This window comes from Cellulosimicrobium sp. G4 BAM 1002, from assembly GCF_057126935.1.
Genome location: NZ_CP182109.1, coordinates 4,336,767 through 4,390,809 on the forward strand (window position 1 = coordinate 4,336,767; position 54,043 = coordinate 4,390,809).

The following is a 54,043-nucleotide window of genomic DNA, read 5'->3' on the forward strand; positions in this document are numbered from 1 at the left end:
GGCTGGTCGACGAGGAACATGCTTGTCGTTCTACCAGCGACCACCCACGTCGACCTCGTCCGCCGTCTCGTGCGCACGTGGCTGCTCGGGCAGCGCGCCCGCGCCGTAGACCACGACCGCGACGCCGTCCCGCAACGGGCAGGAGGAGAACGTGAAGCAGGTCTCCTCGAGGTAGCCGGAGCGCTCCATGAACAGCGGCTGGTCGATGGTCCAGGTCGGCTCGGCCGACCGTCGCACGGACGCGAGCAGGACGCCGATGTCGTCCCAGGTCTCCGCCCACACCGTACGGGCCGGTGCCCCCATCGCACCGGGATGCTTGTCGGTGCCGAACGTCGCGCGGTAGCCGTCGTTGTAGATCATGGTGAGCTCGGGTCCCACGCGATCGTGGCCGGGAAGCGGGTGCTGAAGCACAGGTCGACGGCCGAGCGCAGGGCCGAGGGCCACGTCGACGGCGGACCGAGCGGGGTCGCCGCCCCGTCGACCTCGGCGGCGAGCTGACCGGCGGTTGTCGCCGCAGTCGCCCGGACGGACCATCCGGGTCTCACCGCAGCAGGCTAGGAGCCCCGACCGTGCTCGCGCGGGCGACGATTCGTGCCTCGGGCCCCGCCTGCACCATAGTGTTCCCGTCGATCGCGCCCTCGTGGTGCCGAAGGAGGTCCCATGGCCGTGCGGTTCGTGCCGCCTCCCGGGTGGCCCGTGCCCCCGGGGTTCTCCCCCACGACGGACTGGCACCCCGACCCGTCCTGGCCGCCGCCCCCACCGGGCTGGGTGTTCTGGGTGGACGACGACGGAGCCACGGCCACGGAGGCTCCCGCGCCCACGCGCCGCTCGATGCGCGAGCGCGGGCCCGTCGTCGACCACCCTCAGGTCGGGTCGACGATGGTCCTGCCCGCCCTGGCGCTCGGGGATCTCGAGCCACGGCCTGCGGCTCCTGCGCCGCCCGTCCCGGCGGCCGCGGCACGCGAGCACCGCCCGCCGGCCGCGGTCCTCGGCCCCCTGGCCCTCCCCGCGGCCGACGACGACGGCGAGCAACCTCCGGAGCGCGGTCGCCGCTGGCTCGTCCCGACGGCGGTCGGACTCGCGGGGGTCGCCGTGGGTCTGCTCGTGGGCATCGGCCTCACGCTCTCCGCCCAGGGCGAGGCGGAACAGGCGAAGGCGGAGGCGCAGCGCGTGCAGCAGGAGGTCGCCGCCGAGCGTGCCCAGCTCGAGAGCGAGCGGGCGGACCTCGACGCGCAGCGCGCCGAGATCGACGCCGCGACGACCGCTCTCACCGAGCGCGAGGCCGCCGTCGCGAAGGCGGAGAAGGACGCCGCGGACCGGCAGAAGGAGCTGGACGAGAAGAAGTCGGAGCAGGACCAGCAGCAGAACCCCGGGAACGGGAACCAGAACGGGGGCCAGGACGGCAACGGCGACGACGGGTCGGGCGAGGACGACGGCGGCTGGGGCTGGGGAGACTGGGGCTGGACCGGCTGATCCCGGCCGACGACGCCGCGGCGCCCGGACGCGCGGCCTACTTCTCCGGCTCCGGGTGCTCGGCGAGGAACGCGTAGCGGCTGAGGATCCGGGGCCAGTGCGCGAAGCGTGACCGAGCCCGCTCGCTCCCCGGCGTCCACCCGCCGTGCTCGAAGCGGAGCGCGGTGCCGGTGCCGGTCGGCCGGAGGTCCAGGCGGACGAGCGAGGCGCTCCCCGGCGGCTGGGCGAGCGTGAGGGTGTGGGCGAGGTGCGCCGTCGGCTCCCAGAGCGTGACGCGCCCCCACTCGTCGTCGGCGTCCCCGTGCGTCGCGACGACCCGGCCGCCGACCTCGGGCTCGACGACGAGGCCCGAGAAGGACGCGGCGTCGGACGAGTACCCGGGCGGCCACCACTCGCCGATCCGGTCGACGTACGTGTCGAACGCGACGTCGACAGGGCATGCCAGCCGCAGCTCGTGGACGATCGGGGCGAGGCTCATGGGGTCCTCCCGGCACATCCCGGACGCTGCTTCGACCCGGGCGACGACTCGGCTCAGGACTGCATCGAACCGCGCCAGGGCGAGGTGCGCCACCGGTCGCCCGCGGCACGTTCTCGCGACGGCTGCGCGACGAGCGCGCGGTCTCCACGAACGTCTCACCGACACGTCACCGCTTCCGGTCGCGGGACGCACGCCGGTCACCGAAGGTGGGTACCGTGCTGACGCGATCCACCACCTCCCCGACGCCCGACAGCGAGACCCCGATCTACGACGCCCTCGTGGTCGAGCACGAGAACATGCTCCCCCTCGTCCACCTCGGCCGGGCGCTGAGCGGCGAGATGGTGACGGTGGCCCGTCCCGCGGGCCTGGAGCCGCGTCTTCTCGCGCAGCACGACGCGCCGGCCCTCCCCCGCCGCCGCCGCGCGAGCTGAGCCGACCGGACCTCTCGCGCCGCGCGAACCCCGGTTTGTGGGTCGCGGGAGCGCCGAACCCGCCCGCAACCCCGGGTTCGGCGGCGGACTGAGCCCCTACAGCACGTGCGCGAGGAACGAGCGCGTGCGCTCGTGCTGTGGGTCGCCGAGCACCTGGTCGGGCGTGCCCCGCTCGACGATGACACCCTCGTCCATGAACACGACCGTGTCCGCGACCTCGCGCGCGAAGCCGATCTCGTGCGTCACGACCATCATCGTCATGCCCGAGCGCGCGAGGTCGCGCATGACGGCGAGCACCTCGCCGACGAGCTCGGGGTCGAGGGCCGACGTCGGCTCGTCGAACAGCATGAGCTCGGGGTCCATCGCGAGCGCCCGGGCGATCGCGACGCGCTGCTGCTGGCCGCCGGAGAGCTGCGCCGGGTAGTGGTCGGCGCGGTCGGCCAGGCCGACGCGCTCGAGCAGCTCGGTCGCCCGTGCGCGGGCCTGCGCCCTGCTCAGCCCGCGCACCTGGACCGGTGCCTCCATGACGTTCTCGACCGCCGTCATGTGCGGGAAGAGGTTGAAGCGCTGGAACACCATGCCGATGCGCGAGCGCTGCCGCGCGACCACCTTGGGGTGCAGGCGGTACAGGCGCGACCGGCCGTCCTTCGTGACCTCGCGGTAGCCCATGAGCTCGCCGTCGACGCGGATGCGGCCGCCCGTGATCTCCTCGAGCTCGTTGACGCACCGCAGGAGCGTCGACTTGCCCGACCCCGACGGTCCCAGCACGACGCACACCGAGCCGCGCGGCACCTCGAGGTCCACGCCCCGCAGGACGTGCACGTCGCCGAACATCTTGTGCAGGCCGTCGACCCGGACCATGGGTGCGTCTGCGGTCGTCGTGCCCGACTCGTCGAGGCCGGTGGCGTCGTGCGTCCCGCTCACGGGGTCACCTCCAGGAAGGGGTCGCGCTTGATGGTGCCGGACGCCGCGATGAGCTCCTGCTTGCTGGGCTTGCGCCGACCGCCGCCCGGGCCGCCGCGCCCGCGCCGTCGGGCGCCCGTCTGCGTGCCGAAGCCGCGACCGTAGTACCGCTCGACGTAGTGCTGGCCGATCATGAGGATGCTCGTGATGAGCAGGTACCAGATCGCCGCGACCATGAGGAGCGGGATCGGCAGGAACGTGCGGTTGCCGATCGCGTTCGTCGCGAACGTGAGGTCGAGCGTGAACGGGACCGCGAGGACGAGCGACGTCGTCTTGAGCATGGAGATCGTCTCGTTGCCCGTCGGCGGGACGATGACGCGCATGGCCTGCGGCAGGACGATGCGCGTGAGGATCTTGCCGTCCTTCATGCCGAGCGCCTTGGCGGCCTCCGCCTGGCCCGGGTCGACCGACCCGAGGCCGGCGCGGACGATCTCGGCGAGGTACGCGGCCTCGTTGAGCGCGAGCCCGAGCATCGCGGCCCAGAACGCGGTGATGACGTCCTGCGTGCGGAACTCGAAGAACTCCGGCCCGAACGGGATGCCGAGGCTCAGGCGCGGGTAGAGCACCGCGAGCAGACCCCAGAACACGAGCTGCGTGTAGATCGGGGTGCCGCGGAAGAACCAGATGTAGGCCCAGCTCACCGACGTCATGACCGGGTTGTCGGACCGCCGCATCACCGCGAGCAGCACGGCGAGGACGATCGCGATCGCCATGGACCCGAACGTCAGCACGAGCGTCCAGCCGACGCCGCGCACCACGTTCACGTCGCGCAGGTACAGCCAGACGACGTCCCACCGGAACTTCTCGTTCGTCACCAGCCCGTGGATCGCCATCGCCCCGAGGACGAGCAGCGCGACCGCGGAGATCCAGCGCCCGGGGCGCGGGACGGGACGGGCGTGGATGCGGTCGGGCACCGGGTCGGACGTCGTCCTGTGCTGGGTGTCGTGCGCAGTGTCGCGGACGGGATCGTCGACCGGGTCAGGTCGGGTCATGATCCACCTCGGGGTCTCGGGCTCCGGGCAGGAGCGGCCGTCGCGGGAGCGCCGTCGCGCCCGCTGACGACCAGTGTGCCGGTCGCGGGCGCCCGTACCGTGCCGGGCGCCCGCGACGGGCGGGTCAGGTCAGGATCGGACCGGCGTTCAGCCGACCGACGGGTTGATCTCGGCGGTGTCGAGGGCCGCGTCGCCGCTGCCCCAGCCGTCGAGCACCTCGACGAGCTGGCCGCTGTCCATGAGGGACTGCAGCGCCGCCTGGATCGCGGCGGCGAGGTCGGTGGCGTCCTTCGCCACGACGATGCCCTGCGGCGCGGAGTCGAACACCTCGCCGAGCTGCTCGATCTGGCCGCCGGTCTGCTCGATCGCGTAGCCGACGACCGGGGAGTCCGCGTACATGACCTGCGCCTTGCCGCCGACGAGGTTCGTCGTGGCGTCGGCCTGGTTGTCGTACTGGAGGATGTCGATGGCCTCCTCGCCGGCCGCCTCGCACTCCTGGCTCTGCACGGCGATGTCGTCGTCCTGGATCGTCCCCGTCTGCACGGCGACGGTGACGCCGCACAGGCTCTCGGGGTCGATGTCGTCCGGGTTGCCCGACGCCACGGCGTAGGCCGAGCCCGCGTTGAGGAAGGAGATCATGTTCGACTCCTGCATGCGCTCCTCGGTGATGGTGAACGAGGAGATGCCCGCGTCGTACTTGGTGCCGAGGGCGGGGATGATCGCCGGGAAGTCGGCGGACTGGATCTCGACCTCGAGGCCCAGCGTCGCGCCGACCGCCTTGATGACGTCGATGTCGAAGCCGACCGGCGTCGTGCCGTCGTCGCCGATGAACTCGGCGGGCGCGTACTCCGTGTTCGAGCCGACCGTGAGCGTGCCCGCGGACGCGACGTCCTCGGGGAGCAGCGCGGCCGCTGCCTCGTCGACCTCGATCGTCGAGGGGTCGAACGACGGGGCCGCCGACGTCTCGCCGTCGGTGCCGCCGGTCGGGTCGTCGGACCCGCTCTGCGACGCGTCGGTGCACGCCGTGAGCAGGAGGGCGCTCGTCGCGGCGAGCGCGACCAGGCCGGTGAGGGGAAGCTTGCGCGGGGTCGTACGCATGAGATCTCCGATCGGGGGTGGGCCGGGCAGGGGCAGCGTAGACACCGATCGTCTCTGTCGTGTTACGTCGGCACCCGGCACGAGGCTGGGGAACGTACGGGGAACAGAGGACCCGGCGGTGCGCAGCACCTGCGCACGAGTGTGCGGGAACGGTGGCCGTGTCACCAAACCCGGACGCGCATCGGTGCCGAACCGTGACGATCCGCCGTCGCCGCCTACGTGTCGCGCTCGAGGGGCGCGGCGTCCTCACGGCGGTCGTCCACGCCGCCCGGTGGGTACTCCGTGCGCTCCGGGTGCGCCCGCAGCCGCAGGATCGCGGCGACCAGCCCACCCCACACGACGACGATCGCGAGCACGAGCAGGACCACGGCCGACGCGCTCATCGCGCCACCTCCTCGTCGCCGGTGGCGCTGCCCGACGGCGTCCGACGGCGTCCGGCGTCGGGGTCAGCCGGCGGGTACGGCGGCCACGCCACGAAGTCGTCCGGGCTGTGGCGCCAGCGCATCGCCGTGAGCACGAGCGCGCCGAGCACGATGAACGCGATGGCGCCCCAGCCGACCAGGGCGAGGTACCACGCGGGGTAGCCCTCGTAGCCGTCCACGAGGAGCGTGACGATCCGCGACACGAGCATGTACCCGAGCACGAGCGGTGCGAGCACGGCGACGAGCACCTGCCACCACGCGCCGAGGCGGAACGTCGAGACGGCGTTGAGGTGGTAGCGCAGCTCGGGTCCACGCCGCAGCACCCACAGGAGGAGGATCGTCATGAGGACCGCGGAGCCCACGATGCCGACGTTGTTCGCCCACTGGTCGGCGGTGTCGAGCGCGATGAGCCCGGTCGTCGTGGAGAAGAGCAGCACCGAGATGACGGCGCTCACCACGCCGAGGCGCACGGACGCCTGACGCGGCGACCAGCCGAACTTCTCCTGGAAGCCCGCCGACACGACCTGGAGGATCGACAGCAGGGACGTGAACCCCGCCATCGCGAGGGAGCCGAAGAACAGCGCGCCGAAGATCGGCCCGCCCGGCATCTGCGACACGATCGCGGGGAACGTGACGAACGACAGGATCGGACCGCTGATGCCCTCGAGCTCGCCCACCGCGATGCCCTGCTCGTGCGCGAGGAACCCGAGCGTCGCGAACACCCCGATGCCCGCGAGGATCTCGAACGACGAGTTGGAGAACGCGACGACGAGGCCCGGGGTCGTGAGGTTCGCACGACGCTTGCGGTAGGACGCGTACGTGATCATGATCCCGAACGCGATGGACAGCGAGAAGAAGATCTGGCTGTAGGCCGCGATCCACACGTTCGCGTCGCCGAGCGCCGACCAGTCCGGCGTGAACAGCGCGTTCAGCCCGTCGGCCGCGCCCTCGAGGAACAGCGACCGCACGACGAGCACCGCGAACGCGAGGACCAGCAGCGGCAGGAACACCGTGTTGGCGCGCTGGACGCCCTTCGCGACGCCCGCCGCGAGCACGACGATCGTCACGACCCACACCGCGACGAGCGGGATCAGCACCCCCGGAACGAAGTCGAGGCTCACGCCCGGGTCGGCGAGCTGCAGGTAGTCGCCGGTGAAGAACGCCGCCGGGTCGTCGCCCCAACGCAGGTCGAACGAGAAGACGAAGAAGCTCACGGCCCACGCGATGACCGCGGTGTAGTAGAGCGCGATGACGAAGCAGATCATCACCTGGAACCAGCCGAGCCCCTCGAGCCAGCGCGCGATCCGCCGGAACGCCGTCGGGGCGGAGCCCCGGAACCGGTGCCCGACCGCGTAGTCGAGGAACAGGATCGGGATGCCCGCCGTCAGCAGGGCGACGAGGTACGGGACGAGGAACGCGCCGCCCCCGTTCTCGTACGCCACGCCGGGGAAGCGCCAGATGTTGCCCAGCCCGACGGCCGAGCCGATGGCCGCGATGATGAAGCCGACCTGGCCGGTCCACTCCTCCCGGGGCTGCTCCGTCCTCGGTGTCGGCGACGCTCCGCCGGTCGTTCCCGTCGCTGCCACGGTCCTCCTCGGTGCCGTGCCCGTTCGCACGTCGCGCGAGGGCGGCGCGTCGGCGGGCCTGTCAGGTGCTCGTTCGACCGTAACGACGCCCGGGGTCCCGTGCGAGCCGAACGCCGGCGTGACGTGCCGAACCCCGGGTTGCGCGTCGATCCGGCCCACCGATGACGTGGAACCCCGGGTTCGGCGTCGGAGGTCAGCCGGCGAGCAGGCGTTCGACGTACCCGCCGAGGAACCGTCCCTGCGGGTCGTAGCGCTGCGCGAGCACGCCGAAGTCGTCGAACCGGGGGTAGAGCGCGGCGACGGAGCCCGGGTCGTGGACGAGCGCGTGCGAGAGCTTGCCCCAGTGCGGGCGCGCGCCGAGCGGCAGGAGCGCGGCCTCGAGGTCGGGCAGGACGCGCGCGACGTCGTCGGGCAGGGGCTTCCACGTGAGGTGGACGGCGACCGTCGGGCCGTCGAACGGGCTGAGCCACAGCGGCTCCGCGTCGGCCGCGACGGTGCGGATCTCCCCCACCTGCAGCAGCGGCGTGACGCGCGGACCGAGGTCGCGCATCGCCGAGAACGCGTCCTGCGCCCGGTCGCGCGGCACGAGGTACTCGGACTGCAGCTCCGCGCCGTTGCTCGGCGTGAAGTCGAGCCGGAAGTGCGGCAGGCGTTCGTTCCACGGCCCGGGCTCGCCGAGCTGAGGCGTGCAGTGCACGGGGTCGATGCCCGGCAGCGGGTGCAGCATCGTCGTGGCGGGCGTCGACCCGAAGAGCTCGGCGCGCGCCGCACCGGACTCGCCCGGTGCGAGGCGCGACTTGCGCCAGACCTGCTGCACGCCGTCCGGCCCCCAGTCGGTGAAGAGGCTCACGGAGTACGCCGACGCGGTGAGCTCGTCGTAGTGCGCCGTCACCACGTCCCACGACAGCCCGACGTGCACGTCCTGGCGCACGTCGAACGTCGGGACCGTCGCGAGCTCGAGCCGCGTCACGACCCCGAGCGCGCCGAGCGCCACCACCGCGCCGGGGAAGTCCTCGTCCCCACGGCGCAGGGTGCGGAGCTCGCCGTCGCCCGTGACGAGCTCCAGCCCGACGACGGCGCTCGCCAGCGAGCCGACCGCGTCACCCGAGCCGTGGGTCGCCGTCGCGACGGACCCCGCGACCGAGATGTGCGGGAGGGACGCGAGGTTCTCGAGGGCGCGGCCCGCGGCCTGGACGTGGCGCGTGACGTCGCCGTAGCGCAGGCCCGCCGCGACCGACACGACGCCTGACGCGGCGTCGACCTCGACGGGCAGGCGGCCGTCGTCGTACCGGTCGAGGACGACGTGCGTGCCCGTCGTGTCCGCGACGTCCCCGAACGAGTGCCGCGACCCGAGCGCCTTGACCCGCGGCGAGCGCCGCACGACGGCGGCGAGCTCGTCGGGCGTCGCGGGGTGCACGACCTCGGCGGAGGAGTACGTGAGGTTGCCGGCCCAGTTCGTGGGGCGCGCGGCGTCGGTCGTCGTCACAGGTCAACCCTGCCATCTGCGACCGGCGGTCGGGCGACGAGGCGGGGGCTGTCCCCACCCCGCGTCGGGGGCGTCCCTGGCTCCGCCGGAGGGACGGCCTCGGTTGGATCGAGTCATGACGACGAGCGCACGCCCCCGACCCCACCCCGTGACGCGGCGACCTCCCGCGCACCCGGCACCCGCCGGTGCAGCCCGGCCGCGCGGGCCGCGCAGCCCGCTCCGCGGCGGTCTCGGGGTGTTCTGGGCGCTCGCGTTCGCCCTGGCCTGGGTCCCTTGGGGCGCTGCCTGGCTGCTCGGCGGCGACATCGCGGACCCGGCCGTGTTCACGCTCTACGCGATCGGCGGGTTCGGGCCGAGCCTCGCGGCGGTCGTGCTGTGGTGCACGGGGCGCCGCAGCCCGCGCGTGCTGCAGTGGGGGGCCGTCGGCCGCTGGCTGCCGGCCGCCGTCGGGATCGGCGCGGCCCCGGCGGTCGTGGCGACGCTCGTGACGCCGGTCCTCGGCGGGCCGACGGCGGACCTGTCCGCCGGGGTCGCCGCCGTCGCCGCCGCGGGCGGGCCCCTGCTGTTCGCGCTCGTCTCCCTCTTCGCCGGCCCGCTCTCGGAGGAGCTCGGGTGGCGCGGCTACGCGCAGCCTCGCCTGCGCCGTCGGCTCTCGCCGCTCCTGACGTCGGTGGTGCTCGGTGCCGTCTGGGCGGCGTGGCACCTGCCGCTGTTCTTCCTCATGGGCACGTTCCAGTCGGAGCTGGGGCTCGCGAGCGTCGCAGGGGTCGTGTTCCTGCTCGCGATGATCCCGATGTCGCTGACGTACTGGCTGGTCAGCGAGCGCCTGCGCGGCGGTGTCCCCGCAGCGGTGGCGCTGCACCTCGTGGGCAACGTCGCGCTGACGCTCCTGGCGCTGACGTCACCCGTCGCGATGACGGTGTACGTCGGCGTGGTCGTCCTGGCGGCGGTCGTCGTCCACCTGGTCACGCGTCCGTCGGACGCCGGAGACACGCCGCGACGGTGAGCGCGGCGGCCGCACGTCACGGGGCGACGAGGTCCACGGCCTGCTCGGCGAGGACCTCGCCGGTCTCGGCGTCGAGCACGACGACCGTCGGCGATGCGAACCAGTAGAGGTCCGGCGGGACGTAGTCCGGGACCCCGGTGCACGTGCGGCGGTCGAAGGTCTCGATCACGGTACGGGTCGTCGTCTCGACGGTCGCCGTCACCGGGTGGTCGAGGACCTGCTGCGGCCACCTCTCGACGGGCAGCCAGCCGCCCGTGCTGCTCACCGGGGTGCCGTTCCACCAGCCCTCGATGCCGCCGAGCTGCGTCGGCTCGCCGTCCTGCCCGAGGACGGTGAGCGGCGTCCCGCCGGAGGCTACGGCGCCCGAGCAGTGCTGGACCCCGTTCGTGTCGGCGGCGGGGGCGGGCGTCTCTTCGTCGATGGCAGCGGGGGTCTCCTCGGCGGTCGAGGACGAGCCGGGCGTCGTCCCCACGCCGGCGGCGGCCGCGGCGCCGCCCGCGGACGTGTCGCTCGGGTCCGTGCCGCCTGGGCCGTCGAGCAGCAGCGCCACCCCGACCACCCCCGCGACGGCGACCGCGAGCGCGCCGACCACGAGCGCCGTCGGCCGCGGTCGGCGCGTCGCCCTGAGCGAGACCTCGACTGATCCCTGATCCGGCATGGCTCCCCCTGTCCCGGCCGCCCTCGGCCGTCCCGTGACTGCCCGAACCCTACCGACCGGCGGGGCGCACGGGCAGGTCCCAGTGCTCGGAGACGGCGGCGACCTGGTCGTCGAACGCCGCTGCCTCCGCAGCCGTCGGCTCCCGGCGCCACTGCGGCTCGACGGCGACGTCCCGCGCCCCGACGACCCAGCGCCACCGGCCGACCACGACCCCGTCGACCGCGATCCCGTGGATGAAGGAGCCCAGCCGGTCGCCCAGGTCCACACCGGGCGCGACGGCCACGCCGCGACTGTCGAAGTAGGACATGAGCAGCTCGTCGTAGCTCTGCAGCAGGTCGACGACGGGCCGGTCCGGGTCCCCGTCCGGTGCGACCGCGCCCACGAACGGTTCGGGCTCGAGCACGCGTCCGCCGGGGTCCGCGAGGCGCCACAGCGTCATCCCGTCGAGCACACCGGAGCCGGGCACCGCCACGACCTCCTCGCCGAGCAGGCCGAGCGCATGCCGCACGTCGGTGAGCGTGAACCCCGACCACTGCGCCACGTCCTTGACGGTCGCGTAGGCGCGGCTCGCGAGGTAGCGCCGCACGAGCTCGACGAGCGCGGCATCCCGGTCGAACCGCTCGCCGAGCGGCCCGTAGCCCGCCGGCACGCGGTCGTCGAAGGCCGCGTAGGTCTGCTGCTTGCCTGCGAGCGGGCCGCTGATCACGAGCCGGTCGAGCTCGGCGCGCATGAGCACGTACCCGAGCGCGATGCCCTCGAGCGGGCGCCCGTGCGCGGCGAGCACGTCGGCGAGCTCGCGCCGCGTGCGCGGGCCCTCGGCGAGAGCGGCGAGCACCAGGTCGGTCTCGGCCGTGTGGTCCGCCGTCCCGACCTGCCGGTACATCGTCCCGTTGGTCCGGTGCACCCGGGGCGCGCTGAGCTCGAGGAGCCAGCGGGCGTCGTCGGGCTGCACGAGGTGCCACGTGGGGCGCAGGACGTGCGTGCGCAGCACCTCGCCGCGGTCGCACGCCGCGACCGCCCCGGCGGCACCCGGCCGCACCGCGGGACGCAGCCGCCGCGTGAGCCCCCACAGCGACGGGTGGAACTCCTGCCCCTGCACCGCCACGAGGTGCCCGACGGCGGTCGGCACGTCCGGCAGGTCGGGCGACCGCAGGCGGTGCGCGGCGAGGCGCGCGGCGAGCACGTGGCGCCCGTCGACCGGCGGCGCGCCCGCGGGCGGGCCGGGAACCGCGGTCACGAGGCCACCAGGTCCTCGGCGACGATGTCGGTCCCGCTGACCGCGACCCGCACCCCGCCCTCGGCGACGGCCACGGACTCGAGCACGACGCCGTCGGGCAGGTCGAGCGGGACGCGCAGGTCGGAGAGCGCACGGGTGATGCCCGACGGGAGGTCGTCGACGGACACGACCCCCAGAGCGGTGCGGACCGCGACGACGTCCACCGCGAGCTCCGCCGGTCCGGCGACGCGCGGCGTGACGTCGACGGTGATCTCGGCGCCGAGCAGGTCGAACGCGAGCGCGAGCACGTCGCCGGTCGCGGTGACGCCGACGTCGAGGCCCGACTGCTCCGCGACGATCTCCTGGAGCGAGTCGTCCGCGATGACGCCCGAGGCGGTCCCCGAGGCGATCCGGTACGGCTCCGACGTGCTCACGCCGTCCGCCTCGACCTGCAGGTCGGAGATCGCGTACCCGCCGAACGACGCCGTGTCGGCCGAGCCGGTGACGTGCGTCAGCTCGCCGCGCGCGAGCTGCGTGAGGAACGGGAAGCCCGTGATGTCGAGCTGTGCCCCGGCGACGTCGTCCGCCTGCTGCTCGAACGCCGTCACCGCTCCGCTCTCCGCCGACCGGACGGCGACGCGGTCGGCGACCACCGCGACCACGACGAGGACCACGAGCGTCACGAGCAGGCCGACCAGTCGTTTCATGCGCCCACCCTAGGTCCGCCGATCACGACCTTCCTGCCGTCGCCGGCCCGATCGCGGCACGAACCTCGTTCTCGCGGGCGGCTGTCGTCATGCTCGACCGGGACGTAGATTGCCGGTCATGACCTCTCCCCGGCACCCCTTCCGCATCGGTGTCCAGCTCCAGCCGCAGCACGCCGACTACGCCCAGCTCCGCGACGCCGTCCTGCGCGCCGAGGACCTCGGCGTGGACGTGATCTTCAACTGGGACCACTTCTTCCCGCTCTCGGGCGACCCCGACGGCAAGCACTTCGAGTGCTGGACCATGCTCGGCGCCTGGGCCGAGCAGACCGAGCGCGTCCAGATCGGCGCGCTCGTGACCTGCAACAGCTACCGCAACCCCGACCTGCTCGCGGACATGGCCCGCACGGTCGACCACATCAGCGGCGGCCGGCTGATCCTCGGGATCGGCGCCGGCTGGTTCGAGAAGGACTACGACCGGTTCGGCTACGAGTTCGGCACCGCCGGCTCGCGCATCGCCGACCTCGCCGAGGCACTGCCGCGGATCAAGGCGCGCTGGGCGGAGTCGAACCCCGCGCCGACGCGCGAGATCCCCGTGCTGATCGGCGGCGGCGGCGAGCGCAAGACCCTGCGCATCGTGGCCGAGCACGCGGACGTGTGGCACTCGTTCGGCGACGCGGAGACGCTCACGCGCAAGAGCGCGATCCTCGACGAGCACGGCGCGGCCGTCGGGCGCGACACCGCGGCGCTCGTCGAGCGCTCCGTCGCGGTGTCCCGGCCGCCGTCGGAGTCGGCCGAGGCGCTCGTCGCGGCCGGCGCCACGCTGCTCACCGTCGGCACGAGCGGCCCCGACCACGACCTCTCGCTCGTCAAGGAGTGGGTCGCCTGGCGCGACGCGCAGGGCTGACGCCGGCGTCTCACCATGTGATCGCGTACGGCGTCCCGGAACAGCGCCGCCGGTCGCGGGGTTGCGCTTCTCATGGCCTCGACTCCCCCCGCGACCCTCGCGCCGACCGCGCCCGTCGCGACCGCCTCACCCGAGCTGCCCGCCGCGACCGTGCCGGCAGCCTCGGCACCGGCGAGCACGTCCACGAGGCCCGCGCGCATCAGCGCGGGCCTCGTGCTGCTCCTGTCCGCCCTCACCGCGATCGGTCCGCTGACGATCGACCTCTACCTCTCGGCGTTCCCCCTCATCGTCGACGAGCTCGGCACGACGGAGTCGCGCGTCCAGCTCACGCTCACCGCGACGCTCGCCGGTCTCGCGCTCGGCCAGCTCCTCATCGGCTCGGTGTCCGACGCGATCGGTCGCCGCGCACCCCTGCTCGTGTCTCTCGCCGTCTACGTCGCCGCGTCGGTCGGCATCGTGTTCGCCGGCTCCGTGGCGATGCTCACGGGACTGCGGTTCGTGCAGGGCCTCGCCGCGGCCGCCGGGATGGTGCTGTCGATGGCCATCGTGCGCGACCTGTTCGACGGCATCCAGATCGGCAAGGTCATCGCGCGGCTCATGCTCGTCGTCGGCGTCGCGCCGATCCTCGCGCCGACCATCGGCGCCCAGTTCCTGCGCCTCGGGTCGTGGCGCGGCATGTTCGTCGCGCTCGCCGTCGTCGGGGTCGCGCTGTTCGTGATCGTGCTGCTGCGCCTGCGCGAGTCGCTGCCCGTCGAGCGGCGGCGCTCGGGCGGGACGATGTCGGCGCTGCGCTCCTACGGCTCGCTCGTGACCGACTGGTCGTTCATCGGCCTCGCGCTCATCTCGGGCTTCTACATGGCCGCGATGTTCACCTACATCTCGGCGTCGACGTTCGTGTTCCAGGACTTCTTCGGCATGTCGGCGCAGCAGTACGCGATCGTGTTCGGCGTCGGCGCGGTGTCGGTGACCGCGGGCAGCCAGATCAACGGCGCGCTCGTGGGCCGCGTCGCGCCCGAGCGCATCCTGCAGGCCGCGATCGCCGCCGGCTTCGTGCTCTCCGGCGCCCTCCTCGTCGCCGCGCTCGCGGGCGGCGGGCTCGCGTGGCTCGTCCCGCTCATCGTCCTCACGCTCGGGACCGCGGGCTTCGTCATGCCGTCCGTGCCCGCCGTCGCGCTCGAGCGCAACGCGCACCGCGCCGGGAGCGCGGCCGCGCTGCTCGGTGCGCTGCAGTTCGGCGTCGGCGCGGTCGTCGCGCCGGTCACGGGCCTGCTCGGCGGCTCGCCCCCCGTGACCATGGCCGCGGTGATGTTCGGCGTCGTCACGGTCGCCGGGGTGCTCCTGCTCGGGGTCCGGCGCACGTTCGGCGCCCCGATCGCCGCCGACGACGCGGTGGCACCCACGCCCACGGCGGCCGTCGCCGACGTCCGCGCCTGAACCACCCGCCCGACCACGACTCTGCGCACGGTCGAGCACGACGTTGCTGTCGTTATCCAACGGATAACGACAGCAACGTCGTGCTCGGCGCGAAGATGGGGACGTGATGCACGACCGGACCCCGGACGACCCCGGCTACCCGCTCGCCGTCCGCGACGCGCCGACGCTCGCGGCGCTCGACGCGCACCTCGTCGAGTGCCGGGCCTGCCCGCGCCTCGTCGCGTGGCGCGAGCACGTCGCCGAGGTGAAGCGCGCGTCGTTCCGCGAGGACGACTACTGGGCCCGCCCGGTGCCGGGCTTCGGGGACGAGCGGGCGGGGATCGTCGTCGTCGGGCTCGCGCCCGCCGCGCACGGCGCGAACCGCACCGGACGCATGTTCACGGGCGACCGCAGCGGAGACTTCCTCTTCGCCGCGATGCACCGCACGGGCCTCGCGAACCAGGCGACGTCGGTCTCGGCCGACGACGGCCTGAGGCTCTCCGGCATCCGCGTCACCGCGCCCGTCCGGTGCGCCCCGCCCGACAACAAGCCGCTCCCGGAGGAGCGGCGCCGCTGCGGTCCCTACCTGGAGCGCGAGATCGAGCTGCTCGACGAGACCGTGCGCGTGGCGGTCGTGCTCGGAGGCTTCGGGTGGCAGGCGCTGCTGACGACGCTCGCCGAGCAGGGCTGGGACGTGCCCCGGCCGCGGCCCCGGTTCGCGCACGGCGCGGAGGTGACGCTGCGGCGTCGTGCACCCGGGGTGCCCGACGGCGGGCGCGCGCCCGGGGTGCAGACCCTCACCCTGCTGGGGTGCTTCCACGTGAGCCAGCAGAACACGTTCACGGGCCGGCTCACGCCGCAGATGCTCGACGCCGTGCTGCTGCGGGCGCGCGACCTCGCCGGCCTGGGTACGCCTGCCTGACCGATCCCCGAGTGATGCACTTCCGGCCGAGTGATGCACGCGGGAGTGCATCGCTCGTCCGGAAGTGCATCACTCGCCGACCGCGCGGCTACCGGGCAGCGGTCGCGGGCGACTGCCGCCGCGGGGCGTCCGCCCACCGGCGACGCTCAGCGACGCGTGGCGCGACACGTCCCACCAGACGCAGCTGCTCGCGGCGCTCGATGACCTCCATCCGCCGCAGCTCACGCTCGAGCGGGGACGATGCTGCTGACATGCTGATCTCCTTCGACGGCACCGGGCGTTCCTCTCTGCCCGCGGCGGGCGTCCACCCGGTCATGACGCGCGACGACCCGCAACCGTCGGGTCGCCCGCCCGCCCCGTGAGGTAGGGACGGACGAGCCGCCGGTTCGTGACACGGGCGCCGGTGCGCCGCCCTCGCCCTACGTCGGGAGCGCCGAGGTGTCGTACTGGTCGGCGAACTCGTCGGACGGGGGTATGGGCGTGATGACGTCGACGAGGACGCCGTTCGGGTCCGCCGTGATGAAGTGGCGCTGGCCGAACGCCTCGTCGCGGAGGCTCCGCAGGACCGGGAGCCCGGCGGCGACGAACCGGTCGTGCACGGCGTCGACGTCGTCGACCTCGACGTTCAGCAGCAGCCCGCCGGCGCGGCCGCGGCCCACCTCGGGAATCGTCTCGTGGTCGCCGTCGAGCACGGCGACGTTCACCGTCTCGTCGTCCACCGACTGCAGGTGCACGTACCAGTCGCTCGTGAAGAGCGGCCGGAAGTCGAGGTGCTCGACGTAGAACGCCGCGGTCGTCGCGACGTCCCCCGTCATGATCACCGGGTACCAGCTCGTGATGTGCACAGTCTCGTCCTCTCCTCCGGAGCGACCTGCCCGCCGGTCGGTCCAAAAACATACAGCCTGTCTGTCGATCCAGGATGACGTACAGTCTGTCGGTATGCAAGAGGGCCGACGCACCAACGCCGAACGGACGCGCACGACGCGTGCCTCCCTCGTCACCGCCGCGCGCGAGCTCTTCGTCGCGAACGGGTACGCCGCGACGTCGACGCCGCAGATCGCCACGACCGCGCGCGTCACGCGGGGCGCGCTCTACCACCACTACGCGGACAAGCAGGACCTGTTCCGCGCGGTCGTCGAGTCGGAGGCCGAGGCCGTGGCGGCCGAGATCGCACGCCGGACCGCACCCGACCGCCACGACGCCTCGGGCGTCGTCCAGGACGCGGCGACGGCACGACGTCAGCTCGTCGACGGCGCGCGCGCCTACCTCGACGCGATGGGCGTCGAGGGCCGCACCCGGCTCCTGCTCGTCGACGCCCCGGCCGTGCTCGGTGCCGCGGAGGTCGACGTGCTCGACGCCCGCCACGCGCGCCGGACCCTGCGCGAAGCCCTCGGCGCGGCACTCGCGAGCAGGCCGGGCCCGACGCACGACGAGGCGACGGGCGAGCCGCCCGACGACACGCGTCTCGACGCGCTCACGCTCCTGCTCTCGGCGGCCTTCGACCGCGCCGCGCTGGCGATCGAGACCGGGAGCACGCCGGGCACGGTCCGGGCTGCCGTGACGGAGCTCGTGGAACGCGTGTGCGCGCCGCCTCCCGCGTGACGACGGGAAGCCCGGGACGAGGCCTGACGCCGGGCGCGCTCCCGCGTGCGGGTGAGCCGGGTCCCCTCCTCGGGTGATCCTCCTGCGCCCTGCGCGAGCCACGGTGGAGCCACCCACCGATGGAGGAACCATGGCCGCACCGCACGCCACACCCCGCACCCCGCCGTCCGACACCGCAGCACGCACCGCCGCTGCGACAGCCGTCAGGTCGACCGCGGTCGACCGCCGCCTGACGGCCGTCGCCCTCGCCACGTCCGCCGCGACGACGGCGCTGCTCGCCTTCTTCGTCGCCCGCCCCGCCGCGGACCCGCTCCAGCAGGACGGCGTCCTCGGGCAGCTGCTGCTCCCGGGCGGGGCGCTCACGCGGGTCCTGCTCGTCGTCGCGGCCCTCGGCGTCGTGACGGCCGCGGCCCTCCTGCTCCGCCCCGACGGCCCGCTCGCCCGCGGCGCCGCCCACGGCGTCACGACCGTCGCGGCGCTCCAGGTCGTCGGGTTCGGGTTCCTCGCCCAGGGGTCCGGGACGCTGAGCGTCGCGGGCTACCTCACCTCGATGCTCGTCCCGCTGCTCGCCGTGGGCTTCGCGGTCCAGGTGTTCCGCACGCGTCCGTCGTGGCGGGTACCGGTCGTGGCGGCCGGGGCGCTCGCCGTCGTCGGCGTCGTGGTCGCGCGGGACGCGTTCGGGACGTGGTTCGGCAACGTCACGGCGGCCCTGTGGCGCGACCACTGGCCGGTCCTCGCCGTCGTGCTGACGCTCGCGACGGCGACCGCCTGGGCCGGCCTGGTGGCGGTGCGTGCGTGGAGGGCCGGCTCCCTCCGGCGCGCCACGTCCTGGGTGACCCGCCACCGGCGCCTCCTCACGATCCTCGCCGCGCTCGGCCCGCTGCCCTACGCCCTGGCGCGGCTCACCTGGCTCACCCCGTGGCCGCAGGCGGGCGGCGAGGGCCTCGAGCTGGCCGTCCGGATCCAGGGCCTCGCGCTGTCCTCCGGGGCCTGGCTCGGGTTCGTCCTCACGCTCGGCCTGATCCTGCCCTGGGGCGAGCGGTTCCCGCGCTGGTTCCCGGGCCTCGCGGGCCGCCCCGTCCCGCCAGCCGCGGCGATCGTCCCGGGTGCCGCCGTCGCCGTGATGCTCTGCGGAGCCGCGATCCCGCTGCTCGTGCTGATCGGCCCCCTCGGTGCGCTGCTCTTCCCCGCGTGGTTCTGGGGACCGACGCTCGCCCTCGCCGTCTGGGGCTACGCCGGGCACCGCGCGGGCGCGCCGGAGCGCGTCGGCGTCTGACCGACCTCAGCGCGCGCCGACGACCTCGATGGGGCCGGTCGACACGCCGCTGCGCTCGACGGGAAGGCGCCCGCCCATCCCGATCATCTCGAGCAGCTCGACGATGCTCGGGGACGGGTCGCGCAGCACCACCTCGCGACCCTCCTCCTCGCCCATCATGTAGAGCTGGATGATGAACGCGATGCCCGACGAGTCGATGAAGGTCACGTCCGCGACGTCGACGACGACGCGTCCTCGCGTGTCGATGACGTAGGTCATCGCCTCGCTCGCGCGGTCGCGCAGGGCGGCGTCGACCTCACCCCACATCGAGACCACGACCCCACCGTCCGCCGGAGCGTAGGCGATGCCGCTCGTCCGGTCGATCGCGCTGCCAGTGTCCACCACGGTCCAGCTCACCGTCTCTCGAGTCGTCCTGCGTCCTGCCGCCGGTCCTCCTCGGGCAACGCCCGGTTCCGACGACGTGTTCCCCGCGCGCCCCCGCGGGACTCCTCCGGGCCGCCTGTCGACGGTCGACCGCGACCGGAGCATCCTGAGTCTGCACCCGTCGCGCCCTGCACACCACCCCCGGCGCGCGCGGTGGTCGACCTTCCCGAAACCCTCACATCCCGGGCCGGACGAGCATGCGCGGAGGTGCGCTCACAGCGGTTCGGTCACGTCCGCGACCTGCGCACCGAGAGCCCTGACGAGCTCGCTCCCGTCGACGGTCGCGGCCACCCCGTGCGCGCCACCGCCGATCGAGACCTGGTGCGCCTCGCCGTCCGGCGCGACCCGGGCGTCCGCGACGACCGGCCAGGCGCGGGTGGAGCCGAACGGGGTGATGGTCCCGCGCTCGTAGCCGGTGACGTCGCGCGCGACCTCCTTGTCCGGCATCGACAGCCGGGAGACACCCAGCAGGGCGCGGAGCTTCGGCCACGAGATCTGCCGGTCGCCCGGGACGAGGACGAACAGGAAGTCGTCGTCCCCACGGCGCACGACGATCGTCTTGAGGACCCGCGACGGCTCGACGCCGCGCGCCGCAGCCGCCTCCTCGAGCGACCCCACTGGCCCGTGCCGAGTGATGGTGAACCCGATGCCCGACGCCTCCAGCGCCGCGAGGGCGCGCTCGCTGCTCATGCCACCGACCCTAGCCGGACTCCCGGTGCGCGCCCGGAACCTACCGATCCGTCACCGCCGCCGACGCAGCGCCCGGACCAGGGAGACCGTGCGGCTCCGGAGGGCGGCCGCCAGCCAGATCGTCACCCCGAGCACGACCAAGGCGGCGACGGGCGGGCGGCCCTGCGCGAGGTCGGTGACGACGGCACCGACCATGAGCATCGTGAGCCCGGTGGCCGCCGCCCCGGCGAGCAGTGGGACGAGCAGGCCCACGCCGCCGGCGACCTGGAGGAGCCCGACCGCGACGCGCACGAGCACGCCGGCCCCCATCTCGTCGAACGGCTCCCCCGTCCCGAGGCCGCCCGCCGCGAGCACGGACCCGGCGACGACGAACACGAGCCCGAGCCCGATCCGGACGGCACGCACGAGACGCCCCTGGCGGACCGGGTCGACCACGGTGCTAGCCATCGGACCGGCCCTCCGAGTCGCCCGTCGGCTCGAGACGCCGGAGCGCCACCGCGGGGATCCGGCGCGCGGTCCCGTCGCGGTAGGCCGCGAAGGCGACGTCGGCCTCCGCGCGCCGGTCGAGCAGGCGGGCCGACTCCTCGGCACCGAGCTCGGCGGCGAGGGCGCGGAACCGCTCGACGCCTCCGTCGCCTCCGGGGACCTCGACCTCCACGACCGGGTGGGCCCGGACGTTGTGCAGCCACGCTGGATGCTGCTCGGCCCCTGCGTTGGTGGCGTGCACGACGATCCGGTCGGCCTCGTGGACGGCGGCCAGCGGCGTCGTCCGCGCCCTGCCCGTGCGCGCACCCCTGCTGGTCAGCAGGACGAGAGACGCCCCGGTGAACCACGCGCCCACCTGCCCTCCCCCGGAGCGGAACGCCTCGATCACCTCGGCGTCGTTCCTGGGACCGTCGTCTTGCGGCATGGTCGCCTCCCGTGCTCGAATAACTTTGAGGAGAAAGCATCTTTGTTTTCAAAGGTAGTTGCCAGAGGCGGTGCCGTCAACCGGTCCTGTGGTGATGCAGCAGGAGGACGCACATGACCAGCACGGCCGACGACCCGGGACTCGAGGACACCGTCCGCGGCCTCCAGGTGCTCGTGCCGCGGATCGTGGCGCGCGCCAAGCGCCGCACCGTGCCCGCCGAGCTCGCCGGGCACGACCTCGCCCCGCGACACCTGACGCTGTTCGCGACGCTGCTCGACGGACCGCTCACCGTCAACGAGCTCGCCGCGGCCCTCCGGCTCGCCCCGACTACGGTCAGCCTCATGGTCACCGATCTCGCCGACCAGGGGCTGCTCACCCGGGAGGAGGACCCCTCCGACCGTCGACGCCGGCTCGTCTCGATCCCCGCCCGTCACCGACCCGCCGTGCACGCGTGGCTCGGGGACAGCGCGGAGGCCTGGCGCGCTGCGCTGAGCAGCCTCACCCCGGCCGAGCGCGGCCTGGTCCTGCGGACCCTCCAGGACTACGAGCGCCACCTCGCCGACGGGTAGCCCCGACGCCGGTCCGCTCCTCCGCGCGAGGACTCAGACGTCGTCGAACTCCGTGACGACCGTGCGCCAGTACTCGGCGCCGTCGCGCGTGCGGTGCACGAGCCCGGCGTCGACCATCGCGCGCCGCAGCGACACCGGGTCCGCCGCACGGGCCGCGAGCCGCTTCGTCAGGGTGAGCTCGGTGACCGGCTCCTCGAGCGGGAGGACCTGCGCCGCGAGGTACCGCACGACGAGCTGGCGGTCGCGCAGGCGCTTCGGGCTGCGCAGGAGGCGACCGTCGGTGAGGAAACGCTCGGGGCCGCTGGGCTGCGGTGAGGGCGTCGTGGAGAGGAGGGCCGCGAACCGCTCGGGCGCGGCACGGAGGAACCCGGTGTCGTCGCGCACGACGACACCGGCCGCGAGCAGCGGGGCGAGCCGCCGCCGCTCGTCGGTCGACAGCGTCGCCTCCGCGGGCCCGTCGCTCACGACGCGCGCGAAGACCTGCAGCCGGTCGGCGTCCGCGAGCGACGCGACGACCTGCTTCCACGTGTTGTCCACAGCCGGGGTTCCCTCGCGCGTGCTGTCCACACCGCGACCCTAGGCACGCCCCGGCGCCCCCGGCCAGCGCGTTCTCACCGCCACGCCGGGCCCGCTCACGCGAGGTGCACGACGTCGCCGGTCCAGCGCCGGCGCAGCCACCGGTCGTGGGACGCCACGACGACGGCGCCCGGCCAGTCCTCGACGGCCTCCATGAGCTCGTCCGCGAGCGTGAGCGACACGTGGTTCGTCGGCTCGTCGAGCAGCAGCACGTCGGGCGTCTGCGTGACGAGCATGGCGAGCACCACGCGCCGGCGCTGGCCGACCGAGAGGTCGGCGAGGGGCCGGCCCAGGTCGCGCGGGGCCACCAGCCCGTGCGCGTCGACCCGCGCGTCGCGGGCCTCCGACGGGTCGATCCCCTGCGCGAGGGCGAGCAGCTCGCGGGGGGTGCGGGCGTCGTCGTGCAGGTACACGTCCTGCTCGAGCAGCCCCACCCGGACCCCGCGCGCCCGGCCGACGCTCCCGGCGTCGGGCACGAGATCGCCGGCGAGCACGTGCAGCAGCGTCGACTTCCCGGCGCCGTTGGCGCCCGTGACCAGCAGCCGCGTGCCACGCGACACCTCGACGGACGGGACGCCCGACGCCGCCATGTCGAGGCGGTCGGCCCGCTCCCCCGTCCCGGCCCTCACCTCGGCGGGCACGGCCCGGTGCACGACGACGTCCCGCGCCCACGCGACGAGGTCGCCCGAGGCGGGCTCGCCCGTGCCTTGCGGAGCGGCGAACCGCAGCGGCGCGGGAGGCTTGCGCACCTGCTCGCGCTCGAGCGTGTCGAGCCGCAGCCTCGCGTTGCGCACGCGCCGCGCCACCTGGCTCTGGACCCGCTCGCCCTTGAAGTCGTAGAGGATCTTCGCCTGGTTGCCCCGCTCGCGGTCCTTGCTCACGTCGCGCGCCGTGACCGCGACCGAGCGGCGCAGCTCGGCGAGCTCCGCCTGCTCGGCGGCGAAGCGCTGCTCCCAACGCTCGCGCTCGACGCGCTTGGCCTCGAGGTAGTCGCTGTACGTCCCCCCGTAGAGCGTCGCGGTGCCGCCGGACGCAGCACCGTCGGCGTGCGGCGTACCCGCGGTCCCGGCGCGCAACGGCTCCGCGACGGGGTCGAGGTCGAGGATCTCGGTGCACACCTCGTCGAGGAACACCCGGTCGTGGCTGGCCAGCACGACGGCGCCCGGAAGCGCCCGCAGCGCGGCGGCCAGGAACTCGGCGGCCTGGTCGTCGAGGTGGTTCGTGGGCTCGTCGAGCAGCAGCGCGCCCGGTTGCCGGACGAGCAGCGCCGCGAGGCCGAGCCGCGTGCGCTGACCGCCCGAGAGCGAGCCCACCGGACGGGTCGCGACGTCCTCGACGTCCAGACCGAGGCCGGCGAGCGTGCGCGCGGCGCGCGCGTCGGCGTCCCACACGTCCGCGAGCTCGGCGCGCGCCAGGGCACGCGCGTACGCGTCCTCGGGATCGGCGCCGGACGACCCGGAGGTACCCGGTGGCACCGCCGACAGCGCGACGGCCGCCGCCTCCAGCTCGCGCTCGATCGCCCGGACCCGCACGAGGGCGTCGTCGACGACCTCCCGCACGGTGCTCGACGGCGGGTACGGGAACTCCTGGTGCAGGAACCCGAGGTCGGGCGGCCGGGTGACGGTGCCGCCGTCGGGCACGGTCGCACCGGCGAGGACTCGCAGGAGCGTGGACTTGCCGACGCCGTTCTCTCCCACGAGGCCGGTGCGGTGCCCGGGGTCGACGGCGAGGTCGACTCCACGCAGGACGGGCCTGCCGTCGAAGGACACGCGGACGTCGGACGCACGCAGGACAGGGGTACGAGGGGCCATGAGGAGATCACCTACCAGGTGCCCGGCCGGCACGGGCGCAAGGTGTGGTGGACGTCCGAGGGGACGTCCGAGGACACGGTGCGCGGGTGCCGCGGCGACGGGCTCGACGGGACGGAGCGGTCGGGGCAGGTGAGGATCACATCGAGGAAGAGGCTACGGCGCACGCCCGCACGACGCACGGGAATTACGCCGTGACCCGGCCCGCGCGCACGACGTGCATGTACGACGGGCGGGCACGACCCGACCGTGCCGGTCAGGGCGCGGTCGTCGCCGTCGCGTCGTCCGTCGGCAGCGAGGTCGGCTGCGTGGCGTCGGGCGCGGGCTCCGTCGGAGGATCGGTCGGCGGGTCCGTCGGAGGATCCGTGGGTGGGTCCGTCGGAGGATCGGTCGGCGGGTCCGTCGGAGGATCGGTCGGCGGGTCCGTCGGCGGGTCCGTGGGTGGATCGGTCGGCGGGTCCGTGGGTGGGTCCGTCGGAGGATCGGTCGGCGGGTCCGTCGGGGTCGGCGTCGTCGGCGGGTCCGTCGGCGTCGGGGTCGGGGTCGGCGTCGGGGTCGGGGTCGGCTTCGGCGCGGGCGTCGACGGCGTCGGCACGACCGGACCCCCTGGCGTCGTCGGCGGCTTGGGCGACGTGCTCTCTCCGGGCGTGTACCGGTCGGGCATCTTGCCCGCGCCGAAGAACTCGAAGTGCCACGGCTCGGGCTTGGACCCGTTCGGGCGCGCCCAGCCCGGGTTGTCCCACCCGTAGTCGGGGGCGTGCGTGCGCAGCCACACGTAGTCGCGCGACGTCCCGGACGGCACGTTCCCGCCGATGTCGATCGCGAGGCCCCACCCGTGCTGCGACGTGCCCGGCACGGCCGCGAGGTACGGCTTGATGGCCTTGAGCCGCACCTGGTCGTCGTACGGCCGGTAGGCGTCCGTGATCTTCAGGGCGTAGCCGAACTCCTTCTGGAACTCCGCCGCGAGCGCCTCGAGCTGCTCCGCGGCGTCGCAGCGCAGGGACTTGCCCGGGGCGAAGTCGAGCTCGCACAGCGCCTCGGGCGGGATCCGCCCGTTCTCGTAGCTCGCCGTGGAGTCCGCGTACCTGGCGACGACCTCGGCCAGGCGCTCCGCGAGCGTCGTGCCCGCGAGCGGAGCGGTGGACGTGGCGCCTCCCGCGGGGACGACCCCCACGGGGACACGGTCGGAACCGAGGAGCTCCGCGAGGCGCGTCGCCGCGCCGACGACGGTCTCGAGCGTGACGGAGCCGTGCGCATGGTCGTCGTCGGCGTGCTCGTCGGTGTCCTCGTCGCCGCCCTCCGGGGCGGTGCCGTCGAGCTCGCCGGGGGCAACGCCGTCCGGTGCCGGGACCTCGTCCTCGGGCAGCGTGCGCTCACCGGGGGCGGGAGTCCCTCCCGGGGACGACGGCGTCGCGCCGCCCTCCGTGCCGTCCGGGGTTCCGGACGGCGCAGTCCCGCTGGGTGATGGCGACGGCGACGGGCTCGGGGAGGTGCTCGGTGCAGGGCTCGGCGAGGTGGTCGGCGCGGGGCTCGGGGGTGCGGGCGTCGACGACGTGCGCGTCACGTCGACGACGCCATCGACGGCCGGGCCGCCCGCTGCGTCCACGGACGACGGCGTCCCGCGGGTCGGCTCGTCGTCAGCCGGGACGTCGGCGCCGGGCGCGGTGCCCTCGTCCCCCGTCGTCCCGTCCGTGCTGTCGCCGGGCTCGACGGGAGCCGGGATCTCGGGGACCTCGGCGCCGTCGAGCGTCTCCCCCAGGTCGAGCTCGTCCTCGGGCACGAGCTGGACGGGGACGCGGCGCGCGGCGTCCTGCTGCGCGAGGTAGGTCGCGAGGAGCATGCCGAGCTCGGAGCGGGCCTGCTCGACCGGGACGGTGACCTGGTCGGACTCGAGCGCGTTGGCGGTCGCGAGCACCTCGATCGCGCCCTCGAGCTGCTGGTCCTCGTCGAGCCCGGCGCCGAGGCCGCTGGAGAGGGCGGAGACCGGGGTGGCGTCGGCGACGCCGTCGGCGAAGAACGACGCCCCGGCACGGGGCTGCGCGCTGCCGGCGAGGGCCGCGACGAGCGCGATGCCGAGCGCCGACGAGATGAGGACCTGTGAGACCGTGCGTGCCCGCCTCCCGGCGGGCTCGGGCGTCACGAGCACGTCGTCCTCCGTGCCCTCGTGGTCCGCCGTGGACGTGCTCACCGATGCTCCCGTGCTTCGTGTCGTCTCGCGGGCACCGGCGCCGATGCCACCGTTCAGGCGCGTCGTCGTGCACGACGCGGCCTCGGATCGGTGTGCCGTGCGCCACACTGCCCTCGTCCCGCCTACCGTAACACCGTGTCCACGAGGCCCTCACCTCGTGCCCAAGTACCCCGTGGACAATGGCCCCATGAGTTCATCGACGCGTCACCGCAGGTCAACGTCGCGCATGCTCGCGGCCTCGACGGCCCTCGTCGCCGCGACGGTCCTCGCGGGCTGCGCCGAGGACGGTTCGGTGAGCGTGCCGGAGTTCACCCTGACGGGCGACCAGGTCCAGCAGTTCCTCGACGACGCACGGTCCCAGGCGGAGACGATCGGCGACGACGTCCGCTCCCTCACGGACGACCTCGGCTCGCTCTCCGGCGACGCGCAGACCCGCGCAGAGGAGGCCGTCACGGCGGCGCAGGAGGCCGCGGACGAGGCCCGCGTGGCGGCCGACGAGGCTGCCGCGGCGACGGAGGACACCCGGGCCGAGGCCGAGCAGCGGCTCGCCGACGCGGAGGCGGCGCTCGAGGACGCGTCCGCGGAGCTGGAGGAGGTCGCGGGCTCGCTCTCGGACGCCGACGCGGCCGTCCGCGACGGGATCGAGGACCTGCGCACGCAGGTCGACGAGCTGCGTGCGAGCCTGGACGAGTCGACCGGCTCCTGATCCTCTCCGCATCCTCTCCGTGCGGTGACCAAGGTCCCCGCACGCGACGACCTTCGCCCGACGTCCACACCCCCTCCGCTGGAGTGTGCTGTTCCCAGGAGCCCGGACCACCCAGGTCGCGGGTCGACGAGAGGGGACTGAGATGACGGGGACGATCGAGCGGAACGCGCCGCTCCCCACGGTGGAAGGCAGCGAGCCGGAGACCCTGAGCCTCGCCGCACGTGCGAGCCGGCCCGCCCAGGTCGTCCTCGGCGTGCTGCGCATCGCCCTCGGGTTCTACTTCCTCTGGGCGTTCCTCGACAAGACGTTCGGCCTCGGCTTCGCGACGCCCGCGGACCGCGCCTGGGTCAACGGCGGCAGCCCGACCACCGGCTACCTGTCGGGTGTCGAGGGGACGTTCGCCGGGTTCTTCAACGGTCTCGCCGGCGCCGCATGGGCGGACTGGTTGTTCATGGCCGGCCTGCTCGGCATCGGCGTCGCCCTGATCCTCGGGATCGGCATGCGGGTCGCCGCCGTGAGCGGCACCCTGCTCCTGGTCTTCATGTACCTCGCGTCGCTGCCGCTGCAGACGAACCCGATCCTCGACGACCACATCACCATGGCCCTGACCGTGATCGCCCTCGCACTCATCGGCGGCGGGGACGTGCTCGGCCTCGGCCGGACGTGGAAGAAGCTGCCGCTCGTCCAGCGCCACCGCTGGCTGGTCTGACGGTTCCCGACCGCCCGCCGTGTGCGGCGGGCCTCACGGGGCGACGGTGACCGCGCGACGTTCTGAGGCCGTCGCAGCAGGGAGTCGCCCCCGGGGGAAGAGGGTCGCGCGGGAGGTGGGGAGACCACCCGCGCGGCCCGCCCCGCGTCCGGCGGGGTGCGACGAGCGATGTCGCACCCGCCGGGCGCCTTCTCGTGCCACCCCGTCTCAGCCGAACCGCGCGAGCAGCTCCGCCGCCTGGGGATCGCCCTGGGCGGCGGCGTCCTGCCACAGCCCCATCGCCTCGGCGACCCGCCCCGCGCGCAGGCGCAGGACGCCGAGGCTCGTGCGGGCTCCCGCGTCGCCCACGAGCGCCGCCTGCTCCAGCAGGTCCTCCGCGTCCAGCCCGCGGCCCGCCCGGACGTAGAGGTCCGCGAGCGCCGCGGCGACCCGGGTCTCGCCCGCCTCGGCCCAGCTCTCCAGCAGCGCGACGGCGGCGTCCGGCCCGAGCGCACCCGACTGCGCGTGCTCGACGGCGGCCTCCCAGCTCTCCCCGGCGGCCGCGGCGACGACGTCCGCGGCCGCGTCCGGCTCTCCCAGGTCGGCCAGGACGTGCGCGAGCCGGGCGGACGCGCCGTCGACCCCCCGGGCGAGCTCGTACCAGCGCCGTGCGGCGTGCAGGTCACCGCGTTCGTGGGCGACCTGCGCGGCCATGTACGCGCCGTGCTCGTCGCCCGCTAGCCCGGCGAGCTCGAAGCACCGGAACGCCGGGGCGTCGTCGCCCGCGTCGAGGTGCGCCAGGCCGAGCCGGTAGACGGCGCCGGGCACGCCGTGCTCGACGGCGGCCTCGTAGAACGGGACGGCGGCCGCGGGGCTGCCGAGGGTGCACAGGTCGTCCGCGATCGCGACGAGCTCGGCCGGGTCGTCGGGGTGCAGGTGCCCGACGGCGGCGCGCAGGTCCGCGAGCGCGCTGGCGGTGGACTCGTCGGTGGTCGGCATGCGGCAGCGCGTCCTTCCAGCCCCTGCGGTCGAGCCCGGGAGCGATCCCACGCCTGCCTTCCGGCGACGCGGTGGACGACGGACGGGGACAGCACGGCGACGGGATGTCCGGGATGTGGACGCACGATAGCGCACCGCGCTGCCGCGCGGATCCCGTCGCCGGTCCGGCGGTCGGTCAGTCCGCTCGCCCTGACAGGCCCGCGAGGACGACGTCGAGGAGCACGTCGCGGTCGACGGGTGAGCCGAGCCGCACCGCGTGCTCGACCCCGCAGACGAGGTGCTCGAGCTGCGCGGTCGTCACGTCGTGGCGCAGCGCCCCGCTCGCCCGGGCGCGGGTCAGCACCTCCTCCCAGTCCGCGAAGATCCCGCGCTTGAGCTCGCGGACCTCGGGGGTGCCGTCCTCCGGCGCCAGGATCACGGACTGCAGGCCGCCGTCCTCGAGCTGGAGCGCGAGCGCTCCGCGGAGCATGCGGGCGACGCCGGCACCGGGGTCGGGCTCCCGTGCCGCCTCCCGCGCGACCTCCCGGAGGCGCTCGAGCGTCTCCACGGAGAGCGCCTCGACGAGCGCCTGGACGGTCGGGAAGTGGCGGTAGACCGTCCCGACCCCGACCCCTGCCTCGCGCGCGACCTCGTTGAGGCGCAGCGCGTGCGGCTCGCGGCCGCGCGCGACCTCGAGGATCCGCGCGCGGCTTCGGACGGCGTCGGAGCGCTGTGCAGGCACGGCACCACACTACCCGGGGAATCGGATAGTTCATCCGCATCAGTGCTACGGTGAACCGGATAGTTCATCCATCTACCGGAGCGGAGCAGAGCATGACCTGGAACCCGAGCGCGGTCCCCGACCTCACGGGCCGCACGCACGTCGTCACGGGCGCGACCGGCGGCATCGGCTACTTCGCCGCCGAGCAGCTCGCCGCGGCCGGTGCGCGCGTCGTGCTCGCGTCGCGGACCCCCGCGAGGCTGCACGCGGCCGAGGCGTCGATCCGCGAGCAGGTGCCCGGGGCCGACGTCGGCTCGGTCGTCCTCGAGCTGACCTCCCTCGAGTCGGTCTCCCGCGCCGCGAAGGAGCTGGCGGAGCTTCCCCGGCTCGACGGCGTCTTCCTCAACGGCGGTGCCATGACCGCCCGCCGCGGGGCCACGACCCAGGACGGCGTCCCGCTGATGCTCGGCAGCCACGCGGTGGCGAACGTCGCGCTCGTCGCCGGCCTGCTGCCCGCCCTCGCCGCCACCGGCCGCGAGCACGGCGACGCACGCGTCGTGCACGCCTCCACCGGGTTCGTCCGCCGCTTCCGCGCGCCCGTCGGCGACCTCGTCGACGTGCCCCGCCTGTGGGTCGCCGCCTACACGCACGCCAAGGTCGTCACGGAGATCTTCGCGTTCGAGCTCGACCGCAGGCTGCGCGCAGAAGGGCTGCCCGTCGCGTCGATCGTCAGCCATCCCGGCGTCGGGGTGGACGCCCGCACGCCCCGCCGGACCGGGGTCCACGACGCGACGACGCCGCGCCGCCGGAACCCGTACACCCCCTGGGCCCAGGGCAAGGACTCCGCCGCGTGGTCCGCCGTCCGCGCGCTCACCGACCCCGACGCCCGGGGCGGGCAGTTCTACGGCCCCAGCGGCCGGCTGCGGGGGCTGCCCGTGCTCGTCGAGCCCGTCGCCCGCACGGCACGGCCGGACGGCGACGAGGCGGCTCGCGTGTGGCGACGGCTCGAGGACCTGGCGGGGGTGCGCCTCGGCCTCTGACCCGTGCCGGCGCGGCACGTCCGGCGCACACGACGGCTCCGCTCTGGGAGACTGCAGCGGTGAGCGGAACGACCGACCTGCCGGCCGCCGTCGGGCAGCGCGTGCTCGACGCCGTCGTGGCGGTCACGAGCGACCTCGACCTGCCGCAGGTGCTGCGGCGCATCGTCGGGGCGGCGATGGACCTGACCGGTGCGCGCTACGGCGCCCTCGGGGTGCTGGACCCGTCGGGGCGCGAGCGCCTCACGCAGTTCATCCCCCTGGGCCTGACCGACGACGAGGTCGCGGCGATCGACCACTGGCCGCACGGCGAGGGGCTGCTCGGCGAGATCATCGACCGCCCGGAGCCGGTCCGGGTCGCCGAGATCGCCGACGACGTCCGCTCGGCCGGCTTCCCCGAGGGCCACCCGCCGATGCACACGTTCCTCGGTGTCCCCGTCCGGGTCCGCGAGACGGTGTTCGGCAACCTCTACCTCACGGACAAGGCCGACGGCGTCCCGTTCACCGCGGAGGACGAGTCCGCGGTCGTCGCCCTCGCCGCCGCGGCGGGCGTCGCGATCGAGAACGCGCGGCTGTACGGGCGGGCGAAGCAGGTCGGCGTGCTCGAGGACCGCGACCGCATCGCGCGCGACCTGCACGACGTCGTCATCCAGCGCCTGTTCGCCTCCGCCATGTCGCTCATGAGCGTGCAGCCGCTCGTGACCGACCCGGACGCCCGGACCCGCATCGAGGAGACCGTCGCCGACCTCGACGAGACGATCCGCCAGATCCGCTCGACCATCTTCGCGCTGCACACCGCGACCGACCCGGACGCGCCGTCGATCGAGGACCGGTTCCACGCTCAGGCCGAGGCGGCGACGACGGTGCTCGGGTTCGCCCCCGAGGTCACGGTCGAGGTCGCGGCCGAGGGGTCGGGCGCCGGCGTGTCGGACGGCGGCCCGAGCCTGCCCGCCGAGGTCGCGGACCAGCTCGTCGTCGTGCTCGGGGAGGCCCTGACCAACGTGGCCCGGCACGCGCGGGCGACCGCCGTCGTCGTGCACCTCGTCGTGGCCGCGCACGAGGCGCGCCTGACGGTCACGGACGACGGCGTGGGGATCCAGCCCGGCGGACGCCGCTCGGGCCTGCGCAACATGCAGGCGCGCGCCGCGGCGCTGGGCGGGTCGAGCACCGCGACCGCCCTGCCCGACGGCGGCACGCGCCTCGAGTGGTGGGTCCCGCTCGGCTGACGTTCAGCGCGCGATGCGCCGGCCGGTGACGATGCGCGGCACGACCTTGATGACGCGGTCGCGCACGCCCGGCACGAAGGTCACGAGCGGCAGGTCGAGCAGCCGCTGCCGCTCCACGGGCTCGGTGACCTCGAACGTCCGCCCGACGAGCACGACGGACCAGCCCGAGCGGGCCTCGGCGTCGAACCAGTCGACCTCGAACGCGACGACCGCGCGGCTCGCCGCGACCGCGAGCTTCGACCCCTCGGCGGTGCGGAACACGACGTCGGGCCCGTCGAGGACGAAGTTCACCGGCTGGATCGCCGGCAGCGCGTGGTCGGTGTAGACGATGCGGCCCACCGGGACGCTCGCGAGCAGCGCATAGCTCTCCTCCGGCGTGAGCTCCACGAGGCCCGCCGAGGCGCGCTGTCGCTCGGCCGTCGCCGCTCCAGCGCTCGCCACCGGTGCCCCGGGTACCCTCCCGGTCTCAGCCTGCCCGACTGTGTCCATGTCGCCATCGTCGCGCCACGGTGTCAGATCGGCGAGTGCCGAAGGTCCCGACGGCGCGCGGTCGTCGGGCAGGTGCTCGTCGGGCGGCTCAGGGCCGCTGGTGCTGGCCACTGCCCTGCTGGCCGCTGCGCTGCTGACCGCCCTGCTGCCGGTCCCCCGGGCCGCCCGCACGGGGGCCGGTGCCGCCGGGGCGGTTCGCCTCCTCCTGGCGCATCTCCGTCGCGAGCACCGCGACCTGGGTGCGGCGCTGGAGGCCGAGCGTCGCGAGGACGTGCGACACGTAGTTCTTGACCGTCTTCTCCGCGAGGTACAGGCGCTTGCCGATCTCGCGGTTCGTCAGGCCCTCGCCGATGAGCGCGACGATCTGGCGCTCCTGCTGGGACAGGCCCTCGAGCCGGTCGGGGATCTCGTCGTCGGCGTGCCGCAGGCGCTCGAGGACACGAGCGGTGCTCGCCGGGTCGAGCAGCGACCCGCCCGCCGCGACCGTCCGGACGGCGCCCACGAGGTCCGACCCGTGGATCTGCTTGAGCACGTACCCCGACGCCCCGGCGAGGACGGCCTGGAACAGCGCCTCGTCGTCGGCGAACGACGTGAGCATGAGGCAGCCGACCTCCGGGAGCTCGGAGCGCACCTCGCGGCACACCTCGACGCCCGAGCCGTCGGGGAGGCGGACGTCGAGGATCGCGACGTCGGGCCGGGTGGCCTTGATCCGCGCGAGCGCGGAGGCGGCGGTGCCGGCCTCGCCGACGACGGTGATGTCACCGGCCGCCTCGAGCAGAGCGGCGACGCCGCGACGGACCACCTCGTGGTCGTCGAGCAGGAACACGCGGATCGGGTGGGGAGAGCCCATGTGGTCAAGGTATCGCCTCGGCCCGGACCTGTGCCTGCTCGCGGGCGCGATCCAGGCCCTGCGGCCGCACGGTCGGGGACCTTCGTCCCGGCCCCTCGTCACGCGTCGTCGGGAGAGGTTCAGGGCTGCGCGAGACGCACCTCGGCACGCAGGCCTCCGAGGACGGACTCCCCCAGGACCACGTCGTCACCGTGCTCGCGGGCAGTCTCGCGTGCGATCGCCAGGCCGAGGCCCGTGCCGCCCGCGTCGCGCTCGCGCGCCTCGTCGAGGCGGGTGAAGCGCTCGAAGACGCGTTCGCGGTCGGCCGCGTCGATGCCCGGTCCGTCGTCTTCGACGACCAGGCTCCCGGGCCTGGCCGTCACCCGGACGCAGGACGTGGCGTGCCGGACGGCGTTGTCGACCAGGTTGCGCAGGATCCTGGCGACGGCGGCCCGGTCGCCCCGGGCCGTGGCCGTGCCGTGCAGGACGACCGCCACCGCGACCGGCGGGCGCCCCGGCTCGCCCGGCGGCCTCTCCTCGGAGACCGCGACGACCTCGTGCGCCAGCGCGCCGAGGTCGAGGTCCTCGTCGACGACGGGCAGCGCGCCGAGCCTCGCGAGGACGAGGAGGTCGTCGACGAGGGCCTGCAGGCGCCGGACCTCGTCCTCGAGCTCCACGGCGAGCTCGTTCCCGGGGTACGCCGTGGGGTGCAGCCGCGCGACCTCGATGCTCGCGCGCAGCGCCGCCACGGGCGAGCGCAGCTCGTGCGCCGCGTCGGCGACGAACGACCGCTGCCGCGCGGCAGCCGCCTGCAGGCTGTCGAGCATCGTGTTGAGCGTGCGGGCGAGCGCCCCGAGCTCGTCGTCGGCGCGCGGCACCGGGAGGACGCCCGGTCCCCCCGACCGGGCGATGGCGTCGGCGCCCCGCCGCAGCTCCTCCACGGGGGACAGCGCCCTTCCCAGCACCGCCCAGATCACCCCCGCCGCCACGAGCGTGAGCAGCGGGACGACGACGGCGAGCGAGACGCGCAGCGCACGGACGACCCCCTCCACCTCCCGCAGCGGCATGCTCGCGACGGCGGTGACCCCGTCCGATCCCGCGACCGGCGCGACCGCGACCCTCGCCGCGGCGTCATAGGCGCTGCGGTCCGTGCCGACCACGCGCACGTCGTCCTCCGCGACGGCCTCGGCGCGCATCGTCGAGAGCTCGTCGGCCGGCAGGATCGGCAGGGTCCGGCTCGCCGACGCCGACGACGCCAGGACGTCGCCCGCCGGCCCGACGAGCTGCACGACCTCTCCCGGCTCGGAGACCGGCAGCACGTCCGGCACCTGGTCGCTCGCCGCGAGCCGGGCGACCAGCTGCGCCCGCTCGCGGGCGATCTCGTCCAGCGCGGCGACCCGTCCGCCCGACACCACCGAGGACAGGACCAGTGCGCCGACGACGAGTGCCGCCGCCACGAGCAGCGACGCCAGCGCGGTGAGCCGGGCGCGCAGCGACCACGTGGCCCGCACGGGCCTCACCGCGCCTCCGGACCGGTCACGACGTCACGCGACCGGGTCCCGCGTCGCGACCGCCGCCAGCCGGTAGCCGGCGCCGCGCACGGTCTCGATGACGCCCTGGCCGAACTTGCGCCGCAGGTAGCCGACGTAGACCTCGACGACGTTGAGGCCGTCCCCGGCCGCGTCCCACACGTGGTCGCGCAGCTCGCCCTTGCTCAGCACCTGTCCAGGCCGGCGCATGAAGTACTCGAGGAGTGCGAACTCGCGCGCGGTGGTCGCGACCTCGTAGCCGCGCTGGGTCACGACGCGCGTCGCCGGGTCCAGGGAGAGCTCGCCGGCCGTGAGGACCGTCGGTCGCGGCTGCGGTCCGCGCCGCACCAGGGCCCGCACCCGCGCCACGAGCTCGACGAACGAGAACGGCTTCGTGAGGTAGTCGTCGGCTCCGAGGTCGAGGCCGTCGGCGATGTCGTACTCCCCGTCCTTGGCGCTGAGGATCAGCACGGGCGTCCAGACCTGGAGCTCGCGGAGCCGGGCGACCACGTCGTACCCGTTCAGGCCGGGCAGCATGATGTCGACGAGGACGGCGTCGAACTCGCCGGACGCGGCCAGCTCGAGACCCCGCCGCCCGTCGAGCGCGACGTCGACGGCGAATCCCTCGGCCAGCAGGCCGCGGCGCAGCGCCTTCGCGACACCACGCTCGTCCTCGACCACCAGCACCCGCACGCCGACAGCATCGCACCCGTCTCACGGCCGCCGCGCGCCGGGGCGGGTGCGTCTCTCAGCGTGGCCTCAGGTGCGGTGTGCGACGGTGTGGCCATGGCCACCGAACCCGTCCGCCCGTCACCCCGCGAGCCCGCCGTGGGACGCTCGCGCCGCGCCCGCTGGGCGGTGCCGGCCGTGGTCGCGGCCGTCGTCGCCGGCGCGTTCGCCGCGCCCGCGCTCGTGGCCTCCGCCAGCTCCGACCTCCCCGAGCTCACGCCCGCGGAGCTGCTGGCGAAGGTCGCGGAGGCGGACCCCGTCCCGCTGTCCGGGACGGTGGTCCACACCGCACGGCTCGGGCTTCCCGACCTGCCGCTCGAGGAGCTGCAGGGCGCGAGCCCGCTCGACCTGCTGGGCGGCAGCTCGACCGTCCGGCTGTGGTCCGACGGCGAGGACCGCTCGCGCGCCGCGCTGCTGGGCGACCTGTCGGAGTTCTCCGTCGTGCGGGACGGGCCGGAGGCGTGGACGTACTCGAGCCGGGACGACGCGGTCGTGCACTACACGGTCGCGCCGGACGACCTCGCGGCGTACGAGGAGCTCGACGACGCCGCGCGCACCGGCGCCGCACCGGACGTCGCGGGCGACCTGCCGACGCCGGCGCAGGCCGCGGACGCGCTCGTCGCCTACGCCGCGCTCTCCACCGACCTGTCGGTCGGCACGGCCACCGAGGTGGCGGGCCGCGACGCCTACCAGCTCGGTCTCGTGCCGCGCACCGACGGCACCCTCGTGGACCGCGTCCTCGTCGCGGTCGACGCGGAGACGTCCACGCCGCTGCGCGTCCAGGTCTGGAGCACGCAGGACGCGCAGACGCCCGCGCTCGAGATCGGCTTCACCGACATCTCGTTCGCGACGCCGGACGACGCCGTCTTCGACTTCGCCGCGCCGGCCGGGGCGGCCACGAGCGAGGTCGAGGTCCCGCTGCCCGACCCGGCCGACCGTCCGACGCCCGACCCCGAGGCGCTGACGACGGCGCCCGAGGGCGTCTCGGTGAGCGGCACCGGCTGGGAGACGGTCGTGTCGGTGGACGGCGTCGACGTCGCCGGCCTGCTCGCCGGCGACCCCGCCTCGGCGACGGCGCTCCCCGGGATGGAGCGGAACCTCGGCTCCGCCGGTGCCCAGGACCTCTACGGCGAGATCGTCGGTGAGGACGGGCAAGCACCCGGCCTGCCGGAGATCGACGCGTCGGCGCTCTACGAGCAGCTGACCGAGGAGGTGCCGGAGGGCCGGCTGCTCTCCTCCGCGCTGCTGTCCGTCCTCGTGACCGACGACGGTCGCGTCCTCGTCGGGTCCGTGCCCGCCGAGGTGCTGCGCGACCTCGCATGACGAGCACGACCGTCGCGCAGGACCTCGCGGTGCGCACCCGCGGCCTGACCAAGCGCTTCCGCTCCGGTCAGGTCGCGGTGGACGACGTCGACCTCGAGGTTCCTCGTGGCGCCGTCTACGGCTTCCTCGGACCGAACGGCTCGGGGAAGACGACGACGCTGCGCATGGTGCTGGGTCTGGTCGCCCCGACGTCCGGGACGGCCACGCTCCTCGGGGAGCCGATGCCCGCGGCGGCGTCGCGCGTCCTGCCGCGGGTCGGCGCGCTGGTCGAGGGCCCCGGCTTCCACCCCTACCTGTCGGGGCGCGCGAACCTCGAACGCCTCGACGCGGTGGACGCGACCGCCGACCCCCGGACCCGGGACCGACGGACCGGCGCGGCCCTCGACCGGGTGGGGCTCACGGCGGCGGCACGGAAGCCGTTCCGCCAGTACTCGCTCGGCATGAAGCAGCGCCTCGGCCTCGCTGCGGCCATGCTGCGACCGCGTGAGCTGCTCGTCCTCGACGAACCGACGAACGGCCTGGACCCCCAGGGCACCCGCGAGGTGCGCCACCTCCTGCGCGAGCTGGCCGACGCCGGCACGACCGTCCTCGTCTCCTCGCACCTCCTGGGAGAGGTCGAGCAGGTGTGCACGCACGTGGGCGTCATGAGCCGCGGGAGGCTCCTCGTCCAGGGCCTGCCCCAGCAGCTCGCCGCCGACGCGGAGCCGACCGTCGTCGTCAGCACCACCCGCGCGTGCGTCGACGGAGCGGCACGGCTCCTCGGGGACCTGGGCCTGGTCGACGTCCAGGTCGAGGGGACGGCGCTGTCCGCGCGTCTGGGCCTCGTCGCGCCGGAGAAGATCTCGGCCGCCATGGTCGGCGCCGGGCTCGACCTCGTCGGGCTCGAGGTCCGCCGGCCCAGCCTGGAGAACCTGTTCGTCGAGCTCACCGGGGAGGGCTTCGATGTCGCCCGCTGACGTGGACACCGGTGCGGGGCCGACGACGTCCCGCGCCCCGACCCGTGGTGCGTTCGCGAGGCTGCTCGCCAGCGAGCTCCGCCTGGTCCTGAGCCGCCGTCGCAACCTCGTCCTGCTCGCCGGGCTCGCCCTGGTACCCGTCCTGATCGGCACCGTGCTCTTCGTCACCCAGGACACGGCGGTCGGCGCGGGAGGACCGCCGTTCCTCGACCGGGTGACCGGCAACGGGCTGTTCCTCGTGCTCACCGCTCTCGTCGCGTGCCTGCCCCTGCTGCTCCCGCTGGTGGTCGGCATCGTCGCCGGCGACGCCGTCGCCGGCGAGGCGCAGGCCGGCACGCTGCGCTACCTCCTGCTCGTCCCCGTGCCCCGGACCACGCTCCTCGCCGCGAAGGCGCTCGCGGTGCTCGTCTTCGCGGCGTGCACCGTCCTCGCGATCGCCCTGTCCGGGCTGGTGACCGGCGCGGCGTACTTCGGCATCGGCGAGGTGACCCTGCTGTCCGGCGACACGGTCACCGCGGCGGAGGGCGCGGCCCGCACCGCGGGCATCGTCGCGTACGTCGGGCTGTCGCTCACAGGGCTCGTCGCGGTCGGGCTGTTCTTCTCGACGCTCACCGAGGTACCGGTGGCGGCGACGGCGGCGACCGTCGTCGTCGCGATCGTGTCCGGCGTCCTCGACGCCCTCCCGCAGCTGTCCGCCGTGCACGGCGCGCTCCTCACCCACCACTGGCTCGACGTCGGCGAGCTGCTGCGCGCCCAGATCGACGTGGGGGTGCTCGGCGAAGGTCTCGCCGTCCAGGCCGCATGGGCAGCGATCTTCGGCGCCCTCGCCTGGAGCCGCTTCACGACGGCAGACGTGTCGTCCTGAGGTCCTCGCCCCGCACGACGGCCGATGACGACCCGCGTACCCCAGCCCGTCCTAGGCCCAGGGGTCGGTGATCTCTCTCAGGCGTTCGAGCTGACGACGCAGGGCGGCCATGCCGCGCGCGCCGAGGTGCGCGGTCCACTCCTCCTCGACCCGCGCGAGCTCCGCCGCGGCGACTCGGGACGCCGCCTCGCCGCGGGCCGTGACACGCACGAGGCGCGCCCGGCGGTCGGCGGGGTCGGGGACGCGCTCGACGTACCCGGCGGCCTCGAGCTGGTCGACGAGGAAGCCCGCGGTCTGCTTGGTGATCTCCGCCGCCTCCGCGAGCTCGGTGAGCCGCGTGCCGTGCGGTCCGATCCGCTGGAACACCCGGAGCTGCGCGGGCGTCGCGTCGTCGAACCCGGCCTCCCGGACCGCGGTGTAGACGCGGAGCTCGAGCGCGCGGTACGGGATGAACAGGAGCAGCCCGGTGTTGAGCTCGCCCTGCTCGCTCACGTGCGCCTCCGTGGGTCTTCGGGGGTCTTCGGGGGTCTTGAGGGTTGACGATCGTCAGTCAGTCTGACTAAAGTAGTCAGATCATCGTATCAGTTCTGGAGGCGCTCCCATGAGTGCACCCGACTACTGGATGACGGAGGACGACGTGTGGGCGGCCGTCGCGACCGCCCGGGCCTCCTTCGTGGACCTCGTCGCCGGGCTCGACCCCGCCGACTGGGAGCGCCCCAGCCTGTGCGCGGGGTGGCGAGTGCACGACGTCGCCGCCCACCTCGCCCTCGCCCCGACCTCCTCGCGCGGGGCGCTCGCCCGAGGACTCGTCCGGGCACTCGTCCGGGGGCGCGCGAGCTTCGACGGGATGATGGACCTCCTCACGCGCGAGGCCGGGACGCGTCCGCGCGAGGAGATCCTCGCCGCGCTCCGGGCGGCCGTCGGGTCCCGCCGCCTCGCCCCCGGGACGACCTCGCGCGTCGCGCTCGTCGACGCGCTCGTCCACACGCAGGACGTCGCCGTCGCGCTCGGGGTCGACGCGCCCGCCCCGCCCGTCGCCGCACGCGAGGCGGCCGAGCGCGTGTGGGCCGCGGCGTTCCCGTTCCGTGCCCGACGGCGGCTCGCCGGCTTCCGGCTCGTCGCCACCGACGTGCCCTGGCAGCGCGGCGCGGGCCAGCAGGTGACCGGCTCCATGACGGCGCTGCTCCTGCTGCTCACCGGGCGACCCGCGGCACTCGCCCACCTGGACGGGGACACCGTCGGCCACCTCGCCCGCGCGTTCGCGCCGCACGACCGGGAGGAGCTCCCATGAGCACGCTCGCCCAGGTCCTCGCCGTCGCCGCCGGCGTCCTGCACGTCGGCGTCGGGGTCGTCGAGGCCTTCTTCTTCCAGCGGCCCTGGGCCCAGCAGTTCCTGCTGCGCAAGCGCTTCTCGCCGCCCGAGGTAGCGCTGTGGGCGTTCAACGTCGCGTTCTACAACATGTTCCTGGGCGCCGGGACGGTGCTCGGGGTCGTGCTCGCCGCCAGCGGGCTCGTGGACGAGGGTCGGACCCTGGTCCTGTACACCGCGGGGTTCATGACGCTCGGCGGCGTCGTCCTGTGGATCTCCGACCACCGGCTGTGGACGGGGACCCTGGGGCAGTCAGGGTTCGGGCTGGCGACCCTGGTCGCGACGCTCGCGTCCTGACGCCACCCCGGCCCCCTCGGCCGGCGGGCGTTGCTACGGTCGAGAGGTGACCAGCGCCGAGCAGCCCCTCGCCCACGACCCGCTCTGGCCACGCGCGGGCGGCTGGCCCGCGCCGACCGGTGGCGACGTCGACCTGGCCCTGCTCGGCGTCCCGGCCTGGCGCACGTCGCTCTCCCCCACCGGCGCGCACACGACCCCCGCCGCCGTGCGCGACGCGCTCCGCCGGTACAGCCCAGCGCTCGCCCCCGACCGCCCTCTGCCCGACGCAGGCCCCTCCGCCCGCGTGCGGTCCGCCGTCGGGCGTGACGGTGCCGGGCGTGACGGTGCCGGGCGTGACGGTGACGCGCGTGACGGCGCCGACGGCGGACCGGTGGACCTGGCGAACCTCGTGCTCGCGGACCACGGCGACGTGCACGAGCCGGACGGAGACGACGGCGAGGCACGGACCCGCGAAGCCGTCCGCGCTGCCCTGGAGCGCGCCCGGCTGCTCGTCGCGCTCGGCGGTGACAACTCCGTCACGGTCGCGACGGCGCTCGGCGCATGGGGCGACGACCTCACCACCGCCGGCCTCGTCACGCTCGACGCCCACCACGACCTGCGCGAGGGCGTGTCGAACGGGTCGCCCGTGCGACGGCTGGTCGAGGCGGGCCTCGACCCGGCGCGGATCGTCCAGGTCGGCATCGCCGACTTCGCGAACTCCGCCGAGTACGCGCGCAGGGCCGTGGACCTGGGCATCACCGTGGTGCACGTCGACGAGCTGCGCCGTCGCGGACCGGACGACGTGATGCGCGCGGCGTTGGCGATCGCGGGATCCGCGGGCGGGCCGGTGCACCTCGACGTCGACGTCGACGTGTGCGACCGGTCCGTCGCCCCCGGGTGCCCCGCGAGCGTCCCGGGCGGCATCGCCGCGTGGGAGCTCCGCGCACTGGTGCGGGCCGCCGCGCGCGACGAACGCCTCCGGTCGGCGGACGTCGTCGAGGTCGACGCGACCGCCGACGCCCCCGACGGCCGCACCGTCCGCCTCGCCGCCCTCTGCGTCCTCGAGCTCGCCGCGGGCCTCGCCCTCCGCCCCCCGCCCCCGACCCCGACCCCGACCCCGACCCCGACCCCGAAGACCCTCCTGGCATAGCCTCGCCCGCCGAGGCAGAACACCGGTTCGCCGACGTAGAACGCTGGTCCGCCGAAGTAGAACCGTGGTTCGTGGTCGGGTCCGCGGGCGGGGCCGCGTCGGTGCTCGGGCTGTCCGCGCCGTCACCGTGGCCGGTCGGGCGTGGGTCTGGGGAGCGCGGCCTTGACGCCCTTCGCATCCGACGCAGCCCCACCCGCCATCACCGCACCTCGGGCAGGCGCGCGGCCCACAGCGCCCGAGGCCCGCCGAAGTAGAACCGTGGTCCGCCGAAGTAGAACCCCGGTCGCGCGAAGCAGAACCGTGGTCCGCCGAGGTAGAACCGTGGTCCAGCGATGGCGATGGCGGGAGCGGGCAGTGCCGAGCCGGGCGAGTTGGTGCTGTCCGCGCTCGGGGCGACCATGCGGTCCTGGCCCGTCGAGCATGCGGTTGTCGCCCGTCAGGCGCCCAGGACGAGCCACAACGACATGCGCGGCGCAGCACCGCGGGGCGGTCGCCCGGGTGCGCCCGGACCAGGGCGGGACGACGCCGGAGGGGTGGGTGGGGGCGCCGCGTCGTGGTCGGGCCTGGCGGGAGCCGCGAGGAACGAGCGGCGGATGGAAGACGCGGCGCCCCCACCCACCCCGACACCCAAGCCGACCACGCGCCGTCCGACACGACCACGGTTCTACCTCGACCGACCACGGTTCTACCTCGACCGACCACGGTTCTGCCTCGGCCGACCACGGTTCTGCCTCGGCCGACCAGGGTTCTACCTCGGCGGGAGGCGGACGCCGTCCTTCCAGACCGCCGCGACGATCGGCACTCCCGGGCGGTAGGCGAGGTGGACGCGGGTCGGGGCGTCGAGCAGGACGACGTCGGCCCGGGCGCCGGGGGTGAGGCGACCGACGTCGTCGCGACGCAGCGCGAGAGCCCCGCCTGCCGTCGCGGACCACACGGCCTCGGCGACGGTCATGCGCATCTCCCGGACCGCGAGCGCGACGCACAGCGGCATGGACGACGTGTAGCTCGACCCGGGGTTGCAGTCGCTCGCGAGCGCGACGACGGCGCCCGCGTCCAGGAGTCGCCGTGCGTCGGGGTAGGGCTGGCGCGTGGAGAACTCGACGCCGGGCAGGAGCGTCGCGACGGTGCCGGCGCGCGCGACCTCCGCCGTCGCACCCCCCGGAGCGTTGCGCTCGTCGGCGGGTCTCGACCATGAGCCCGCGAGCGCCGCGACGTCGGCGTCGGTGAGGTAGGTGCAGTGGTCGACGGCGGCCGCGCCGAGCTCGACGGCGAGCCGCACGCCGTCGCCCGGACCGAGCTGGTTGGCGTGCGCGCGCACGCCGAGCCCTGCGGCGGCACCGGCCTCGAGCACGCGGCGCGACTGCTCGGGCGTGAACGCGCCGGTCTCGCAGAAGACGTCGACCCACCGGGCGTGCGGCGCGCACGCGGCGAGCATGTCGCCGCACACGAGGTCGACGTACTCGTCGGCGCGGCCTGCGTACTCCGCCGGCACGACGTGCGCCCCGAGGAACGTCACTTCTGGCGTCGCCTCGCGCGCGACCCGGACCGACCGCTCCTCGTCCGCGACGGTGAGCCCGTACCCGCTCTTGACCTCGACGGTCGTCGTGCCCTGCCGCGCCATCTCGTCGAGGTGACGCGCGAGACCGGCCCGCAAGGCGTCGTCGGACGCCGCACGGGTCGCCGCGACGCTGGACCGGATGCCGCCCGCCTCGTACGGCCGCCCGGCCATGCGCGCCTCGAACTCGGCGGCGCGGTCACCCGCGAACACGAGGTGGGTGTGCGAGTCGACGAACCCGGGGATCACGGCCCGTCCGCCCGCGTCGACCGTCACGTCCGGCTCCCGCCCGTCGAGCGCCCGCCCGACGGCGTCGCGCGCCTCCCGGGCAGGTCCCGCCCAGGCGACCCGGCCGCCGTCGAGCAGCACGACGGCATCGCTCACGAGACCGGTCGGGTCACCGTCGCGCGTGCCTGGGCCGCCGGGGGCGTTGGTCGTCAGCTCGCCGATCCCGGTGAGGAGCGTCGACCCGCCCGCCGAACCCGGAGTTGCCGGCCACCCGGGGACTGCCGAACCCGGGGTTTCGCGCCAACCGGGAGCCGTCGTGCCACGCAACCCCGGGTTCGGCGCCGGAGGGCGAGCCGACGACGGACGGTCGGGCTGACGGCGGCCCATCACGCCTCCCGCATCGGGACGCGGAGGCCGCCGCGCTCGGCGGCTGCGACCGCGTCGTCGTACCCGGCGTCGACGTGGCGCAGGACGCCGAGCCCCGGGTCGTTCGACAGCACGCGCGCGAGCTTCGCCGCGGCGAGCGGGGTGCCGTCCGCGACGGACACCTGGCCCGCGTGGATCGAGCGGCCCATCCCGACGCCCCCGCCGTGGTGGATCGAGACCCACGTCGCGCCCGACGACGCGGCCGTGAGCGCGTTGAGCAGCGGCCAGTCGGCGATCGCGTCGGAGCCGTCCGCCATGGCCTCGGTCTCGCGGTACGGCGACGCGACCGATCCCGCGTCGAGGTGGTCGCGACCGATGACGATCGGCGCCCGCGCCCCGCCCGACGCGACGAGCTGGTTGAACGCCAGGCCCGCGCGGTCCCGCTCGCCGTGCCCGAGCCAGCAGATCCGGGCGGGCAGTCCCTGGAACGCGACCCTCTCCTGCGCGGCGCGGATCCAGCGGTGCAGGTGGTCGTCGTCGGGGAAGAGGTCGAGCACGGCGCGGTCGGTGACGGCGATGTCCCGCGGGTCGCCCGACAGCGCCGCCCACCGGAACGGACCCTTGCCCTGCGCGAACAGCGGCCGGATGTACGCGGGCACGAACCCGGGGAACGCGAACGCCCGGTCGTACCCGCCGCGGCGCGCCTCGTCACGGATCGAGTTGCCGTAGTCGAACACCTCCGCGCCCGCGTCGAGGAACCCGACCATCCCCTCGACGTGCCGGGCCATCGACTCCCGTGCACGGTCGGTGAAGCCCTCGGGGTCGCGCGCGGCGGCGTCGGCCCACTCGTCGACGGGCACACCCACCGGCAGGTACGACAGCGGGTCGTGCGCCGACGTCTGGTCCGTCACGACGTCCACCTCCACGCCCCGGCGCAACAGCTCCGGCACCACCACCGCACTGTTCCCCTCCACGCCCACCGACAGCGCCCGGCGCTCGCGCCGTGCGTCCTCGACGAGCCGGACGGCGTCGTCGAGCGACTCCGCGACGACGTCGAGGTACCGCTCGCGGACGCGGCGCTCGAGGCGCGACCGGTCCACGTCGACCACGAGGCACGCGCCCCCGTTGAGCGTGACCGCGAGCGGCTGCGCGCCGCCCATGCCGCCGCACCCGCCTGTCAGCGTGAGCGTCCCGGCGAGGGTCCCGCCGAACCGCTTCGCGGCGACGGCGGCGAGCGTCTCGTACGTGCCCTGGAGGATGCCCTGCGCGCCGATGTAGATCCACGACCCGGCCGTCATCTGCCCGTACATCGTCAGGCCCATCGTCTCGAGACGCCGGAACTCGGGCCACGTCGCCCAGTCCCCCACGAGGTTGGAGTTCGCGAGGAGCACGCGCGGCGCCCACTCGTGCGTCCGCAGCACCCCGACCGGCTTGCCCGACTGCACGAGGAGCGTCTCGTCGTCGCCGAGCGTCGTGAGCGCGCGGACGATCGCGTGGTAGCTCGGCCAGTCCCGCACCGCGCGGCCCGTGCCGCCGTAGACGACGAGGTCGTCGGGCCGCTCCGCGACCTCGGGGTCGAGGTTGTTCATGAGCATCCGCAGCGGCGCCTCGGTCTGCCACGACCGCGCGGTGAGGGTCGTGCCGCGCGGCGCGCGGACGGGGACGGGGGTGCCGAGTCGGTGGGTCGGCTCGTGGGCCATCTCTCGCTCCTTCGCGGTGGTGGGTCTCAGGCCAGGTGCCCGGCGGCGGCGCTCGCAGCCCGGACGACGTCGCCTCCCGCGACGAGCCGGGTGACCGCCTCGATCTCGGGCGAGAGGTACCGGTCCGGGCCGGGACCGTCGACGACGGTGCGCACGAGGTCCCGTACCGCACCGGTCCCCTGCGCGGGCGCGAGCACCACCGCCGAGCCGTGAGGGGTGCAGCGCAGGTCGAGGGCGCGCGTCGCGGTGAGGAGCTCGATCGCGAGGACACGACCCAGGCCGTCGACGGCGCGGCGGAGCTTGCGCGCGGCGGCCCACCCCATCGAGACGTGGTCCTCCTGCATCGCGGACGACGGGATCGAGTCGACGCTCGCGGGGACGGCGAGGCGCTTGAGCTCCGAGACGATCCCCGCGGCGGTGTACTGCGCGATCATCAGGCCCGAGTCGACGCCGGGGTCGTCGGCGAGGAACGGCGGCAGCCCTTCGTTGCGGGCCTTGTCGAGGAACCGGTCGGTGCGGCGCTCGCTCATGCTCGCGACGTCGGCCGCCGCGATCGCGAGGAAGTCCAGCACGTACGCGACCGGGGCGCCGTGGAAGTTGCCGTTCGACTCGACGCGCCCGTCCGCGGTGACGACCGGGTTGTCGATCGCGGACGCGAGCTCACGGCCCGCGACGAGCGCCGCGTGGTCGAGCGTGTCGCGCGCGGCCCCGTGCAACTGGGGCGCGCAGCGCAGCGAGTACGCGTCCTGCACGCGCGTGCACTCGGGGCGACCCTCGGCGTCGAGCGTGCGGTGGCTCGCGACGACGGGCGAGCCGTCGAGCAGCACGCGCAGGTTCGCCGCCGACGCCGCCTGCCCGGGGTGCGGCCGCATCGCCATGAGGTCCGCGGCGAACGGCGCGTCCGAGCCGAGCAGCGCCTCGACGCTCGACGCGGCCGCGACGTCAGCGGTGACGAGCAGCGACCCCAGGTCGTGCAGGGCGAGGCACAGCATGCCGAGCATGCCGTCGGTGCCGTTGATGAGCGCAAGACCCTCCTTCTCACGCAGCACAAGGGGGGTGATCCCGGCCTCGTCGAGCGCGTCGGCCGCGGGCCGCAGCGCGCCCGCGGCGTCGCGGACCTCCCCCTCGCCGAGCGCCGCGAGCGCCACGTGGGCGAGCGGCGCGAGGTCCCCCGAGCAGCCGAGCGACCCGAACTCGCGCACCACAGGCGTGATCCCCGCGTTCAACATCGCCGCGTACGTCCGCGCGACGACGGGGCGCGCCCCGGTCCGGCCCGTCGCCAGGGTCGCGAGCCGCAGGAGCTGCAGCGCACGCACGACCTCGCGCTCGACCTCCGCGCCGGACCCCGCGGCGTGCGAGCGCACGAGGCTGAGCTGGAGCTGCGCGCGCCGCTCGACGGGGATGTGCCGCCGAGCGAGCGCGCCGAAGCCCGTCGAGACGCCGTAGTGCGGGCGGTCGTCGTCCGCGAGGGACTCGACGACGGCGCGGCTCGCCGCCATCGCGTCGAGCGCCGCCTCGGTGAGCCGCACGCGCGCGCCGTGCCGGGCGACGTCGACCACGTCGTCGACCGTCAGCGGCCCGTCGCCCACGGCCACCGCGCGAGCGGCGCGGTCCGGGTCGGGGGCGGGGACCGCCGTCGTGCCCGGGTCACCCGGTTCCGGTACGCCCGGGGCGGGGGTGCCCGGGTCGGGACGGCCGGGGACGGCCGAGGTGTGCGTCGCTGCCATGCCCCCAGGACACACCGCGACGGCATCCCCGGGGAGACGGGCGGCGGAGGTTCCGTCTGAGATCCCAGACACGCCGGGTCGTCAGCGCACGATGCGCCGTCGGCGGAGCGGCCCGTCGGGACGACCAGGGGCGAGGTCCCGCGCCGACCACGAGCCTGCGCCGCGTCGAGCACGAGGTTGCTGTCGCCATCAGGCCGATAACGACAGCAACCTCGTGCTCGGCGGGAGCGGTCAGGCGCCGACGTACGCCGCGAGGTGCTCGCCCGTGGTCGTCGACCGCGCGGCCACGAGGTCGGCCGGCGTGCCCTCGAAGACGACGCGACCGCCGTCGTGCCCGGCACCGGGACCGAGGTCGATGATCCAGTCCGCGTGCGCCATGACCGCCTGGTGGTGCTCGATGACGATGACCGACTTCCCCGCGTCGACGATGCGGTCGAGCAGGCCGAGGAGGTTCTCGACGTCGGCGAGGTGCAGGCCCGTCGTCGGCTCGTCGAGGACGATGACGCCGCCCTTGTCGCCGAGGTGCGTGGCGAGCTTGAGACGCTGGCGCTCGCCGCCGGACAGGGTCGTGAGGGGCTGGCCGAGGCTCACGTAGCCGAGGCCGACGTCGTCGAGCCGCTCGAGGATCGCCGCCGCGGCGGGGACCTTGCCGTCGCCCGAGGAGAAGAACTCGCGAGCCTTGGAGACCGGGAGGTCGAGCACCTCGGCGATGTTCAGCCCGCCGAGCGTGTAGTCGAGCACCGCGGCCTGGAAGCGCGTGCCGCCGCAGTCCTCGCACGGCGTCGAGACGGTCTCCATGAACCCGAGCTCGGTGTAGATGACGCCCGCGCCCTTGCACTCGGGGCACGCGCCCTCGGAGTTCGCGCTGAAGAGCGCCGGCTTGACGCCGTTCGCCTTGGCGAACGCCTTGCGGATCGGCTCGAGCAGGCTCGTGTAGGTCGCCGGGTTGCTGCGCCGCGAGCCCCTGACCGGGCTCTGGTCGATCGTCACGACGCCCTCGCGCCGCGACACCGAGCCCTCGACGAGCGAGCTCTTGCCCGAGCCGGCCACGCCCGTGAGCACGACGAGCACGCCGAGCGGGACGTCGACGTCCACGTCCTGGAGGTTGTGGGCGTTCGCGCCCCGGACCTCCAGCACGCCCGACGGCGTCCGCACGCTCTCCTTGACCGTCGCGCGGTCGTCGAGGTGCCGCCCGGTGACGGTGTCGCTCGCGCGCAGCCCGTCGACCGTGCCCTCGAAGGTCACGTGGCCACCGGCGGTGCCCGCGCCGGGACCGAGGTCGACCACGTGGTCCGCGATGACGATCGTCTCGGGCTTGTGCTCGACGACGAGGACGGTGTTGCCCTTGTCTCGCAGGCGCAGCAGGAGGTCGTTCATGCGGTCGATGTCGTGCGGGTGCAGCCCGACCGTCGGCTCGTCGAAGACGTAGGTGACGTCGGTGAGCGACGACCCGAGGTGGCGCAGCATCTTGATGCGCTGCGACTCGCCGCCGGACAGCGTGCCCGACGGCCGGTCGAGGCTGAGGTACCCCAGGCCGAGCTCGACGAACGACGCGAGGTTCTCGCCGAGCGCGTTCACCACCGGCGCCATCGAGGGGTCGTCGAGGTCCCGGATCCACGCGGCAAGGTCGGTGATCTGCATCGCGCACAGGTCGGCGATGTTCACGCCGCGGATCTTCGAGGAGCGCGCCGACTCCGACAGTCGCGTCCCGCCGCAGTCCGGGCAGGTCGCGAACGTCGCGGCACGCTCGACGAACGCGCGGACGTGCGGCTGCAGCGAGTCGACGTCCTTGGAGAACATCGACTTCTGGATCTTGGGGATCAGCCCCTCGTAGGTGACGTTGATCCCCATCGCCTTGATCTTGGTGGGCTCCTTGTAGAGGAAGTCCTTCAGCTGCTTGTCGGTGAACTCGCGGATCGGCTTGTCGCCCGGGAAGAACCCCGACTCGGCGAACCCGCGCACCATCCACCCGTCGGCCGTGTAGCCCGGGACCTTGATCGCGCCGTCGAGCAGCGACTTCGAGTCGTCGAAGATCTCCGTGAGGTCGAGGTCCGAGACCGAGCCGCGGCCCTCGCACCGCGGGCACATGCCGCCGTGGTAGATCGCCTCGCGCACGATCGTCTTCTCGCCCGTGGCCGACGTCATGACGCCGCTCGCCTTGCGCGCGGGGACGTTGAACGAGAACGCGGGCGGCGGGCCGATCTGCGGCTCGCCGAACCGGCTGAAGAGCACGCGCAGGATCGCGTTGGCGTCCGTCACCGTGCCCACCGTGGAGCGCGGGTTCGCGCCGAGACGCTCCTGGTCGACGACGATCGCCGTCGTGAGGCCCTCGAGGAGGTCGACGTCCGGGCGGTCGAGCGTCGGCATGAAGCCCTGCAGGAACGCGCTGTAGGTCTCGTTGATGAGCCGCTGCGACTCCGCTGCGACGGTGTCGAAGACGAGCGAGCTCTTCCCCGACCCGGAGACCCCGGTGAAGACCGTCAGCCGCCGCTTGGGGATCTCGACGCTCACGTCCTTGAGGTTGTTCGCTCGCGCCCCCTGGACGCGGATGACGTCGTGACCGTCCGCGTCCCGCCCCACCGAGGTCTGCTCGTCCGTCGTCGTTGCCGTGCTCATCGTGTCTCCTCGTCGTCCAGCATGGTGTCGCGGCGGGCGGGCGACCGGCCGCCGCCGACGCCGTCGTCGGCGCGGCGCGGTGCAGCTCCCTCGAGAAGTCTGCCCGAACGCCCGTCGCCGTGGCGCGTGGTTTCCGTCATCCGCGCGGCGTGAGCCGCACGAGCGGGTAGTCGCGGTCGGCCTTGCTCTGGTACTTCGCGATGCGCGGCTGCGCCGCAGCGACCTGCTGCCACGCGCGGTCCCGGTCGGCGCCCGTGAGCTGGTGGGGCGTCGCCGGCACGAGGCCCTTGCCCGGCAGCTCGATCGCGACCTCGCCGGGGTGCGCCATGAGGTTGGCGTGCCAGTCCGGGTTGCGGCTCCCGCCACCCGACGCGACCACGAGGACGGCGTCGCCCTCGTCCGGCAGCCACATGAGCGGCGTCTCGCGGGGCGCGCCGCTGCGTCGTCCCATCGTGTGCAGCACGAGGACGTCCATCCCCATGAACGTCGCCCGCCCGCGCCGGACCTTGCGCACGAGGCGCTCGTTCGCCCGCCGCTGCATCCAGCGCGAGAACCTGCCCGGTGTGCCCGGTGGGCGTCCCGCCCCCGTCGTGCCTGCCTCGCTGCTCGTCGTCCTGGTCATCGTCGTGCTCCCTGTCCCTCGTCCTCGTCCGTCCATGTCCGTTGCGTGCCCGACGGCACGCGTCACCGCTCGTCCAGCACCTCGCCGTCGAGCACGACGTGGTCGGTCATGAGACCGACCGTCGCCCCGACGAGCGGGACCTGCTGCGCTGCCTGCGCGGCGTCCCGCATCGCGTCCGCCGACTCCCAGCGCCACACGTCGAGGTACGAGCCGTCCTCCATCCGGATCAGGGCGCTGGCGGTGAACGCGGGGTTCGCGGCCCGCAGCCCCTGGATCAGCGTGCTGCGCTGCTCGAGCAGCTGGGCGAGGGTGCCCGTCTCGACCGTGTACCGGTGGGTCCTGACGACAGCCATGGTCGTGTTCCTTCCGCTGGGTCCTGCGCTTGTCCTGTCACGACCAAGCCTTCCGTCGCCGCCACCGTCGAACAACGGCCGATCGCGTAACGCCGGTTGCGTCCTGGGTTAACGCTGCGGAACGATCGGTGGGTGGAGCTACGCGACATCGAGATCTTCCTGACGCTGGCCGAGGAGCTGCACTTCGGCCGCACCGCTGAGCGGCTGCACGTGTCGGCTCCGCGAGTCAGCCAGGCGATCGCCCAGCAGGAGCGTCGGATCGGCGCGCCGCTCTTCGAGCGCACGAGCCGGCGGGTCGCGCTCACGCCGCTCGGCGAGCAGCTCCGGGCCGACCTGGAGGCCGGGTACCGCCGGATCCTGCAGGGCGTCGAGTCGGCCGCGAGCACCGCGCGCGCCGCGCGCGAGACCTTGACCTTCGGCGTCATGGGCCCGCTGTGGCAGGAGCTCGCGCCCGTCACCGCGCTGTTCCGCAGCCGCAACCCGCACGTCGACCTGCGCATGCGCGAGGTTCGTCTCGACGAGCCGTTCCGGCTCCTGCGCGACGGCGAGGTCGACGTCGCGCTCCTGTGGCTGCCCGTCGAGGAGAAGGACCTGACGGTCGGCCCGGTGACCTTCACCGAGCCGATCGTGCTCGCCGTCGGCCGGACGCACCCGCTCGCCACACGCTCGTCGGTCTCGCTCGACGAGCTCGCCGACGAGACCGTCCTCCCGTCCGGCCTGCCCGTGCCCGACTACTGGGAGGACGCGGTGAGCCCCGTCCCCCGCAGCGAGGCGGACCGCGGCGGCACCATGCCGACGCGCGAGGAGGTGCTCTGGCGCGTCATGTCGGGCGACGGCGTCGCCGTCGCGTGCGCCCAGGGCATCCGCTACCTGGAGCGCTCCGACGTCGCCTACGTCCCGATCGACGAGCAGCCGGTCCTGCGCTGGGGCCTGGTGCGGCGCTCGGGCCCGATCCCGCCGCTCGTCGCGGAGTTCTCGCAGGTCGCGGCCGAGCTCGGCCCGCTCGCGCTCACGCTCGACCTGGAGGCCGCGAACGCGGCCGGTCGGTAATGACCGCGAGCGGGCCGAGCGCGGGCGGGCGCCGGTGCTGACGGTGGCCGACGGCGGTCGCGGCAGCCGACGGCGGAGCGCTCAGCCGCGCTGCTGGATGCGGATCTCGTTGCCCGCGGGATCGCGGAACGCGCAGTCGCGCACGCCGTACGGCTGGTCGATCGGCTCCTGCACGACCTCGGCCCCCGCGGCCTCGATGCGCGCGAACGTCTCGTCGACGTCCGGCGTCGCGAGGTTGACGCCGAAGTAGGCACCCTTGGCGACGATCTCCAGGAGCGCACGCTTGTCGTCGTCGGACAGGCCCGGCGTCGCGGCCGGCGGGTGCAGGACGATCGCCGTGTCGGGCTGGTCCGCGGGGCCGACGGTGATCCACCGCATCCCCTCGTACCCGACGTCGTTGCGGATCTCGAAGCCGAGGACGTCGCGGTAGAAGGCCAGCGAGGCGTCGGGGTCGGTCTGGGGCAGGAAGCTGGAGTTGATGGTGAGGTTCATGGGAACGACGCTAGGACCGTCGCCCGGCCTGCGCTTCTCGATTCCTGACCGGTCGCGTGACGCGCCTCGCGACGCACGCCGACACCTCGTCCAGCTGCTCCTCGGCGGTCTCCGCGACGAGCCGCCGGTAGACGCTCGGCGGCACGCCGACGAGCTCGGTGAACCGCGTGCTGAACGTCCCGAGCGACGAGCACCCCACTGCGAAGCACACCTCCGTGACGCTCAGGTCCCCCCGCCGGAGCAGCGCCTTCGCGCGCTCGATCCGGCGCGTCATGAGGTACGCGTACACCGTCTCGCCGTACGCCGCGCGGAACTCGCGACTCAGGTGCCCGGCCGACACGTGCACCCCGCGCGCGAGGGCGGCGACGTCGAGCGGCTGCGCGTACTCCCGGTCGATCCGGTCCCGCACGCGCCGCAGCCGCGCGAGGTCGCTCAGGCGCTGGTCGTCGGGCAGGGTTGTCACGCCTCGATCGTGACACGGCCCTACCGTGGTCTCCATGCCGAGCGACGTCCCCGCCGCGCGCCAGGCCGTGCGGGTGCTCACGTTCCTCGCCGGGCAGGCGGGCCCGTCCCCCGCGGCCGCCGTCGCGCACGGGCTCGGGCTGCCCCGCTCGACCGTCTACCACCTGCTGTCCGTCCTCGTGGACGAGGGTTTCGTGACCCACCTGCCCGAGGAGCACCGCTACGGGCTCGGGACGGCGTCCCTCGCCCTCGGGTCCGCCTACGCCCGGCAGGCGCCCCTCGCCCGCCTCGCGCGACCCGTCGTCGCGCGCCTCGTCGAGTCCACCGGCGAGAGCGCCCACCTCGCCGTCCTCAACGGGCGGGAGGTCCTCTACCTCGTCGAGCAGCGCGCGCCGCGCCGCCCGACGCTCGTGACCGACGTCGACGTCCGCCTCCCCGCCCACCTCACCGCGAGCGGCCGTGCCGTCCTCGCCGGACTGCCCGGCGCCCAGGTGCGCGCCCTCTTCCCGAGCGCCGCGACGCTCGCCGACCGGACCGGCGTCGGGCCGCAGACCCTCCGCGCGCTGCGCGAGGTGCTGCGCGACGTCCGACGGCGCGGCTGGGCCGAGGAGGACGGCGAGGTCACGCCCGGCCTCGCGTCCGTCGCCCACGCGGCCGTCGACCACACCGGCCTCCCCGTCGCCGGCATCGCGCTCACCTTCTGGTCCGACGACGCCCCACCCGCCCGCCGCGCCGAGCTCGCCACCGCCGTCGGGCACGCCGCCACCGAGGTGAGCCGCCGCCTGGGAGCAAGGGAGCACCCCGCCCCGCCGAGGTAGAACCCTGGTCCCGCGAGATAGAACCCTGGTCGCGCGAGGTAGAACCGTGGTCGCGCGAAGTAGAACCCTGCTCATGCCCGACGGCGGTCTGGTCGCCCTGGGTGTCGGGGTGGGTGGGGGCGCCGCGTCTACCATCCGCCGCTCGTTCCTCGCGGCTCCCGCCAGGCCCGACCACGACGCGGCGCCCCCACCCACCCCTCCCGGCATCGACCCACCCTGGTCCGTGCTCCCCCAGGCAAGACCCGGTGCTGCGCCGAGCATGTCGTTGCGGCTCGTCCCGAGCACCTGACGGGCGACAACCGCATGCTCGACTGGCCGAGACCGCATGGTCGCCACGAGCCCGGACCGCACCGCCGCGCCCGGCATAGCCCACGCCCTCCGTCGCTGTCGCTACTGACGCGACCACGGTTCTACCTCGGCCGACCACGGTTCTACCTCGCGCGACCACGGTTCTACCTCGCGCGACCAGGGTTCTACCTCGGCAGGTTGGCCCGTGCCGGCTCGGTCGTTGCGGACGGGGGTGGACCGGCCTAGATTGTTCGGTGTGCCGAACTTTGCTTCCCGGAGGGCCGGAACCAGCCGTGCGCGAGCCGCTGCCGCCGCAGGGGTGGCGTGCGTGCTCGCGGTCGCGGGGTGCTCGGTCGGGACCGATCCGGGGAGCGGTCCGGCGTCCGACGACGGGCGGCCGGTGGTGCTTACGACGTTCACCGTGCTCGCGGACATGGCCGAGAACGTCGCCGGTGAGCACCTGCGCGTCGAGTCGATCACGAAGGTCGGGGCGGAGATCCACGGGTACGAGCCGACACCGGGCGACGTGCGCAAGGCGGCGGAGGCGGACCTGATCCTCGACAACGGCATGGGGCTCGAGGCGTGGTTCGGGCGGTTCGTCGACGGCCTGGACGTGCCGCACGTCGTCGTGAGCGACGGCGTCGACCGCATCCCGCTCGGTGACGACACCGCCGAGGAGTACGAGGGCAAGGACAACCCCCACGCGTGGATGTCGCCCGTGAACGGGCAGCTCTACGTGCAGAACATGGCGGACGCGTTCGCCGAGCTCGACCCCGCGCACGCGGACGACTACGCCGCGAACGCTGCCGCCTACTCCGCCGAGCTCGCGGCCGTGCACGACGAGCTCACGACCGCGCTCGACGCACTCCCGCAGGACCACCGCGCGCTCGTCTCGTGCGAGGGCGCGTTCTCCTACCTCGCGCGCGACGCCGGCCTGACGGAGCAGTACCTGTGGGCCGTCAACGCCGAGCAGCAGGCGACGCCGCAGTCCGTCGTCGACACGATCGAGTTCGTCGAGGAGAACGACGTCCCCGCGGTGTTCTGCGAGTCGACGGTCTCCGACAAGGCGATGCGCCAGGTCGCGCACGAGTCGGGCGCC

At 74.5% G+C, this 54,043-nt stretch carries 60 protein-coding genes (2 of these 60 only partly in view); 22 read left to right on the forward strand and 38 right to left on the reverse strand.

The features are described 5' to 3' along the window. The 3 genes in view from ACMXGY_RS19295 to ACMXGY_RS19305 are tightly spaced (at most 10 nt apart) and all read right to left on the reverse strand, a layout consistent with a single transcriptional unit that may run on beyond the window. Positions 1–20, reverse strand: partial view of a TM0106 family RecB-like putative nuclease gene (locus ACMXGY_RS19295; protein ID WP_483774581.1) — the beginning only. 3,643 nt of this gene lie to the left of the window's left edge; the window shows 20 of its 3,663 coding nt (coding positions 1–20); the start codon lies at positions 18–20; the stop codon falls past the left edge of the window. 10 nt (positions 21–30) lie between these two features. Then, positions 31–378 (reverse strand): hypothetical protein, encoded by a 348-nt coding sequence (locus ACMXGY_RS19300; protein ID WP_483774582.1) that lies wholly within the window; start codon positions 376–378, stop codon positions 31–33. Further along, a complete protein-coding gene (locus ACMXGY_RS19305) occupies positions 357–545 on the reverse strand; it encodes a hypothetical protein (protein ID WP_483774583.1) in 189 nt (62 codons plus the stop codon). Before ACMXGY_RS19305 ends, ACMXGY_RS19300 begins: the two co-directional genes overlap by 22 nt. A 115-nt stretch (positions 546–660) precedes the next feature. Between ACMXGY_RS19305 and ACMXGY_RS19310 the strand changes: the two genes are divergently transcribed. Further along, the gene (locus ACMXGY_RS19310) at positions 661–1,473 is read left to right on the forward strand and encodes a hypothetical protein (protein WP_483774584.1); all 813 of its coding nucleotides are present in this window, start codon (positions 661–663) and stop codon (positions 1,471–1,473) included. A 37-nt stretch (positions 1,474–1,510) separates the two neighbouring features. Here ACMXGY_RS19310 and ACMXGY_RS19315 read toward each other — a convergent pair whose 3' ends face one another. Further along, on the reverse strand, positions 1,511–1,951 hold the full coding sequence (locus tag ACMXGY_RS19315; RefSeq protein ID WP_483774585.1) for an SRPBCC domain-containing protein: 441 nt from the start codon (positions 1,949–1,951) through the stop codon (positions 1,511–1,513). Between the two features lie 215 nt (positions 1,952–2,166). Here ACMXGY_RS19315 and ACMXGY_RS19320 point away from each other — a divergent pair, with 215 nt between their 5' ends. Then, the gene (locus ACMXGY_RS19320; protein ID WP_483774586.1) at positions 2,167–2,382 is read left to right on the forward strand and encodes a hypothetical protein; all 216 of its coding nucleotides are present in this window, start codon (positions 2,167–2,169) and stop codon (positions 2,380–2,382) included. Positions 2,383–2,478: 96 nt separating this feature from the next. Here ACMXGY_RS19320 and ACMXGY_RS19325 read toward each other — a convergent pair whose 3' ends face one another. The 6 genes from ACMXGY_RS19325 to ACMXGY_RS19350 form a co-directional block, all read right to left on the reverse strand. After that, positions 2,479–3,243: an amino acid ABC transporter ATP-binding protein gene (locus tag ACMXGY_RS19325; protein ID WP_483776909.1), complete on the reverse strand. Its 765-nt coding sequence runs from the start codon at positions 3,241–3,243 to the stop codon at positions 2,479–2,481. Between the two features lie 59 nt (positions 3,244–3,302). Continuing rightward, positions 3,303–4,337, reverse strand: coding sequence for an amino acid ABC transporter permease (locus ACMXGY_RS19330; protein ID WP_483774587.1), 1,035 nt, complete (start codon positions 4,335–4,337; stop codon positions 3,303–3,305). Positions 4,338–4,484: 147 nt separating this feature from the next. Beyond that, entirely contained in the window at positions 4,485–5,435 is a 951-nt protein-coding gene (locus tag ACMXGY_RS19335; RefSeq protein WP_483774588.1) for an ABC transporter substrate-binding protein, read from the reverse strand. Between the two features lie 215 nt (positions 5,436–5,650). After that, positions 5,651–5,818, reverse strand: a complete 168-nt coding sequence (locus ACMXGY_RS19340; protein WP_483774589.1) for a methionine/alanine import family NSS transporter small subunit — start codon at positions 5,816–5,818, stop codon at positions 5,651–5,653. Beyond that, the gene (locus tag ACMXGY_RS19345) at positions 5,815–7,443 is read right to left on the reverse strand and encodes a sodium-dependent transporter (RefSeq protein ID WP_483774590.1); all 1,629 of its coding nucleotides are present in this window, start codon (positions 7,441–7,443) and stop codon (positions 5,815–5,817) included. The genes ACMXGY_RS19340 and ACMXGY_RS19345 overlap by 4 nt, the downstream gene beginning before the upstream one ends. Before the next feature lie 193 nt (positions 7,444–7,636). Further along, complete coding sequence (locus ACMXGY_RS19350; RefSeq protein ID WP_483774591.1) at positions 7,637–8,929, reverse strand: FAD-binding protein; 1,293 nt, start codon at positions 8,927–8,929, stop codon at positions 7,637–7,639. A 115-nt stretch (positions 8,930–9,044) separates the two neighbouring features. Here ACMXGY_RS19350 and ACMXGY_RS19355 point away from each other — a divergent pair, with 115 nt between their 5' ends. Continuing rightward, a complete protein-coding gene (locus tag ACMXGY_RS19355; RefSeq protein WP_483774592.1) occupies positions 9,045–9,935 on the forward strand; it encodes a CPBP family intramembrane glutamic endopeptidase in 891 nt (296 codons plus the stop codon). 16 nt (positions 9,936–9,951) lie between these two features. On the opposite strand, the gene ACMXGY_RS19360 is transcribed toward ACMXGY_RS19355, so the two are convergent. The 3 genes from ACMXGY_RS19360 to ACMXGY_RS19370 are packed head-to-tail and all read right to left on the reverse strand — an operon-like array spanning position 9,952 to position 12,516. Next, positions 9,952–10,593 carry a hypothetical protein gene (locus ACMXGY_RS19360; RefSeq protein ID WP_483774593.1) on the reverse strand — a complete coding sequence of 214 codons (642 nt, stop codon included), beginning with the start codon at positions 10,591–10,593 and terminating at the stop codon, positions 9,952–9,954. A gap of 49 nt (positions 10,594–10,642) precedes the next feature. Next, on the reverse strand, positions 10,643–11,830 hold the full coding sequence (locus ACMXGY_RS19365; protein WP_483774594.1) for a DNA glycosylase AlkZ-like family protein: 1,188 nt from the start codon (positions 11,828–11,830) through the stop codon (positions 10,643–10,645). Continuing rightward, positions 11,827–12,516 (reverse strand): LmeA family phospholipid-binding protein, encoded by a 690-nt coding sequence (locus ACMXGY_RS19370; protein WP_483774595.1) that lies wholly within the window; start codon positions 12,514–12,516, stop codon positions 11,827–11,829. The genes ACMXGY_RS19365 and ACMXGY_RS19370 overlap by 4 nt, the downstream gene beginning before the upstream one ends. Before the next feature lie 118 nt (positions 12,517–12,634). Here ACMXGY_RS19370 and ACMXGY_RS19375 point away from each other — a divergent pair, with 118 nt between their 5' ends. The 3 genes from ACMXGY_RS19375 to ACMXGY_RS19385 all read left to right on the forward strand — a co-directional run bounded on the left by ACMXGY_RS19375 (position 12,635) and on the right by ACMXGY_RS19385 (position 15,755). After that, entirely contained in the window at positions 12,635–13,420 is a 786-nt protein-coding gene (locus ACMXGY_RS19375) for an LLM class F420-dependent oxidoreductase (protein ID WP_483774596.1), read from the forward strand. Positions 13,421–13,492: 72 nt separating this feature from the next. Further along, positions 13,493–14,854 (forward strand): multidrug effflux MFS transporter, encoded by a 1,362-nt coding sequence (locus ACMXGY_RS19380; protein WP_483774597.1) that lies wholly within the window; start codon positions 13,493–13,495, stop codon positions 14,852–14,854. Positions 14,855–14,960: 106 nt separating this feature from the next. After that, positions 14,961–15,755, forward strand: coding sequence for a uracil-DNA glycosylase (locus ACMXGY_RS19385; RefSeq protein ID WP_483774598.1), 795 nt, complete (start codon positions 14,961–14,963; stop codon positions 15,753–15,755). An 88-nt stretch (positions 15,756–15,843) separates the two neighbouring features. Here ACMXGY_RS19385 and ACMXGY_RS19390 read toward each other — a convergent pair whose 3' ends face one another. Together ACMXGY_RS19390 and ACMXGY_RS19395 are read right to left on the reverse strand one after the other, a co-directional pair. Next, positions 15,844–16,008 carry a hypothetical protein gene (locus ACMXGY_RS19390; RefSeq protein WP_483774599.1) on the reverse strand — a complete coding sequence of 55 codons (165 nt, stop codon included), beginning with the start codon at positions 16,006–16,008 and terminating at the stop codon, positions 15,844–15,846. A gap of 166 nt (positions 16,009–16,174) precedes the next feature. Next, on the reverse strand, positions 16,175–16,600 hold the full coding sequence (locus ACMXGY_RS19395; protein WP_483774600.1) for a VOC family protein: 426 nt from the start codon (positions 16,598–16,600) through the stop codon (positions 16,175–16,177). Between the two features lie 94 nt (positions 16,601–16,694). Here ACMXGY_RS19395 and ACMXGY_RS19400 point away from each other — a divergent pair, with 94 nt between their 5' ends. Both ACMXGY_RS19400 and ACMXGY_RS19405 read left to right on the forward strand, forming a co-directional pair. Further along, positions 16,695–17,357, forward strand: coding sequence for a TetR/AcrR family transcriptional regulator (locus tag ACMXGY_RS19400; RefSeq protein WP_483774601.1), 663 nt, complete (start codon positions 16,695–16,697; stop codon positions 17,355–17,357). A 130-nt stretch (positions 17,358–17,487) separates the two neighbouring features. Further along, complete coding sequence (locus tag ACMXGY_RS19405) at positions 17,488–18,633, forward strand: hypothetical protein (protein ID WP_483774602.1); 1,146 nt, start codon at positions 17,488–17,490, stop codon at positions 18,631–18,633. 6 nt (positions 18,634–18,639) lie between these two features. Here ACMXGY_RS19405 and ACMXGY_RS19410 read toward each other — a convergent pair whose 3' ends face one another. The 4 genes from ACMXGY_RS19410 to ACMXGY_RS19425 all read right to left on the reverse strand — a co-directional run bounded on the left by ACMXGY_RS19410 (position 18,640) and on the right by ACMXGY_RS19425 (position 20,656). Beyond that, positions 18,640–19,029, reverse strand: coding sequence for an STAS domain-containing protein (locus tag ACMXGY_RS19410; RefSeq protein WP_483774603.1), 390 nt, complete (start codon positions 19,027–19,029; stop codon positions 18,640–18,642). A gap of 240 nt (positions 19,030–19,269) precedes the next feature. Continuing rightward, on the reverse strand, positions 19,270–19,746 hold the full coding sequence (locus ACMXGY_RS19415) for an aminoacyl-tRNA deacylase (RefSeq protein ID WP_483774604.1): 477 nt from the start codon (positions 19,744–19,746) through the stop codon (positions 19,270–19,272). A gap of 51 nt (positions 19,747–19,797) precedes the next feature. Further along, the gene (locus tag ACMXGY_RS19420; RefSeq protein ID WP_483774605.1) at positions 19,798–20,193 is read right to left on the reverse strand and encodes a DoxX family protein; all 396 of its coding nucleotides are present in this window, start codon (positions 20,191–20,193) and stop codon (positions 19,798–19,800) included. Continuing rightward, positions 20,186–20,656: a nitroreductase/quinone reductase family protein gene (locus ACMXGY_RS19425; RefSeq protein WP_483774606.1), complete on the reverse strand. Its 471-nt coding sequence runs from the start codon at positions 20,654–20,656 to the stop codon at positions 20,186–20,188. The genes ACMXGY_RS19420 and ACMXGY_RS19425 overlap by 8 nt, the downstream gene beginning before the upstream one ends. A gap of 113 nt (positions 20,657–20,769) precedes the next feature. On the opposite strand from ACMXGY_RS19425, the gene ACMXGY_RS19430 reads away from it, so the two are divergent. Next, on the forward strand, positions 20,770–21,225 hold the full coding sequence (locus ACMXGY_RS19430) for a MarR family winged helix-turn-helix transcriptional regulator (RefSeq protein WP_483774607.1): 456 nt from the start codon (positions 20,770–20,772) through the stop codon (positions 21,223–21,225). Between the two features lie 33 nt (positions 21,226–21,258). Here the strand turns inward: ACMXGY_RS19430 and ACMXGY_RS19435 are convergent, their stop codons facing one another. The 3 genes from ACMXGY_RS19435 to ACMXGY_RS19445 all read right to left on the reverse strand — a co-directional run bounded on the left by ACMXGY_RS19435 (position 21,259) and on the right by ACMXGY_RS19445 (position 25,797). Next, positions 21,259–21,792, reverse strand: coding sequence for a DUF2087 domain-containing protein (locus tag ACMXGY_RS19435; protein ID WP_483774608.1), 534 nt, complete (start codon positions 21,790–21,792; stop codon positions 21,259–21,261). A gap of 65 nt (positions 21,793–21,857) precedes the next feature. Then, positions 21,858–23,612, reverse strand: coding sequence for an ABC-F family ATP-binding cassette domain-containing protein (locus ACMXGY_RS19440; RefSeq protein ID WP_483774609.1), 1,755 nt, complete (start codon positions 23,610–23,612; stop codon positions 21,858–21,860). Positions 23,613–23,865: 253 nt separating this feature from the next. Beyond that, a complete protein-coding gene (locus ACMXGY_RS19445; RefSeq protein WP_483774610.1) occupies positions 23,866–25,797 on the reverse strand; it encodes a M15 family metallopeptidase in 1,932 nt (643 codons plus the stop codon). 187 nt (positions 25,798–25,984) lie between these two features. Here ACMXGY_RS19445 and ACMXGY_RS19450 point away from each other — a divergent pair, with 187 nt between their 5' ends. Next, complete coding sequence (locus ACMXGY_RS19450; protein ID WP_483774611.1) at positions 25,985–26,503, forward strand: hypothetical protein; 519 nt, start codon at positions 25,985–25,987, stop codon at positions 26,501–26,503. A gap of 142 nt (positions 26,504–26,645) precedes the next feature. Further along, positions 26,646–27,212, forward strand: a complete 567-nt coding sequence (locus ACMXGY_RS19455; protein ID WP_483774612.1) for a hypothetical protein — start codon at positions 26,646–26,648, stop codon at positions 27,210–27,212. 207 nt (positions 27,213–27,419) lie between these two features. Here ACMXGY_RS19455 and ACMXGY_RS19460 read toward each other — a convergent pair whose 3' ends face one another. Continuing rightward, positions 27,420–28,190, reverse strand: a complete 771-nt coding sequence (locus tag ACMXGY_RS19460) for a tetratricopeptide repeat protein (protein WP_483774613.1) — start codon at positions 28,188–28,190, stop codon at positions 27,420–27,422. 175 nt (positions 28,191–28,365) lie between these two features. Further along, positions 28,366–28,911 (reverse strand): TetR/AcrR family transcriptional regulator, encoded by a 546-nt coding sequence (locus ACMXGY_RS19465; protein WP_483774614.1) that lies wholly within the window; start codon positions 28,909–28,911, stop codon positions 28,366–28,368. A 92-nt stretch (positions 28,912–29,003) separates the two neighbouring features. Here ACMXGY_RS19465 and ACMXGY_RS19470 point away from each other — a divergent pair, with 92 nt between their 5' ends. Next, positions 29,004–29,930 carry an SDR family NAD(P)-dependent oxidoreductase gene (locus tag ACMXGY_RS19470; protein WP_483774615.1) on the forward strand — a complete coding sequence of 309 codons (927 nt, stop codon included), beginning with the start codon at positions 29,004–29,006 and terminating at the stop codon, positions 29,928–29,930. Positions 29,931–29,989: 59 nt separating this feature from the next. Continuing rightward, entirely contained in the window at positions 29,990–31,153 is a 1,164-nt protein-coding gene (locus ACMXGY_RS19475; protein WP_483774616.1) for a GAF domain-containing sensor histidine kinase, read from the forward strand. Between the two features lie 3 nt (positions 31,154–31,156). On the opposite strand, the gene ACMXGY_RS19480 is transcribed toward ACMXGY_RS19475, so the two are convergent. From ACMXGY_RS19480 to ACMXGY_RS19495, 4 genes are all read right to left on the reverse strand, one after another. Continuing rightward, on the reverse strand, positions 31,157–31,642 hold the full coding sequence (locus ACMXGY_RS19480) for a pyridoxamine 5'-phosphate oxidase family protein (protein WP_483774617.1): 486 nt from the start codon (positions 31,640–31,642) through the stop codon (positions 31,157–31,159). Positions 31,643–31,730: 88 nt separating this feature from the next. Further along, positions 31,731–32,492, reverse strand: coding sequence for a response regulator (locus ACMXGY_RS19485; protein ID WP_483774618.1), 762 nt, complete (start codon positions 32,490–32,492; stop codon positions 31,731–31,733). A gap of 119 nt (positions 32,493–32,611) precedes the next feature. Next, complete coding sequence (locus tag ACMXGY_RS19490) at positions 32,612–33,982, reverse strand: sensor histidine kinase (protein WP_483774619.1); 1,371 nt, start codon at positions 33,980–33,982, stop codon at positions 32,612–32,614. Positions 33,983–34,015: 33 nt separating this feature from the next. After that, positions 34,016–34,693 carry a response regulator transcription factor gene (locus ACMXGY_RS19495; RefSeq protein ID WP_483774620.1) on the reverse strand — a complete coding sequence of 226 codons (678 nt, stop codon included), beginning with the start codon at positions 34,691–34,693 and terminating at the stop codon, positions 34,016–34,018. 93 nt (positions 34,694–34,786) lie between these two features. On the opposite strand from ACMXGY_RS19495, the gene ACMXGY_RS19500 reads away from it, so the two are divergent. Genes ACMXGY_RS19500 through ACMXGY_RS19510 form a run of 3 tightly spaced genes read left to right on the forward strand, consistent with a single transcriptional unit; the run spans position 34,787 to position 37,873 of the window. After that, on the forward strand, positions 34,787–36,052 hold the full coding sequence (locus tag ACMXGY_RS19500; RefSeq protein WP_483774621.1) for a LolA family protein: 1,266 nt from the start codon (positions 34,787–34,789) through the stop codon (positions 36,050–36,052). After that, on the forward strand, positions 36,049–37,008 hold the full coding sequence (locus ACMXGY_RS19505; RefSeq protein ID WP_483774622.1) for an ABC transporter ATP-binding protein: 960 nt from the start codon (positions 36,049–36,051) through the stop codon (positions 37,006–37,008). The genes ACMXGY_RS19500 and ACMXGY_RS19505 overlap by 4 nt, the downstream gene beginning before the upstream one ends. Then, on the forward strand, positions 36,995–37,873 hold the full coding sequence (locus ACMXGY_RS19510; protein ID WP_483774623.1) for an ABC transporter permease: 879 nt from the start codon (positions 36,995–36,997) through the stop codon (positions 37,871–37,873). The genes ACMXGY_RS19505 and ACMXGY_RS19510 overlap by 14 nt, the downstream gene beginning before the upstream one ends. A 51-nt stretch (positions 37,874–37,924) precedes the next feature. Here the strand turns inward: ACMXGY_RS19510 and ACMXGY_RS19515 are convergent, their stop codons facing one another. Further along, a complete protein-coding gene (locus ACMXGY_RS19515) occupies positions 37,925–38,365 on the reverse strand; it encodes a MarR family winged helix-turn-helix transcriptional regulator (RefSeq protein ID WP_483774624.1) in 441 nt (146 codons plus the stop codon). A 109-nt stretch (positions 38,366–38,474) separates the two neighbouring features. On the opposite strand from ACMXGY_RS19515, the gene ACMXGY_RS19520 reads away from it, so the two are divergent. The 3 genes from ACMXGY_RS19520 to ACMXGY_RS19530 are packed head-to-tail and all read left to right on the forward strand — an operon-like array spanning position 38,475 to position 40,667. Further along, complete coding sequence (locus ACMXGY_RS19520) at positions 38,475–39,164, forward strand: maleylpyruvate isomerase family mycothiol-dependent enzyme (RefSeq protein ID WP_483774625.1); 690 nt, start codon at positions 38,475–38,477, stop codon at positions 39,162–39,164. Beyond that, positions 39,161–39,538 (forward strand): DUF1304 family protein, encoded by a 378-nt coding sequence (locus tag ACMXGY_RS19525; RefSeq protein WP_483774626.1) that lies wholly within the window; start codon positions 39,161–39,163, stop codon positions 39,536–39,538. The genes ACMXGY_RS19520 and ACMXGY_RS19525 overlap by 4 nt, the downstream gene beginning before the upstream one ends. 46 nt (positions 39,539–39,584) lie before the next feature. Beyond that, positions 39,585–40,667: an arginase family protein gene (locus ACMXGY_RS19530; RefSeq protein WP_483774627.1), complete on the forward strand. Its 1,083-nt coding sequence runs from the start codon at positions 39,585–39,587 to the stop codon at positions 40,665–40,667. Positions 40,668–40,866: 199 nt separating this feature from the next. Here the strand turns inward: ACMXGY_RS19530 and ACMXGY_RS19535 are convergent, their stop codons facing one another. From ACMXGY_RS19535 to ACMXGY_RS19565, 7 genes are all read right to left on the reverse strand, one after another. Beyond that, the gene (locus ACMXGY_RS19535) at positions 40,867–41,067 is read right to left on the reverse strand and encodes a hypothetical protein (RefSeq protein ID WP_483774628.1); all 201 of its coding nucleotides are present in this window, start codon (positions 41,065–41,067) and stop codon (positions 40,867–40,869) included. Between the two features lie 348 nt (positions 41,068–41,415). Further along, positions 41,416–42,606 carry an amidohydrolase family protein gene (locus tag ACMXGY_RS19540; RefSeq protein WP_483774629.1) on the reverse strand — a complete coding sequence of 397 codons (1,191 nt, stop codon included), beginning with the start codon at positions 42,604–42,606 and terminating at the stop codon, positions 41,416–41,418. Positions 42,607–42,836: 230 nt separating this feature from the next. Continuing rightward, a complete protein-coding gene (gene hutU, locus ACMXGY_RS19545) occupies positions 42,837–44,516 on the reverse strand; it encodes a urocanate hydratase (RefSeq protein ID WP_483774630.1) in 1,680 nt (559 codons plus the stop codon). Positions 44,517–44,542: 26 nt separating this feature from the next. Continuing rightward, on the reverse strand, positions 44,543–46,243 hold the full coding sequence (gene hutH, locus ACMXGY_RS19550; RefSeq protein ID WP_483774631.1) for a histidine ammonia-lyase: 1,701 nt from the start codon (positions 46,241–46,243) through the stop codon (positions 44,543–44,545). Between the two features lie 231 nt (positions 46,244–46,474). Continuing rightward, a complete protein-coding gene (locus ACMXGY_RS19555; protein ID WP_483774632.1) occupies positions 46,475–48,859 on the reverse strand; it encodes an ATP-binding cassette domain-containing protein in 2,385 nt (794 codons plus the stop codon). 136 nt (positions 48,860–48,995) lie between these two features. After that, a complete protein-coding gene (locus ACMXGY_RS19560) occupies positions 48,996–49,481 on the reverse strand; it encodes a nitroreductase family deazaflavin-dependent oxidoreductase (protein WP_483774633.1) in 486 nt (161 codons plus the stop codon). 62 nt (positions 49,482–49,543) lie between these two features. Beyond that, positions 49,544–49,834, reverse strand: a complete 291-nt coding sequence (locus ACMXGY_RS19565) for a hypothetical protein (protein WP_483774634.1) — start codon at positions 49,832–49,834, stop codon at positions 49,544–49,546. A gap of 132 nt (positions 49,835–49,966) precedes the next feature. Between ACMXGY_RS19565 and ACMXGY_RS19570 the strand changes: the two genes are divergently transcribed. Further along, complete coding sequence (locus ACMXGY_RS19570) at positions 49,967–50,884, forward strand: LysR family transcriptional regulator (RefSeq protein WP_483774635.1); 918 nt, start codon at positions 49,967–49,969, stop codon at positions 50,882–50,884. 81 nt (positions 50,885–50,965) lie between these two features. Here the strand turns inward: ACMXGY_RS19570 and ACMXGY_RS19575 are convergent, their stop codons facing one another. Both ACMXGY_RS19575 and ACMXGY_RS19580 read right to left on the reverse strand, forming a co-directional pair. Beyond that, positions 50,966–51,376, reverse strand: a complete 411-nt coding sequence (locus tag ACMXGY_RS19575; RefSeq protein WP_483774636.1) for a VOC family protein — start codon at positions 51,374–51,376, stop codon at positions 50,966–50,968. A 10-nt stretch (positions 51,377–51,386) separates the two neighbouring features. Continuing rightward, positions 51,387–51,875, reverse strand: coding sequence for a helix-turn-helix transcriptional regulator (locus tag ACMXGY_RS19580; RefSeq protein ID WP_483774637.1), 489 nt, complete (start codon positions 51,873–51,875; stop codon positions 51,387–51,389). Here ACMXGY_RS19580 and ACMXGY_RS19585 point away from each other — a divergent pair. Together ACMXGY_RS19585 and ACMXGY_RS19590 are read left to right on the forward strand one after the other, a co-directional pair. Further along, a complete protein-coding gene (locus ACMXGY_RS19585) occupies positions 51,874–52,656 on the forward strand; it encodes an IclR family transcriptional regulator (RefSeq protein ID WP_483774638.1) in 783 nt (260 codons plus the stop codon). The two genes, ACMXGY_RS19580 and ACMXGY_RS19585, sit on opposite strands and share 2 nt — an antisense overlap. Positions 52,657–53,200: 544 nt before the next feature. Continuing rightward, positions 53,201–54,043 carry the 5' portion of a metal ABC transporter substrate-binding protein gene (locus ACMXGY_RS19590; RefSeq protein ID WP_483774639.1) on the forward strand. Its footprint extends 138 nt past the window's final position, so only the first 843 of its 981 coding nucleotides appear in the window; it begins with the start codon at positions 53,201–53,203; its stop codon lies beyond the right edge, outside the window.

Coding starts and splice junctions, on each gene's coding strand:
- ACMXGY_RS19310 (WP_483774584.1), top strand. CDS start 661: ATGGCCGTGCGGTTCGTGCCGCCTCCCGGGTGGCCCGTGCCCCCGGGG.
- ACMXGY_RS19315 (WP_483774585.1), bottom strand. CDS start 1,951: ATGAGCCTCGCCCCGATCGTCCACGAGCTGCGGCTGGCATGCCCTGTC.
- ACMXGY_RS19325 (WP_483776909.1), bottom strand. CDS start 3,243: ATGGTCCGGGTCGACGGCCTGCACAAGATGTTCGGCGACGTGCACGTC.
- ACMXGY_RS19330 (WP_483774587.1), bottom strand. CDS start 4,337: ATGACCCGACCTGACCCGGTCGACGATCCCGTCCGCGACACTGCGCAC.
- ACMXGY_RS19335 (WP_483774588.1), bottom strand. CDS start 5,435: ATGCGTACGACCCCGCGCAAGCTTCCCCTCACCGGCCTGGTCGCGCTC.
- ACMXGY_RS19340 (WP_483774589.1), bottom strand. CDS start 5,818: ATGAGCGCGTCGGCCGTGGTCCTGCTCGTGCTCGCGATCGTCGTCGTG.
- ACMXGY_RS19355 (WP_483774592.1), top strand. CDS start 9,045: ATGACGACGAGCGCACGCCCCCGACCCCACCCCGTGACGCGGCGACCT.
- ACMXGY_RS19360 (WP_483774593.1), bottom strand. CDS start 10,593: ATGCCGGATCAGGGATCAGTCGAGGTCTCGCTCAGGGCGACGCGCCGA.
- ACMXGY_RS19370 (WP_483774595.1), bottom strand. CDS start 12,516: ATGAAACGACTGGTCGGCCTGCTCGTGACGCTCGTGGTCCTCGTCGTG.
- ACMXGY_RS19375 (WP_483774596.1), top strand. CDS start 12,635: ATGACCTCTCCCCGGCACCCCTTCCGCATCGGTGTCCAGCTCCAGCCG.
- ACMXGY_RS19380 (WP_483774597.1), top strand. CDS start 13,493: ATGGCCTCGACTCCCCCCGCGACCCTCGCGCCGACCGCGCCCGTCGCG.
- ACMXGY_RS19385 (WP_483774598.1), top strand. CDS start 14,961: ATGCACGACCGGACCCCGGACGACCCCGGCTACCCGCTCGCCGTCCGC.
- ACMXGY_RS19390 (WP_483774599.1), bottom strand. CDS start 16,008: ATGTCAGCAGCATCGTCCCCGCTCGAGCGTGAGCTGCGGCGGATGGAG.
- ACMXGY_RS19400 (WP_483774601.1), top strand. CDS start 16,695: ATGCAAGAGGGCCGACGCACCAACGCCGAACGGACGCGCACGACGCGT.
- ACMXGY_RS19405 (WP_483774602.1), top strand. CDS start 17,488: ATGGCCGCACCGCACGCCACACCCCGCACCCCGCCGTCCGACACCGCA.
- ACMXGY_RS19415 (WP_483774604.1), bottom strand. CDS start 19,746: ATGAGCAGCGAGCGCGCCCTCGCGGCGCTGGAGGCGTCGGGCATCGGG.
- ACMXGY_RS19420 (WP_483774605.1), bottom strand. CDS start 20,193: ATGGCTAGCACCGTGGTCGACCCGGTCCGCCAGGGGCGTCTCGTGCGT.
- ACMXGY_RS19425 (WP_483774606.1), bottom strand. CDS start 20,656: ATGCCGCAAGACGACGGTCCCAGGAACGACGCCGAGGTGATCGAGGCG.
- ACMXGY_RS19430 (WP_483774607.1), top strand. CDS start 20,770: ATGACCAGCACGGCCGACGACCCGGGACTCGAGGACACCGTCCGCGGC.
- ACMXGY_RS19440 (WP_483774609.1), bottom strand. CDS start 23,612: ATGGCCCCTCGTACCCCTGTCCTGCGTGCGTCCGACGTCCGCGTGTCC.
- ACMXGY_RS19450 (WP_483774611.1), top strand. CDS start 25,985: ATGAGTTCATCGACGCGTCACCGCAGGTCAACGTCGCGCATGCTCGCG.
- ACMXGY_RS19455 (WP_483774612.1), top strand. CDS start 26,646: ATGACGGGGACGATCGAGCGGAACGCGCCGCTCCCCACGGTGGAAGGC.
- ACMXGY_RS19460 (WP_483774613.1), bottom strand. CDS start 28,190: ATGCCGACCACCGACGAGTCCACCGCCAGCGCGCTCGCGGACCTGCGC.
- ACMXGY_RS19470 (WP_483774615.1), top strand. CDS start 29,004: ATGACCTGGAACCCGAGCGCGGTCCCCGACCTCACGGGCCGCACGCAC.
- ACMXGY_RS19480 (WP_483774617.1), bottom strand. CDS start 31,642: ATGGACACAGTCGGGCAGGCTGAGACCGGGAGGGTACCCGGGGCACCG.
- ACMXGY_RS19485 (WP_483774618.1), bottom strand. CDS start 32,492: ATGGGCTCTCCCCACCCGATCCGCGTGTTCCTGCTCGACGACCACGAG.
- ACMXGY_RS19500 (WP_483774621.1), top strand. CDS start 34,787: ATGGCCACCGAACCCGTCCGCCCGTCACCCCGCGAGCCCGCCGTGGGA.
- ACMXGY_RS19505 (WP_483774622.1), top strand. CDS start 36,049: ATGACGAGCACGACCGTCGCGCAGGACCTCGCGGTGCGCACCCGCGGC.
- ACMXGY_RS19510 (WP_483774623.1), top strand. CDS start 36,995: ATGTCGCCCGCTGACGTGGACACCGGTGCGGGGCCGACGACGTCCCGC.
- ACMXGY_RS19520 (WP_483774625.1), top strand. CDS start 38,475: ATGAGTGCACCCGACTACTGGATGACGGAGGACGACGTGTGGGCGGCC.
- ACMXGY_RS19525 (WP_483774626.1), top strand. CDS start 39,161: ATGAGCACGCTCGCCCAGGTCCTCGCCGTCGCCGCCGGCGTCCTGCAC.
- ACMXGY_RS19535 (WP_483774628.1), bottom strand. CDS start 41,067: ATGGTCGCCCCGAGCGCGGACAGCACCAACTCGCCCGGCTCGGCACTG.
- hutU (WP_483774630.1), bottom strand. CDS start 44,516: ATGGCCCACGAGCCGACCCACCGACTCGGCACCCCCGTCCCCGTCCGC.
- hutH (WP_483774631.1), bottom strand. CDS start 46,243: ATGGCAGCGACGCACACCTCGGCCGTCCCCGGCCGTCCCGACCCGGGC.
- ACMXGY_RS19555 (WP_483774632.1), bottom strand. CDS start 48,859: ATGAGCACGGCAACGACGACGGACGAGCAGACCTCGGTGGGGCGGGAC.
- ACMXGY_RS19560 (WP_483774633.1), bottom strand. CDS start 49,481: ATGACCAGGACGACGAGCAGCGAGGCAGGCACGACGGGGGCGGGACGC.
- ACMXGY_RS19565 (WP_483774634.1), bottom strand. CDS start 49,834: ATGGCTGTCGTCAGGACCCACCGGTACACGGTCGAGACGGGCACCCTC.
- ACMXGY_RS19575 (WP_483774636.1), bottom strand. CDS start 51,376: ATGAACCTCACCATCAACTCCAGCTTCCTGCCCCAGACCGACCCCGAC.
- ACMXGY_RS19585 (WP_483774638.1), top strand. CDS start 51,874: ATGCCGAGCGACGTCCCCGCCGCGCGCCAGGCCGTGCGGGTGCTCACG.
- ACMXGY_RS19580 (WP_483774637.1), bottom strand. CDS start 51,875: ATGGAGACCACGGTAGGGCCGTGTCACGATCGAGGCGTGACAACCCTG.